This is a genomic window from Tabrizicola flagellatus (assembly GCF_046295235.1).
GTDB classification, from domain to species: domain Bacteria; phylum Pseudomonadota; class Alphaproteobacteria; order Rhodobacterales; family Rhodobacteraceae; genus Tabrizicola; species Tabrizicola flagellata_A.
On the sequence record NZ_JBKBLV010000002.1, the window covers coordinates 57,615 to 113,293 of the forward strand.

Sequence of the window (55,679 nt, forward strand, 5' to 3'; positions counted from 1 at the left end):
CGCTGCCCCCCCCGGGGCACCCCCGGCCCCCGCCCGCCCGCCCCCCCCCCCGGGCGGGCGCTTCTCGCCCGCCCGGCGGTCAGGCGCCGCCCTTCGCTCCTCGGGGTCGAGGGCTGATCAAGGCTGGTCGCGATCTTCCCTACATCACCGCGCCGATCTGCCAGGGCACGAACTCCGCCCCGCCGAAGCCCAGCTGTTCGGACAAAGTGCGCTCGCCCGAGGCGACGGCGATCATCTTCTCCAGGATCTCCTCGCCCTTGGCCTCGATACTGGTGCCGTCGATGATGTCGCCACAGTTGATGTCCATGTCCTCCTGCATCCGGGCATACATCTCGGTGTTGGTGGCCAGCTTGATGCAGGGGCTGGGCTTGTAGCCGGACACCGACCCCCGCCCGGTGGTGAAGACGATCAGCGTGGCGCCGCTGGCGATCTGGCCGGTCACGCTGCAGGGGTCGTAACCGGGGCTGTCCATGTAGACGAAGCCCGGCGTGGTGATGGCTTCCGCAAACTTGTAGACCCCCGCCAGCGGCGCCGTGCCGCCCTTGGCCACCGCGCCCAGCGACTTTTCCAGGATCGTGGTCAGCCCGCCGCGCTTGTTGCCGGGGCTGGGGTTGTTGTCCATCTCGCCGCCGTTGATCGCGGTGTAGTTCTCCCACCAGCGGATCCGCTCCAGGAGCCGCTCGCCGACCTCCGGGCTGACCGCGCGGCGGGTCAAGAGGTGCTCGGCCCCGTAGATCTCCGGCGTCTCGGACAGGATCGTGGTGCCGCCCATCCGCACGAGAAGGTCGCTCGCGTGACCCAGCGCCGGGTTCGCCGTGATCCCGCTGTATCCGTCCGACCCGCCGCATTGCAGCCCCACGATCAGCTTCGACACCGGCGCCGGCCTGCGCATGGCCTGCGCGGCGACCTCGGCCATCTCGCGCAGCACCTTCAGCGCGCGCTCGATCGTGGCCCGCGTGCCGCCCTCGCCCTGGATGGTCATGTAGCGGAAGTTCCCGTCCGGCCGCAGGCGCCCCTGGCCCACGAGGTCGGGCACCTGCATCACCTCGCAGCCGAGGCCCACCAGCAGGATCCCTCCGAAATTCGCGTTCCGCGCATAGCCCTTCAGCGTGCGCATCAGCGTCGCATAGCCCTCGTTCACCCCCGACATGCCGCAGCCGGTGTTGTGGACGATCGGCACGAAGCCGTCGATGTTCGGCATCGCCGACAGGACCGGATCCTTCTCCGCCGCCTCGGCGATGAAGCGCGCGACCGACCCCGAGCAGTTCACCGAGGTCAGGATGCCGATATAGTTCCGCGTCCCCACCTGCCCGTCGGCGCGGTGATAGCCCAGGAACTCGCGCGGGGGCAGCGGGGGCAGGGGGCGGGCCTCGGCTCCGATGGCATAATCTGTCGAATGGGGGCCCATGCCGAGGTTGTGGCTGTGGATGTGGCCGCCTGCGGGGATGTCCTCGGTCGCCTGGCCGATCGCCTGGCCATAGCGCAGCACCGTCTCGCCCCTGGCGATGGCGCGGCTGGCGATCTTGTGGCCGCGCGGCACCGGGCCGGGCAGGGGCGCCTCCACCCCCGGCAGGCTCGCCCCCTTCGGCAGATCGGCCAGCGCAATCACCAGGTTGTCCCGCCCGTGCAACCGTATTACCGCATCCGCCATCGCCTTCCCCCTCTTCCCCGGGTCCGGACCGCTTGACAGCCCGCCCGACCAGCCTAACATGTTAGCATGCTACCAGCGCCCGCAACCGGATCACAAGACCAGAATGGCGCCGCCCGGCTGGAGCCCCTGGAGCGGTTCCAGGGTTCGCTGGGCCAGCGGGTCTATCAGAGCCTGAAACAGGCGATCCTGACGCTGGAGTTCCGCCCCGGCGACAGCATCCGCAAGCCCGAGATCTGCGACCGCCTCGGCGTCTCGCGCTCACCCGTCGCCGATGCGGTGGCGCGGCTGGCGGCGGACGGGCTGGTGGACATCGTGCCTCAGGCCGGCACCTTCGTCACCCGGCTGTCGATGACCGACATCCGCGAGGGCGCCTTCATCCGCGAGGCGATCGAGGTCGCCGCCGCCGAACTCGTGGCCGAACGCATCACCGATGACCAGCTGCGCGAGTTGCGCCGAAACCTGCGCCTGCAGGAGGCGCTGGTCGCGGACGGCGACCGGCAGGGCTTCATGGCGCTGGACGCCCAGCTGCACGAGATGATGCTGTCCTTCACCGGCTTTCCACGCCTCGCACAGGTGGCGCAGACCGCCTGGCTGTCGGTGGACCGCGCGCGCCAGCTGATCCTGCCGGTCGAGGGCCGGCTTCAGGCCACGCTGGACGAGCATCGCGCGATGCTGGCCGCCTTCGAGGCCCACGATCCCGCCGCCGCACGGGCCGCCGTGCAGCACCACCTGCGCCAGCTGCTCAGCTACCTCGCGCCGCTGGAACTCGCCCATCCCGAACTCTTCGCGGCCCCATGATCCCGAACAAGCCCCGCTACGCCACCCGGCTGAACGCCTTCAAGCGGAAGGGCGACACGGTGGCCGAGATGATCGCCGCCGCCGCGCGGGTGGGGGGCCTCGACGCCGCCGACCTGAACTTTCCCGACCATTTCGACCACCACCGCCCGGTCGAGCTGACCCGGATCCTCGCCGATCACGGCATGGCGCTGAACGGGCTCGCCATGCGCTACTATACCGATCCGGGCTTCCGGCTCGGGGCCTTCTCCCACCCCGATCCTGCGACCCGCCGCGCCGCGATCGACCTGACGAAGCGCGGCCTCGATGCACTGGCGGCGATGGGCGGGCGGCTGATGACGCTCTGGCTCGGGCAGGACGGGTTCGACTATTCCTTCCAGGCCGATCACGCGCGGATGTGGGACGACAGCATCGCCGCCATCGCCGAGGTCGCCGACCACAACCCGTCCATCGACATCGCCATCGAATACAAGCCGAACGAACCCCGCGCCCATGTGGTGATGCCCGACATGGCGACGACCCTTCTGGCCCTGGCCGAGGTCGGGCGGCCCAACACCGGGGTGACGCTCGATTTCTGCCACATGCTCTTTGCCGGCGAGATGCCTGCGCGCGCCGCGATGCTGGCCGCGCGGCACAGCCGCATCCTTGGCGTGCATCTGAACGACGGCTACGGCAAGCGCGACGACGGGCTCATCGCGGGCTCGGTCCATCCGGTGCAGACGGTGGAGCTTTTCGTGGCGCTCGACCGGGCGGGTTACGACGGGGTGATCTATTTCGATACCTTCCCCGACCATGGCGGCACCGACCCCATGGGCGAGGCGCGGGCCAACATCGCCGCGACCGACCGGCTGCGCGCCATCGCGCGCGGGCTTGCCGCCGACCCTGCGCTGGCCGAGGCACAGGCCCGCCAGGACGCCGCCGCCGCCACGCGCATCGTCATGTCCGCGCTCTACGGCGGCTGACCGCCGCTCGTCGATGACTTCGTCACTCCTCGCGGCCGCCCCACCGACGAGAAGCCGAAGGCGCACGAGGAGGCAACCCTAGATCGGCGCGTCCGCCCGGATCAGCCCTTCGGACAGCAACGCCTCCCACAGCGCCTGCGGGATCACCGCCTCGGCCGCCGCCAGATTGGAGGCCATCTCGGGCAGCCCCTGCCCGCCGGGAATGACCGAGACTACCGCCGGATGCCGCAGCGGGAACCGGAACGCCGCATCCACCAGCCGCACCCCATGGGCCTCGCAGACCGCCTGCAACCGTGCGGCCTTCGCCATCACCCAGTCCGGCGCCGGCGCATAGTTCCAGTGCGCCCCCGGTCGCGGCCCCGTCGCGAGGATACCCGAATTGTAGGGACCGCCCACCACGATCCCCACGCCCCGAGCCTCGCACATGGGCAGGAAGCTCTCCAGCGCCTCCTGTTCCAAAAGGGTATAGCGCCCCGCCAGCAGGAAGATGTCGAAATCTCCCCGCTCCAGCAGCCACTGGCAGGGCTGCCATTCGTTGATCCCGCCACCGAAGGCCCGGATCACCCCCTGGTCGCGCAAGGCCACCAGCGCCCGGTAGCCGCCGGCCATGAAGGCATCCAGCCGCTCCTGCAATGCGGCCTGCGTCCCGTGGTTGAAGATGTCCAGATCATGCGCATACAGGATGTCGATCCGGTCCAGGCCCAGCCGCTCCAGCGAGAATTCCAGGCTCCGCATCGTGCCGTCATAGCTGTAGTCGTAGATCTCCTTGCGCGAGGGGACATCGACCCACTTCCCCGCCCCGTCGCCCTGGCCCGGCGGCACCGCGCGCAGAAGGCGTCCGATCTTCGTGGACAGGACGTAACTGTCGCGCGGCTTGCCCCGCAGAAAGCGGTTCAGCCGGGTCTCGGACAGCCCCAGACCGTATAGGGGCGCCGTGTCGTAATAGCGCACGCCGCCCGCCCATGCGGCCTCCAGCACCGCATGGGCTTCGTCGTCGCTGATGGCCTTGAAAAGATTGCCCAAGGGCGCCGCGCCGAAGCCAAGTTCGGTGAAGGTCAGCCCCCCGTTGCCCAGCCGATCCCAATGTCGCGTTGCCAGCATGAACAGCCTCCGTCCTTCACTGACATGCTAGTGTGTTCCGACTTCCCGTCCAACTCCTTTCGCGTTAGCGTGGCAGGGCAGGAGGGATCACATGTCGCGTTTTCAAGCCGTCTTCGGGGACCGCAAACCCGTCATCGCCATGGTGCATCTGGGCGCGTCGCCCGGCGCGCCGCTTTACGACGCCGCGGGCGGAATCGAGGGAATCGTCGCCGGCGCCCGGGCCGACCTGCAGGCGCTGCAAGCCGCCGGGTTCGATGCCGTGATGTTCGGCAACGAGAACGACCGCCCCTACGAGCTGAAGGTGGACAGCGCCAGTTCCGCCACCATGGCCTATGTCATCGGCCGCCTCCGGGACGAGATCACCGTGCCCTTCGGCGTCAACGTGCTCTGGGATCCGATGTCAAGCTTTGCCGTCGCCGCCGCCACGGGCGCGGCCTTCGTGCGCGAGATCTTCACCGGCACCTATGCCTCCGACATGGGCGTCTGGGCCCCCGACGCCGGTGCCGCCGTCCGCTATGCCCAGCGCCTTGGTGCGGGCGGCGTGGCGCGGCTCTACAACGTCTCGGCCGAGTTCGCCGACAGCCTCGACCGCCGCCCCTTGCCCGATCGCGCGCGATCGGCGGTGTTCTCCTCGATCCCCGATGCGGTCCTCGTCTCCGGCGCGATCACCGGCGAGGCCGCGCGGATGGAGGACCTTGAGGGCGTGAAGCGCGTCCTGCCCACCACCCCCGTCCTCGCCAACACCGGCGTCAAGCATGCCACCGTGGCCGATGTCCTCGCCGTGGCCGACGGCTGCATCGTCGGCTCGGCGCTGAAGGTCGGCGGCGACACCTGGGCGCCCGTCGATCCCGACCGCGCCGCCGATTTCATGGCCCGCGCCCGCGCCGCCCGGGGGGGCCGATGACGCTCCCCTCCGTCGCCGAGCTGACTGGCGAACTCATGCTCATCCCCGGCCTCGCGGGGTATGAGACCCGCGTCGCCGCCGCCATCGCTGGGCATCTGGACGCCCTTGGCCTCGCCCATGCCTCCGACCGCCTCGGCAACCTGACCTGCACGATCCCCGGCGACCCCGCGCTGCCGCCCGTGATGGTCTTCACCCACATGGACCAGCTCGGTTTCGTCGTCCGCAAGATCGAACCCACGGGCCTCATCCGCCTCGAACGCCTCGGCGGTGTCCCCGAACGCGCGCTGGCCGCGCAAGCCGTCGTCCTTTGCACCGACCAGGGCGACCTGCCAGCCGTCATCGCCAACAAGAGCCACCACGCCACCACCCCCGAAGAGAAATACAAGGTCCTTCCCTATGCCGACCTCTACGTCGATGCCGGTTTCGCCTCGAAAGCCGAGGCCGAGGCAGCCGGCGTCCGCATCGGCACCCCCGTCACCTACCTCCCCCGGGCCCTGACCCTCGCCAACAACCGCATCGCCGGCACCGCCGTGGACGACCGCGCGGGCTGCGCCGCCCTCCTGAAACTCGCCGAAGCCCGGAAAGCCAAACCCGGTCCCACCCTGCACCTCGTCTGGTCGGTGCAAGAGGAATACAACCTTCGCGGCGTCCTGCCCGCTGCCACCGCGCTGCAACCGGCCATCGCGCTGCAGATCGACCTCCTCCTCGCCTGCGACACCCCCGACATGGTGACCCGAGGCGACATCACCCTCGGCGGCGGCCCCGGCATCAGCCTTTACTCCTTCCACGGCCGCGGCACGCTGAACGGGGTCATCCCGCACCCCGCCCTCGTCCGCCTGTTCGAGGACGCGGCCGCCAGCGCCAACCTCCCCCTCCAACGCTCGGCCCATACCGGGGCGCTGACCGACCTTTCCTACATCCAGTTCATGGGAACCGAAGGCGTCGCCTGCCTCGATGTCGGTTTCCCGATGCGCTACTCCCATTCCGCGCTGGAAGTGGTGGACCCGGCCGACCTGCAAGGCCTCGTCATCCTGATCGACACCGCGCTTTCCGCCATCACCCCCGACCTCAAGCTCACCCGATGACCCATACGCTCGGTATCGACATCGGCACCTTCGAATCCAAAGGCGTCCTCGTCGACGCCCGGGGCCGCATCACCGCCCAGGCCTCCCGCCCCCACAAGATGATCGTCCCCCGCGCCGGATGGGCCGAGCACCGGGCGGATGAGGACTGGTGGGGCGATTTCGTCCACATCACCCGCGCGCTCCTCGGCCAATCCGGCCTCGACCCGGCCGAGATCAAGGCCATCGCCGCCAGCGCCATCGGCCCCTGCATGCTGCCGGTGGACGCGACCGGCAATCCCCTGATGAACGGCGTCCTTTACGGTGTCGACACCCGCGCGACCGACCAGATCGCCGCGCTCGACGCCCGGATCGGTGCGGACACCATCCACGCCCGCTGCGGCAACGTGCTGACCTCGCAATCCGTCGGCCCCAAGATCCTCTGGCTGAAGGAGACCCACCCCGAGCTCTACGCGCAGACCGCCAAGATCCTGACCTCGACCAGCTACCTGACCTGGAAACTGACCGGGCAATATGTCATCGACCACTACACCGCCGCGAACTTCTCGCCGCTCTACGATGTCACCGCGCAGGCGTGGTGCGCCGACCTCGCGCCCGACATCCTTCCGCTCGACAGGCTCCCGCGCCTGATGTGGTCCACCGGGATCGCGGGCCGGGTCACCCCCGAGGCCGCGCGCGAAACCGGCCTTGCCGAAGGCACCCCCGTCACCTGCGGCACCATCGACGCCGCAAGCGAGGCGGTCAGCGTCGGCGTCCAGCACCCTGGCGAGATGATGCTGATGTATGGCTCGACCATCTTCATCATCCAGGTCACCGGCCAGCCCGTCCGCGACCCGCGCCTGTGGTATGCGCCCTGGCTTTTCCCCGGCACCCATGCCTCGATGGCGGGGCTTGCGACCTCGGGCACGCTGACCCACTGGTTCCGCGACCAGCTGGCCCGCGATACCGACTTCGCGGCCCTCGTGACCGAGGCGATGGACAGCCCCAAGGGCGCCAAGGGCCTTTTGTGCCTGCCCTACTTCTCCGGCGAGCGGACGCCCATTCACGACCCCCATGCGCGCGGTGTCTTCTTCGGCCTGAACCTGACCCACACCCGCGCCGACATGTTCCGCGCGGTTGTCGAAGGGATCGCCGCCGGCACGGCGCATGTTCTGGAAACCTATGCCGAGGTCGGCGCCTCGCCCGCCCGCGTCCTTGCCGTCGGCGGCGGCACGAAGAACGCGCTCTGGCTGCAAGCGACCTCGGATTTCGGCGGGGTCCCGCAGCACGTCTGCGAAAAGACCATCGGCGCCAGCTACGGCGACGCCTTCCTTGCCGCCTGCGCCATCGGGGCGGCGCAGCCGCAGGACATCCGGGCCTGGAACCCGGAAGTGACGACCGTCCAGCCGGACGAGGTCCCGGCCTACGCGACGCAATACCCGCTCTGGAAGCGCCTCTACACCCAGACCCGCGACCTGATGCAGGCCCTGCCGTGACCGAATTCGCCCGCCTCCGCCCGCACCAGCTGCAAGCGGCGATCGCGGCGAATACCCCGGTCGTCCTGCCCATCGGGGTCCTGGAATACCACGGCCAGCACCTGCCCGCCGGGGTGGACCTGCTGGCCGTGACCGGGGTCCTCGACCGGCTGGGCGACCGGATCATCACGCTGCCCCCCTTCGCCTATGGCGCGGCCTCCCATGCCGTGGCGGGGCCAGAGGGGACCGGGACGCTCCACATCGACGCAGGCGCGATCCTTCCTCTGGCCGAGGGGCTGTTCATGGCGCTTCTGCGCGCAGGCTTCCGCAACATCCACGGGGTGATCCACCACCAGACCGAAGGCTTCGACCAGGGGATGCCCACAGACCTCGCCTTCCGCCTAGCGGGCCGCAACGCGATCATGCGGTTTCTCGAGGCGACGCGCGGCCCCGGCTGGTGGGGCGACCGGGCGATGCAGGACTATTACGCCCGGCAGGCCGAAGGGGCGGATCCGTTCAACTGGATCCGCATCCATCCGCTGTTTCCCAAGGGCGCCGCCTATCCCTTCGACCATGCCGGAAAGGGCGAGACAGCGCTGATGCAGGCGATGGCGCCGGATACGGTGGACATGGCCCGCGCCAAAGAGGGCGACCACTGGTATGCAGCGGATGCCGGAGAAGCTTCCGCCGAACTCGGCGAGGCAGGCGTCCGGATCGCCCTGGCCCACCTGCGGCAGGTACTCGCCCTGAACTGAACCCCCGCTCGTCGGTGGACTTCGTCCCTCCTCGCTGCCGTCGGTCCTCCGACGAGAAGCCGAAGGCGCACGAGGAGGTTTGCCCGCCTCACACCTCCGGCAGGTCCACCACGCCCTTCTTCAGGATGAAACAGCCAGAGGGCCCGGAATCCGAGTGCGGATGATCGCAAACGCCCGCTTGGCAGCAGCGTAGAACTCGAACCGCTCCAGCGCCTGCATGGCGACGGGGCGGCCTTCGGCCCGATCCAGCACCGCCTGCATCCGGGCGAAGACCGGCATCTGGGCCTCTGGATCGCCCACCACCTGCATCCGGGTGACGGGGGCGGGAACGAAGGTATCCAGCGGCATCAGGCTCAGGATGGCCCGTGCGGCGGTGGGCAGGTCGCAGCCCGCCATGTCGATCAGCCGGCCATGGGTCGTTTCGGCCGCGATGGTCGCCGCCGGGTGGTTCACGTCGCAAAGCACCAGATCGTCGCCATGCCCCATCAGCATCAGGACATGCACGACCTCTGCCGAAAGCCGCTGGTCGATCCCCTTCAGCATGGCCTCTCCAAAGGTGAAGAAATCCCTAACGAAAAATCGCAAGTCCCTGTTTCAAAAGGACTCCTGGGTTTTGTCCACCGTGGACACTACTTCACCGCCCCCGCCGCCATCCCCTTGATGATGAACCGCTCCAGCAGCACGCCGATGATGACCAGCGGCAGGATCGCCGCGAAGGACAGGGCCGCCATGGCCCACCAGTTGATCCCCTGCGACCCGGTCTGGCTCGCCACCATCACCGGCAGGGTATTGGCATGGGTCGAGGTCAGGAGCGCGGCGAAGAAATACTCGTTCCAGGTCAGGACGAGGCTCAGGATGAAGGCTGCCACCATGCCGGGCAGGGCGATGGGCAGGATGATGGTGAGGAATGCCCCCCAGATCGACAGCCCATCGACCAGCGCGGCCTCTTCCAGCTCGGTCGGAATGGTCTCGAACTGATCCTTCATGATCCAGATCACGATGGGCAGGACCGTCAGGGTGTAGAGAAGGATCAGCCCGATCCGCGTGTCGAGGAGCGCCAGTTCCTTGTAGAGGACGAGGAAGGGCAGGGCGAGCACGACGGGCGGCAGGATCAGCTGCGACAGGAAGAAGAACGAGATGTCGTCGTTCTTCATGAAGCCGAAGCGGTAGCGGAACCGCGACAGCCCATAGGCCGCCAGCGACCCCAGCACCACCGCCAGCGTCGAGGCCGACAGCGCCACGATGGCGGAATTGCCGAAGCGCTTCAGGAACTCGGCCCGGACCGTGCTTTCCTGTCCGATGGTCGAGGGCGACAGCCCGATCGATTCCCACCCCTTCCACTTCGGCTCGTAGAACAGCTTCTTCGCCCAGTCGCCCTCGGGCGTCCAGTCGGCGGGCCAGGGGATCATCTGGCCCTGCATCACGTTCGGGGCCATCTTGAAGCTGGTGGTGGCGGTCCAGTAGATCGGGAACAGGCAGATCACCGCCCAGAGCGCGAGGACGCCGTAGATCGCCGTCCGCCCGGCCCACCATTTCATCCGGAAGCCACGGTCCGCGTCGCTGTCGCGGAAGATCTGCGCGGGGGTGTCGGTCATCGTGGCGTCCCCCTCAGGTGCGTGGCCGCGTCAGGCGCGCGGCGAGTTTCATCAGGATCGTCATGCCGATCACGATCAGCACCAGATAGACCATGGCCAGCATGGTGCCGTAGCCGACGTTCGACCTCTCCCGGTATTCGCGGAAGATGAAGCTGGTCACCGTGTCCGTTGCCCCACCGGGTCCGCCCGAGGTGATGGTGATGACGATGTCGGCGAGCTTCAGCTTGAAGATGATGCGGATCAGGATCGCCGTGACCGAGACCGGCAGCATCAGCGGGAAGGTGATCTCCCAGAACGACTTCCATCCCGTCGCGCCATCGACGCGGCTGGCCTCCTGCAGCTCTTTCGGGATGGCCTGGAGGCCGGCCAGCAGCATGATCATCATGAAGGGGATGAAGGTCCAGGCATCCAGTACCATGATGGTGAGCTTCGCCATCCAGGGGCTTTCGAAAAAGCTCGGCTGCTCGACCCCCAGCGCGCGGGCAAGACGGGCGAGGGGGCCGAAGCGGGGCTCCAGCATCGACTTGCCGATCATCCACGACACGGCAACCGGCGACAGCATCAGCGGCATCAGGAACGCCACCCGCCAGAACTTCCGCGCCCGGATCTGCCCGGCCAGGATCAGTGCCAGGCCGAAGGCGATGGCATATTCCACCACGATCGCCGCGACATAGATCACCATGTTGCCCAGCGCGTTCCAGTAGAACGGATCGTGCCACATCTGCACGAGGTTCGCCGTGCCGTTGAACTGCCGCCCGGAAAGACTGGAGAGGTTCCAGTTGGAAAAGGCGATCAGCAGACCGAAGAGCAGTGGAAAGACCGTCAGCGAGACCACGAACAGCGCGGCGGGCAGGACGAAGAGGGTCCGCTTGCCCTGCTCGCCCCGGATTATGACCTGCGCCCAGCACAGGCAGGTGGCGAAGAGGCAGTAGGCATAAAGCGTCGGCCGCCAGTTGGCGAAACCGAAGTCGCGCCAGCCCAGAACCTGCGCGGACTGCGCCAGCGCTACCAGCGCCAGAAGCCCGGCCGAGCCCCAGATCATCCCCCGCCCGATCCGGCGCCGGTTGTCGGAAATGTCGTCGCTGGTCACGACGTGAAGTTGGTCGCCGCCGCTCAACGCTCAGCCCTGCTTCTGGAGAAAAGGGGCGCGCGGTCCGTCCGCGCGCCCCGGTCTGTCTTGGACGGGATCACATTCCCAGAGACGCCTTGTAGAGTGCGATCTGGCTGTCGCGGCCGATCTGGTCGGTGATCTTTTCCCAGGCGGCGGCGATGGCGTCCGCGGTTTCCTGGGCCGACTTGTATTGGCCGGCAAAGCCCTTGGCCAACTCGTCCTCGGCCACCGAGTAATACTGGAAGATGCCCGGGATCCGCGGCTCGATCGCGGCGTTGGGGTGGTTGTAGCTGTCGCGGTTCGAGCCGAGGTAGTCCTCGATGAAGGCCCGGTCGTAGCCTGCCGCTTCCCATTCGTCGAAGTTGAAGTGGCTGTTGCGGTAGGGCTGGAACCCTGACGGATAGGCCGCCATCCACAGCGAGATGTCCTTGCCACCCAGATGCGCCGCCGCCGACCAGGCCGCCTTGCGCTTCTTCTCGTCGCCCGAGACGCGGTTGGTGACATAGATCCCCCAGCCGAGATAGGCCAGGTTCGGAGCGAAGTTCTCCTTCTCTTCCCAGGCGCCGGTCTTGGAGTTCCAGACCTTCTTCGCGCCGGGGTTCATGTCGAAGCCCACCACGTCGCCCACGACCGAGGTGTCCGAGGTGCGTGCGTTCGATCCGACGTCACCCCACCAGGTCAGCGCCGCGCCGGTGCCGGCGAGGAACTGCTGGAAGGCGGTGGTGCCGGGGTCGGCGTTGATCTGGTCCGGCGGATAGGTGCCGGCGGCGATCAGGTCCATCACGTCCTGGATCGCCTGCACCCAGGCGGGGTTGTTGACGCGCGGCTTCATCGTGTCGGGGTCGAAGAGCCAGGCCGGATCGTCCGGGTGCTTGGCATAGGCCGAGGCGCGGTCTTCGAGGAAGTAGAAGCCGAAGCCGCCCCAGCCTTTCAACGGGTCGAGGAAGCCGTAGGCCGGAAGCCCGGTCAGCGGGTCGGTCTGGCCCTTGACTGCGATCGACATCGCGTTGACGTCTTCCCAGTGCCGCGGCATCTCGGCCCCGCCGATCGCCCCCTCGCCGAAATAGTCCTTGCGATAGGCCAGCGTGTGGCAGTCGCCGTCGATGGTGATGCGGTAGGACTTGCCGTCCCAGGTGCCCACCGGGGGTTGCAGATAGGCAACCAGGTCGTCGGCCTCGATCTGTTCCTTGACCCAGTCGGGCATCGGGTCAAGCAGGCCGCGGCCCGCGGTGTCGCCCTCGAAGGGCGCGCCCATCTCGATGATGTCGAAGTCCACCGTGCCGGTCGCGATCGACTGCTGGAGGCGCGGGTTGTAGTCGGCCTGCGCAAGGTCGATCCAGTTGATCTTGGCGCCGGTATAGGCCTCCCACGGCTTGAGGAAGCCGCGGAACAGAACGTTGTGCAGGTTCTGGTTGTTCAGGCCGAGGAAAGTCAGTTCCACGCCGGCGAATTCGCCTTCGGAAACGAACTTCTTGACCGGGCCGAGGCACATCTCGCCGACCTTCTGCCAGTCGGCATCGGTGGGGCTGCCGGCGCCGACGCCCGGGATCTTGAGGATTTCGGCGCGCAGGTTGTCCTGGGCCGAGGCCGGTTTCGGCGCAAGTCCGGCGGGCAGGGCGCCGGCGGCACCCAGCGCGGTTGCGCCCATCAGAAAGCGGCGGCGGCTGAGCCGGCTTGCGTATTCGTAAAGTCCTGGTTTCACGTTTGGTCCTCCCTAGGTTGGCTTGGTGCCCCTTTGCGGGGTCGTATCCGGCGACAGGTGCAGGCTGATGCGGCCCACCGACCGATGCCTGACACTTGTCCTTGCGGCAACCTTCGCAGCCCGGTCGGGCCTCTGTCAAGTTTCTAACATGTTAGTATGTTCAGCGGATGGACAGCGGCTTGCGGCTGCGCTTAGTCTGGCCGCAGGGAAACGGGGAGAGGGTGGCCGATGGCCGAAGTGACGATCCGGGCGCTGGAGAAATCCTATGGCGGGCTGAAGGTCATTCACGGGCTGGATCTGGACATACCGGACGGGGCCTTCGTGGTTCTGGTAGGGCCTTCCGGCTGCGGCAAGTCCACGCTTCTGCGGATGATCGCGGGGCTGGAGGAGATCAGCGCCGGCGACATCCTGATCGGCGCGCGGCGGGTGAACAACCTGCCCCCTTCGGAACGCGACATCGCCATGGTGTTCCAGAACTACGCGCTTTACCCGCACAAGACGGTGGCCGCGAACATGGGCTTTGCGCTGAAGATGCGCGGCATGGACAGGGGCGCGATTCGGGCCAAGGTCGAACAGGCGGCGGTGATCCTGGGGCTGACGCCCTATCTCGACCGCTATCCCCGGGCGCTGTCCGGCGGCCAGCGCCAGCGGGTCGCCATGGGCCGTGCCATCGTGCGCGACCCGCAGGTGTTCCTGTTCGACGAACCGCTGTCGAACCTCGACGCCAAGCTGCGGGTGCAGATGCGGGCCGAGATCAAGGAACTGCACCAGCGGCTGAAGACCACCACGGTCTATGTCACCCACGACCAGATCGAGGCGATGACCATGGCCGACCGGATCGTGGTCATGCAGGGCGGCCGGATCGAACAGGTCGGTGCGCCGCTGGAACTTTACGACCGCCCCGCCAACACCTTCGTCGCGGCCTTCATCGGCAGCCCCTCGATGAACCTTGTCGAGGGGCGGATCGGCGGCGGGATGGTCGAGGTCGCGGGCGCGCGCCTGCCGATGCCGGCGGGGGCGCAGGCCGGGGAAGGGCGCGAGGTGATCTACGGCATCCGGCCCGAGCATCTGGCCCTCGCCGGCGAGGGGCTTTCCGGCACGGTCGCGGTGGTCGAACCGACGGGGTCGGAAACCCATGTCGTCGTCCGCCTCGAGGGGCGCGAGCTGACGGCGGTGTTCCGCAACCGGGTTGCCTTCGGGCCGGGGGACAGGATCACTCTGGCGCCCGACGCGGGCTTGGCGCATCTATTCGACAAGGCCACCGGCCAGCGCCTTTAGGACCAAACGGGGGGAGACATGCTGAAAGGGATCGACAACCGGCTGAATGCCGATGTGCTGAGCGTCTTGCGCGCGATGGGGCATGGCGACGTGCTGATCGTCGCCGATACCAATTTCCCCTCCGATTCGGTGGCGCGGGCCACGGTCACCGGCGAACTGCTGCGGATGGAGAACCTGACCGCCGCCCAGGCGGTGCAGGCGATCCTGTCCGTCCTGCCGCTGGACACTTTCGTGGACGATTTCGCCGGGCGGATGGAGATCGTGGGCGACCCCGCCACAATCCCGCCCGTCCAGGCCGAGGTCCAGGCCGAGATCGACCGCGCCGAGGGCCGCCATCGCCCGATGATCGGCATCGAACGCTTTGCCTTCTACGACATGGCGCGGAAGTCCTATGCCGTGATCCAGACCGGCGAGCGGCGGTTCTACGGCTGCTTCATGTTCCGCAAGGGCGTGATCCCGCCGGAGGCCTGACCCATGAAACCCATCGTGATCCTCGGCATCTTCGTCGCCGACACCGCCTACCGCGCCGAGCGCCAGCCGAAGATGGGCGAGACCATTCTCGGCACCTCCTTCGTGCTGGGGCCGGGGGGCAAGGGCTCGAACCAGTCGGTCGCCGCCGCCATGGCAGGGGGGCGCGTGCATTTCATCACCCGCCTCGGTGCCGATGCCTTCGCCGACATCGCACAGGCGACCTGGGCCAAGGCGGGGGTCATGCCCGAAGTGAAGGTGGACCGCGAAAGCTACACGGGGGCCGCCTACATCTTCATCGAGAACGCCACCGGCAACAACGCGATCATCGTCGCGCCGGGTGCGGCGGGGCGCGTCTCGGCCGAGGATGTGGAGGAGAAGGCCGAGCTGATCCGCTCCGCCTCGATCTTCGTCACGCAGCTGGAACAGCCGATCCCGGCCGCGCTGCGCGCGCTTCAGATCGCGCGCGCGGCGGGCGTCACGACGATCCTGAACCCCGCGCCCGCCGCCAGCCTGCCGGACGAGATGCTGGCGCTGTGCGACTATGTCACCCCGAACGAATCCGAGGCCGAGGCTCTGACCGGTCTGCCGGTGAGCACGGTCGATGAGGCGAAGGCGGCAGCATCTGCGCTTCTGGCAAGGGGCGTGGGGGCGGTGGTCATCACCCTGGGCGACAAGGGCGCGCTCTATCACGATGCGACCCGCACGGTGCATGTGCCGGTGATCTCGGCCGGTCCGGTGGTCGAGACGACGGGGGCGGGCGATGCCTTCAACGGCGGCTTCGCCGTGGCGCTGGCCGAGGGGCGCGACGTGATCGAGGCGGTACGCTTCGGCTGCGCTACGGCGGGGATTTCCGTCACCCGCCCCGGCACGGCCCCGGCGATGCCGTCACGGTCCGAGATCGAGGCGCTGCTGGCGAAGGTGGCGGGCTAAGGCGCCACCCGGATCACTGTCCCCCAGTGACGGGCGGCGGCGGCGAGGTCCTCGGGCGGGTCCTCGTCGGTGACGAGGATGTCGATGTCGCGCGGATCGCCCAGCAGGATCGGCGCAGTGCGGTGGAACTTGCGGCTGTCCGCCGCGACGATGCAGCGTGCGGCTTGGCTGACCATCGCGCGTGCCAGCTGCGCCTCGGACAGGTCGGAGAACATCAGCCCGCGCTTCGGACAGATGCCGGAGGTCGAGATCACCGCCAGGTCCAGCCGGAAGTTCTGCACGAAGGCCAGCGCCTCGGGCCCGAAGCTGCCGCCGTCATTGGCGCGCAGCTCGCCCCCGGCGAAGAACACCCGGTTGCCGTTGCGCATCGCCAGCCGGTAGGCGACCGCCACCGAATTCGTTACGACGTTCAGCCCGGAGTGGCGTTGCAGCGCCTCGGCGATCAGGCTGGTGGTGGAGCCCACGTCGAGAAACAGCGAGGTGCCGTCCTCGACCAGCCGCGCGACCTCTTCGGCGATGCGGCGCTTGGGTTCGGCATGTTCCTGGAGCCGGGTGTTCAGGTCGGCCTCGACCGCGCGTTCCACCAGCCGCGCCCCGCCGTGGTGCTTCTGCACCAGCCCGCCCTCGACCAGCCGCCGCAGGTTCCGCCGGATGGTTTCGTCCGACACCTCCAGCGTGCTGGCGAGGCTCTGGATCCGCGCCGATCCGCCCGCCTTACGCAGCGCCTCGAGGATCTCGGCCTGCCGGTGGTTCGAGGTGCTGTCGAGATCGCTCATCGGTGCCCGCTTTCGTGGATCTGTTGAAATCTAGCGCAGGAAGCCACGGAAATCCACATCTTGTGCGGGAATCGCGAGGGATATGTTGGAAATTCGTTGCGGCATGTTGGGTTGGTGTTACCTTTCGCCCATCGCATCGGGGAATCACCCTGCGTCACAAGAACCGGAAAACAGGGAGTCGACGGATGAAGAAGATGCTGCTCGCTTCGGTAGCCTTGGTGCTGGCGCAGGCCGTGACGGTCGGCGGCGCGCTGGCCGAGGTCGAAAGCCCGGACCCGATCAAGATCACCACGCATGACTGGTCGGGCAACATCATCAGCGCGAACATCATGTCCGAGGTGCTGCGCAAGGCCGGTTACAACACGGAACTGGTGCAGGCGGATTACCTGGCGCAGTTCGCGGGTCTCAAGACCGGCGATCTGGACCTGGCGATGGAGATCTGGGCCACCACCGGCACGGATGCGCTGGAAGAGGCCGTGGCCACCGGCAACGTGGTGAACTTCGGCGAGACAGGCATGATCTCGCGCGAGGAATGGTGGTATCCCGCCTACATGGAGGAACGCTGCCCCGGCCTGCCGGACTGGCGCGCGCTGCTGGACTGCGCGGATGCCTTCGCCACCCCCGAAACCGCGCCGAACGGGCGCTATCTGGGTGGGCCGGTGACCTGGGGCGGCTATGACGAGGAACGGGTCGAGGCGCTGGGCCTGCCTTTCGAGGTCGTCCATGCCGGCACCGACGCAGCGCTGTTCGCCGAGCTTCAGGCCGCCTACGAGCGCAAGGATCCGATCATCCTGTGGATCTACCAGCCGCACTGGGCGCCGGCGAAATACGAGGGCAAGTTCATCGAATTCCCGCCCTATGAGCCCGCCTGCTATTCCGACCCGGCCTGGGGCGAGAACCCCGACATGGCCTATGACTGCGGCAAGCCCCTGGGGCCGATCTGGAAGGCCGGCTGGGTGGGGCTGGAGAAGAAATGGCCCGGTGCCGCGAAGATCATCCGCAACTTCACCGTCACCAACGACGAGATGGGGGCCATGGTCTACAAGGCCGATGTCGAGGGGATGAGCATCGAGGCGGTTGTCGCCGAATGGATGGCCGCGAACGAGGCCAAGTGGCAGGCCTGGATCCAGTGACCGCCGCCACGGCCCCGGTTGTCCCGGGGCCGTCCGATTCCCAGCCGCCGGAATGTCACAGGCCGATGGACCGCCCGACCGTCCTTGAATGCCGCAATGTCTGGAAGCTCTACGGTCCGCAGGCCGAGGCGTTTCTTGCGCGCCACAGCGGCACCCCCTCGACCGAGGCGCTGCGCGAGGCCGGCATCGTCCCCGCGGTGCGGCAGGTGGATGTGACGGTCGCCAAGGGCGAGATCTTCGTCATCATGGGCCTGTCGGGGTCGGGCAAATCGACACTGGTGCGCTGCCTGTCCCGGCTGATCGAGCCCACGGCCGGCGAGATCCGCTTCGAGGGGCGCGATCTGCTGAAGATGTCGGAGGCCGAGCTGATCGAGCTGCGCCGGCACAAGATGGGCATGGTGTTCCAGCATTTCGCCCTTCTGCCGCATCTGACCGTGCTGGAGAACGCGGCCTTCCCGCTGGAGGTGCAGGGCGTCGATCGCCGGACGCGGCTGGACCGCGCGCGGCAGGTGATCGAACTCGTCGGCCTGACCGGGCGCGAAATGCGCTATCCGCACCAGCTTTCGGGCGGGCAGCAGCAGCGGGTGGGCATCGCGCGGTCGCTGATCGTCGAGCCGGACCTGTGGTTTCTGGACGAGCCCTTCTCGGCGCTTGACCCGCTGATCCGGCGCGAGATGCAGGACGAACTCTTGCGGTTGCAGGGGCGGTTGCAGAAGACCGTCGTCTTCATCACCCATGACTTCGACGAGGCGATCCGCCTGGCCGACCGGATCGCGGTGATGCGCGACGGGGCCATCGTGCAGACCGCGACGCCCGAGGAACTGGTGCTGCGCCCGGCGACCGATTATGTGGCCGAATTCACCCGTCATATCCCCCGTGCCAAGGTCATGCGCCTGGGCACCGCCGCCCGGCCCATGACCGGCAGCGACTTCGCGGGGGACCTGCCGGCCACCGCGCTTGTCGCCGCCGTCGCCGACCGGATCGAGGCCGCCGGCAAGCCCTTCCGGGTGATCGGCGCGGCCGGAGAGGTCCTGGGCCAGGTCGATGCGCGCACCATCGTCGACATCCTGATCGGGCGGGACCTGCCCGCATGATCCGCGGACGCGCCGCAAGCTGGGCCTTCTGGCTGGGGCTGGCGGGGATCACCGCGGTCCTGTCGCTGAACGGCAAGGAAATCGCGCAGGCGACCGGCTGGTCGTGGCTGACGAAGTATCCGCAAGCCTGGCAACTCCACCTCGACCGCCAGATCTCGGCCGCGCTGAAATGGCTTCTCGAGGAGGCGACCTTCGGGCCATTCCAGTTCCGCGATTTCACGCGGCTGCTCTCGGCCCTGATCGAGGCGCCCTATACCCTCTTGCGCAACCTCGTCGTGGACGGCTTTGCCTGGGGGCGGGGACAGCAGGCCGTGCCCATCCTGCCGCCGATGGCCTGGTTGCCGGTGATCCTGGGCTTCGGCCTTCTGGCCCTGCGGCTGGGCGGGGCAAGGCTCGCGGTGCTGGTGACGGCGGCTTTCCTCTACCTGCTCCTCTTCGGGCTCTGGCAATCGGCGATGGTGACGCTGGTCTCGGTGGTGATCGCGGTGCCGCTGGGGGTGCTGGGCGGGGCGGCGCTGGGGATCCTGGCCTTCCGGGTGCGCTGGATCGACCGCGCGCTGCGCCCGGTGCTGGACCTGATGCAGACCGTGCCGGTCTTTGCCTATCTGGTGCCGATCCTGTTCCTGTTCGGCTTCGGCCCCATGGCAGCGCTGGTCGCCACGGTCATCTATGCCATGCCGCCCATGGTGCGGATCACCACGATCGGCCTGAGGGGTGTGCCGGAAGAGGTGGTCGAGGCCGGGCGCATGGCCGGCTGCACCCGGCGGCAACTGCTGTGGAAGGTCCAGCTGCCCTCGGCCCGGCGGATGATGATGGTGGGCGTGAACCAGGTCATCATGCTGACGCTGAACATGGTCATCATCGCCTCGATGATCGGGGCGGGGGGCCTTGGCTATGACGTGCTGACGGCCCTGCGCAAGCTGGACGTGGGCCGCGGGGTCGAGGCGGGCTTCGGCATCGTGGTCCTTGCCATCGCGCTGGACAAGCTGAGCCAGGCCGCCGCCAACCGCGGCCCGCGCGACCCCTCAGGCGGGTCCTGGCTGCACCGCCACCGCGGGCTTCTGGCCTGGGCGGCGGTGGTCGTGGCGAGCTACCCTCTCGCCATGGCGATCCCGGCGCTCGCGGTCTATCCCGTGGGCTGGCAGCTCTCGACCGGCGGGTTCTGGAGCGCGGTCGTCTCCTGGATCAACCTGAACCTCTACGACCAGATCGAGGCGGTGAAGGTCGCCGCGCTGACCTGGGTGCTGGTGCCGGTCAAGAGCTTCCTCCTCGGCATCCCCTGGGCCTGGGGGCTGGTCCTGGCCGGGACAATCGCGGGCGGGATCGGCGGCTGGCGGCTGGGGGTGATGGCGGTCCTGATGACCGGCTTCATCATCACGGCCGGGCTCTGGCCCGAGGCGATGATCACCATCTACCTCTGCGGTGTCTCGGTCGTGATCGCCATGCTGATCGGCGTGCCCATCGGGATCCTCGCGGGGCAGAACGACCGCGCCTATGGCGTGGTCACGCTGATCCTCGACACGCTGCAGACCCTGCCGAGCTTCGTCTACCTGATCCCGGTGGTGATGCTGTTCAAGGTCGGCGACTTCTCGGCCATGATCGCGGTGGTGATGTATGCCATCGTCCCGGCCATCCGCTATGCGGCCGTGGGCATCCGGGAGGTGGACCCGCAGCTGGTCGAGGCGGGCATCGTCTCGGGCTGCACCAGGGGCCAGCTGATCCGCAAGGTCAAGCTGCCGCTGGCCATGCCTTCGATCCTTCTGGGCCTGAACCAGACCATCATGCTGGCGATCTCGATGCTGGTCATCACCGCGCTGGTCGGCACCCGCGACCTCGGGCAGGAGGTGTATATCGCGCTGACCAAGGCCAATGCCGGCAAGGGCATCGTCGCGGGTCTGGCCGTGGCCTTCATCGCCATGATGAGCGACCGCATCATCACCGCCGCCATCGCCCGCCGCACCGCCGCGAGGGAGACCCATGCCTGACACCGCATCCCGCCTGATCGAGGCTGCCCGCCGCCTGGCCTGCTTTGCCGCCCCCACCCGCGTCGAACTGCTGGAGGGCGGCAAGACCAACCACAACGTGCTTGTCGAGGATCAGGGCCGCCGCTACGTCGTGCGCTTCGGCACCGACATTCCCGAACACGGCATCCTGCGCTGGAACGAAATGGCGATCACCCGCGCGGCCGAGGCCGCCGGGGTCGGCCCCGCCGTCCGCCATGCCGAGCCAGGCCTTCTGGTCCTCGATTTCGTCGAGGCCCGCCCCCTGACGCCCGAGGACCGTTCCGACAAGTTGCTGATCCCGCGCCTCGCCGATCTGGTGGCGCGCGTCCACCGCGACGTGACCGAGGCCGTCACCGGCCCGGTCCTGTGCTTTTCCGTCCCGCACATCCTGCGCGACTATGCCCGGCTTCTGACCGGGCGCGGCTCGCCGCATGGCCCCCTTCTGCCGGGCCTGATGGCCGAGGCCGGGGAACTGGACCGCGCCATCGGCCCGTCCGAAATGCGCCTCTGCCACAACGACCTTCTGCCCGGCAACATCCTGATCGGGGCCGGGGACATCTGGCTGATCGACTGGGAATATGGCGGCTTCGGCAATCCCCTGTTCGATCTGGGCGGCATCGCCTCGAACAACGGCTTCGCGCCCGCCGAAGAGCGGTTGCTGATCGAGGCCTATCACGACCGCCCGCTGACCGATGCGCTCTGGCGCAGCTACACGGCGATGAAATGCGCCTCGCTCTTGCGCGAGACGCTTTGGAGCATGGTCAGCGAACTGACCTCGACCCTCGATTTCGACTACGCCGCCTATACCGCCGAAAACCTCGCCGCCTATCGCGCGGCCCTTCAGGACTTCCGCAGATTGTAAGGACCGATCATGTCTGAACTCCCCTCCGCATCGAAGGTCGTCGTCATCGGGGGCGGCATCGTCGGCTGCTCCACCGCCTACCATCTGGCCCGGATGGGGGTGGAGGTCGTGCTTCTGGAACGCAGGAAGCTGACCTCGGGCACGACCTTCCACGCTGCGGGCCTTGTCGGCCAGTTGCGCACCAGCGCGAACGTCACGCAGCTTCTGGGCTATTCGGTGGACCTCTACAAGCGGCTCGAGGCCGAGACCGGCCAGGCGACCGGCTGGAAGATGAACGGCGGCATGCGGCTGGCCTGCAACCAGGAGAGATGGACGGAAGTGAAGCGCCAGGCCACCACGGCGCACAGCTTCGGGCTGGAGATGCACCTCCTGACCCCGAAGGAGGCGCAGGAACTCTGGCCCTTGATGGCGATCGACGATCTGGTGGGCGCGGCCTTCCTGCCGACGGACGGGCAGGCGAACCCGTCCGACATCACCCTGTCGCTCGCCAAGGGCGCGCGCATGGCCGGGGCGCAGATCTTCGAGGAGACCAAGGTCCGCGCGGTCGATATCCGCGACGGCGTGGTCAAGGGCGTGATCCTGGAAGACGGCGGCCGGATCGACTGCGAGAAGGTCGTGGTCTGCGCCGGGATGTGGACGCGGCCCTTCTGCGCGGCGCATGGGGTGAACGTGCCGCTGGTCCCGGTCGAGCACCAGTATATCGTGACCGAACGCATCGAGGGCGTGACCCCGACCCTGCCCACCCTGCGCGACCCCGACCGGCTGACCTACTGGAAGGAAGAGGTGGGCGGCCTCGTGATGGGCGGCTACGAGCCGAACCCGAAACTCTGGCGCGACGGGACGCTGCCGGAGGGCTTCCACTTCACGCTGCTCGACAACGACTTCGACCATTTCACGCCGATGATGGAGCAGGCGCTGGGCCGCGTCCCGGCGATGGAGACGGCGGGCATCAAGCAGATGGTCAACGGGCCGGAAAGTTTCACCCCCGACGGCATGTTCATCCTGGGCGAGGCGCCCGAGCAGAGGAACTTCTTCGTCGGCGCGGGCTTCAACGCCTTCGGCATCGCCTCGGGCGGCGGGGCGGGGATGTGCCTGGCGGAATGGGTGGCCAAGGGCGAGGCGCCCTTCGACCTCTGGCCCGCCGACATCCGCCGCTTCGGCCGGCCGCATTTCGACCTCGACTGGATCCGCAAGCGCACCTACGAGGCCTATGGCAAGCACTACACCATGGCCTGGCCGGGGGAAGAGCACCACTCGGGTCGGCCCTGCCGCAAGTCGCCGCTCTACGAGATCCTCAAGGCCGATGGCGCGGTCTTCGGCGAGAAGCTGGGCTGGGAACGGCCGAACTGGTTCGCCGATCTGGCGGCGGGGGAAGAGCCGCGCGACATCTACACCTATCAGCGGCCGAACTGGCATGCGGCGGTGGGGCGCGAGCACCGCGCCTGCCGCGAGGGCGTGGTGATCTTCGACCAGACTTCCTTCGCCAAGTTCGCGCTGAAGGGGCCGGATGCCGAGGCCGCCCTGTCCTGGATCTGCGCCAATGACGTGGCACGCCCGGTGGGCAGCCTGACCTACACCCAGATGCTGAACGACCGCGGCGGGATCGAGGCCGATGTGACGGTGGTCCGCCGGGCACGGGACGAATACTACATCGTCACCGGCACGGGCTTTGCCACGCATGACTTCGACTGGATCGCGCGCAATATCCCCTCCGGGGCCAATGCGCAGCTTTTCGACATCACCTCGGCCCATTCGGTGCTGTCGCTGATGGGCCCCCGCTCGCGCGAGGTGTTGCAGGCCGTCACCCGGGCGGACCTCTCGAGCGCGGCCTTCCCCTTCGGCACCGCGCAGGTGATCGGCATCGCCGGCTGCCCGGTGCTGGCGCTGCGCGTCACCTATGTCGGCGAACTGGGATGGGAGCTGCATTTCCCCGTCGAATACGCAACCGCTGTCCATGCCGCCCTGCGCGACGCCGGGGCGCCCTTCGGCATCCGCAACGCGGGTTACCGCGCGATCGAGACCTTGCGGCTGGAAAAGGGCTATCGCGCCTGGGCCGCGGACATCGGGCCGGACCATACCCCCGACGAGGCGGGGCTGGGCTGGGCGGTCAAGCTGAAGAAGGACATCCCCTTCAAGGGCCGCGAGGCCGTGTCCGCGCAGCGTGCGCAAGGGGTGAAGAAGCTGATGGCCACCTTCACCACCGCGCCCGAGGTCATCCTTTACGGCCGCGAGACGATCTACCGCGACGGCCAGCGCGTGGGCTGGCTCAGTTCCGGCGGCTTCGGATTCACCGTCAACCGCTCGATCGGCATGGGCTATGTGCGCAATCCCGAAGGCGTGACGGCGGACTGGGTCCTGTCGGGCCGCTACGAGCTGGAGGTCGCCACCGATCGGGTGCCCGCCGAGGTGACGCTGGCGCCGCTCTACGATCCGAAGATGGAGCGAATCAAGGCCTAGAGCCCGCCCGTCGCCGAGGCGAGGCGGAAGCTGATCGCCTCGGCCACATGCGGCTTGCGCACCGATGCGCTGCCGTCCAGGTCGGCGATGGTGCGGGCCACCCGCAGGACGCGATGGTAGCCGCGCGCCGAAAGCCCCATGCGCTCGGCTACCCGGCCGATGAGGGCGCGGCCTTCGGCATCTGGGGCGGCATGATCCTCCAGCGCCGCGCCTTCCAGATCGGCGTTCACGCGCAGGGTCGGGCTGTCCTTGAAGCGGGCAGTCTGCCGGTCGCGGGCGGCGGCGACGCGGGCGGCGATGCTGGCCGAACTTTCGCCGTTCGCCGGCAGGTCGAGATCAGCGAAGGCGACAGGCGGGACTTCCACCCGCAGGTCGAACCGGTCCATCAGCGGTCCTGAAATGCGGCCGAGGTAGTCTTCGCCGCAGATCGGCGCCCGGCCGCAGGCGCGGGCGGGGTCGGTCAGGTAGCCGCATTTGCAGGGATTGGCCGCGGCGATCAGCAGGAAGCGGCAGGGATAGCGGACATGGGCATTGGCGCGGGCGACCATGACGCTGCCGGTCTCGATCGGCTGGCGCAGCGTGTCGAGCACCATGCGGGGAAATTCCGGGAACTCGTCGAGGAAAAGGACGCCGTTGTGCGCCAGGCTGATCTCGCCCGGCTTCGCGCCCCGACCGCCGCCGATGATCGCCGCCATCGAGGCGGTATGATGCGGCTCGCGGAAGGGCCGCTCGCGCGAGATGCCGCCTTCGGTCAAGAGCCCCGCGAGCGAATGGATCATCGAGGTCTCGAGCGCCTCGGGTGCGGACAGGGGCGGCAGGATGCCGGGCAGGCGTGCGGCCAGCATCGACTTGCCCGATCCGGGTGTGCCCACCAGGAACAGGTGGTGGCGACCGGCGGCGGCGATCTCCATCGCGCGCTTGGCGCGTTCCTGGCCCTTCACCTCGCGGAAATCGCGCGGCTGCGCGGGGCCCTGCACCTCGCCCGCCTCCGCCGGTATCAGCGGGCGGCGCCCGGTATAGTGCTGCAAGACCTCGTCCAGCGAGGCGGGGGCGAGGACCGTGGTCGCGCCGACCCAGGCGGCCTCGGCCCCGCAGGCCCTGGGGCAGAGCAGCGTCCGGTCCTCGACCGCCGCCGCCATCGCCGCAGGCAAGGCCCCGGCCACCGCGATCAGCCGGCCATCGAGCGACAGTTCGCCGAGGGCAACGGTGCCCTCGACCTCTTCCCGCGGGACGATGTCGAGCGCGGCGAGGAGCGCGAGCGCGATGGGCAGGTCGAAATGCGACCCTTCCTTCGGCAGGTTGGCGGGCGAGAGATTGACGGTGATGCGCTTGGCCGGCAGGGCGATGGACAAGGCCTGCAGCGCGGCGCGGACCCGCTCCCGCGCCTCGGACACCGCCTTGTCGGGCAGGCCGACCAGCATGAAGGCCGGCGCGCCGGGCGAAACGGCACATTGCACCTCGACAAGACGGGCCTCGACGCCTTCGAAGGCGACGGTATAGGCGCGGGCGGTCATCGCGGCGCCTCGCGGGTTGGCCCGGTTATCGAATTGCGCGCTTCGCGCAAGCCTTTTGTCTCGCCTCTGCGCGCCAGAGGCACGCAACCGGCTCGGGCGGTGCCTCCGGCGGGGATATTTGCGGACAGATGAAAGGCCAGGGCCGCGGCCGCCGTTCGAGACCTGTTGTCGTGACGTCCCTGCATGGCGCCCCACCCGATTCACCTTGGTTAACGGGTAGGGCGAATTGGTTTACGAGTGGTAAAGCGCCATGAATTTCGGCCAGGCCTCGGCGTCGGCCAGGGTCTTGTCGCGGCAGAAGGCGTTGCAGAAGCCGAAGCGGCGCCCGTAAAGCTCCAGCGCATGGGTGACGGGCTTGCCGGAATAGGGGCAGGCCGCGTTCACGGTGTCGGCGCAGTCGACCGCCCGGGCCGGCAGGGGCACCGGGCCGGGCCAGTCGCGGCGGGGCCATTCGCGGCGGTAGAACTCCTGGTCGGCACCGTCCACCATCCCCATCGCGCGCCAGCGGCGGAAACTCGGCTGGGCGAGGTGCGCGTTGACGTAGAGCATGGCCTCGGCATCGACCGGCAGGTTGTAGGTGGCGATCCGGCTGCCGACGGGGGCGAAGAAGGCATCCGCCGCGGAATAGGCGCCGCAGAGCCAGGGCGTGGTGGACCGCGTCGTCCGACGCGCCCAGGACCACAGCGTCTCGAGGCGGCGGAGGTCGGCCAGGACCTCGTCCGGCGGCTGGCAGTCGGTGTAGCTGACCCGCAGGTTCATCGGGCAATGGCTGCGGAGCGCGCTGAAGCCGGCGTGCATCTCGGCAGCGAGGACCCGGGCGGTGGCGCGGGCCTGGGGCTCTTGCGGCCAGATCCCGGCCTCCGGGTGGCGGGTGGCGAGTTCCTCGGCGATGGCGATGGTCTCGGGGACGACGGAGCCTTCGGGGGTGCGCATCGTGGGGGCGGTGCGCGCCGGGGGAAAATCGCGCAGCACGGTCGCCAGCTCGTCGGTGTAGAGCCGGGCCGAGATCGTGCGCACGAGGATGCCGAAGGCGTCGAAGAGCAGCCAGCCGCGCAGGCTCCAGCTGGAATAGGCGCGGTCGCCGATCACGAGGTCATAGGTCATGTCTGTTGTCCTTTCCCGCGCATTGAACCCTGCGGCGTCGTGCAAGGGAAACGAAGAATCGTGGCCGGTTGCATCACGGACGGTGATTGATTGCGAACACGCGGGGCGGGGGGCCGTAGGTGAGACAGGTGACCGATAGGGTGTCGATGCGATGGGCGAAGACCTGCCCGGGCGTCAGGCCCTCGGCGCGTTGCAGGGCGGCGAGGATCGGGCCGAAATGGGCGACGACAACGATGTCCTGGGCAGCGCCCCGCAGGCGGTCCAGCGCCGACCAGGTGCGCGCGGTCAGCGCGTTCCAGCTTTCGCCGCCGGGCGGGCGCACCTCGCCCGGCTGGTCCCAGAAGGCGCGGATCAGATCGGGCTGCTCGGCCTCGACCTCGGCGAAACCACGGGCCTCCCACGCGCCGAAATGGATTTCGCGCAGGTTCGGGTCGTGTGGCAGGCGCGGGCGATTCCCTAGCGCATCGGCGGTGGCGATGGCGCGGGACAGGTCGGAGGAGATGACGGGCGCCCCCGCGGGAAGATGCGCGGACAGGCGGGCGAGCGCGGCGCGGTCCGAGAGGTCGGCCGGCAGGTCGGTCCAGCCGATCATCGTCCTCGCATGGGTCGGTCCGTGGCGGACGAGCCAGAACCGGGTCACGGAAGCCTGCCCTTCAGTACCATCGGCAGGCCGGCCATGACGGCAACCACCAGGTCCGCGTCGCCGGCAAGCCGCTGGTTCAGTCGGCCCTGTTCGTCCCGAAACCGCCGGGCGAGCGCGTTCTCGGGAACGATTCCCCATCCCGTTTCGTTACTGACGATGACAACCGGGGCCGGGCAGGCGGACAGGGCGGCAAGCAGGCGCCCGGTCTCGGCGGCAATGTCGTGGTCGGCAAGCAGGTGGTTGGTCAGCCAGAGCGTGGCGCAATCGACCAGCACCGCCTCCTCGGCCCGGACCGCGGCCAGGGCGGCGGCCAGGTCGAGCGGGGCCTCAACGGTGATCCAGCCGGTGCCCCGGTCGGCGCGGTGCCGGGCAATGCGGTCGCGCATCTCGTCGTCCCAGGCTTCGGCCGTGGCGATGTAGCGGCGGGGGCGGCCAGAGCCGGCGACCAGGCCTTCGGCGAAGGCGGATTTGCCCGACCGCGCGCCGCCGATGACCAAAGTGAGGGGCGGGAGTGATCCAGTCACGGGTTGGCCTCGTAAGACGGACAAGAACAGGCGGAACCGCCGCGGCAGGATGATCTGGAGGTGGTCATGGCACTTGACGGATATACCGATCTGAACGTGTCGCGCCAAGCGATGAAGGCCGAGCTTCTCGATGCCGAGACCGAGCTGCAACTGGCACGCGCCTGGCGCGACCGGCGCGACGAGCGCGCCTTGCACCGGCTGATCACCGCCTACATGCGCCTGGCGATCAGCATGGCAGCGAAGTTCCGCCGCTACGGCGCGCCGATGAACGACCTGATCCAGGAGGCCTCGCTTGGCCTGATGAAGGCCGCCGACAAGTTCGATCCCGAACGCGGCGTCCGGTTTTCCACCTATGCCGTCTGGTGGATCAAGGCCTCGATCCAGGACTATGTGATGCGCAACTGGTCCATGGTGCGCACCGGATCGACCTCGAGCCAGAAGGCGCTGTTCTTCAACCTGCGCAGGGTGCAGGCGAAACTGGAACGCGAGGCCTCGCAACGCGGCGAGGTGCTGGACCAGCACCAGCTACGGCAGATGGTGGCAGCCGACATCGGCGTGCCGGTGGCCGATGTGGAGATGATGGAAGGTCGGCTTTCGGGCAGCGACTATTCCCTGAACGCGACCCAGTCCGCCGACGAGGACGGCCGCGAATGGATCGATGCGCTTGAGGATGACGGCGCGCAGGCGGCCGATGTCATCGAGGAAGCCCATGACGGAGCGCGACTGCGGGGCTGGCTGGTCAAGGCGATGCAGGGCCTTAACGCGCGCGAACGCTACATCGTGGCCGAGCGCAAACTGAAGGACGAAGGCCGGACCCTGGAATCGCTGGGCGAGGAACTGGGACTGTCCAAGGAACGGGTGCGGCAGCTGGAGGCTGCGGCCTTCGCCAAGATGCGCCGGTCTCTGGAGATGCAGTCGCGCGAGGTGCGGCATTTCCTGGCCTGACCGCGCCGGCCGGTGCGCTGTTCGCCCTGGACGCCTGTCCAATCGAGCGCCTTGCGGCGCAAGCCTGTGTCTCGCCGCCTGCGCGTGAAGGACGCGCAGGCGGCTCGGCGGGGCGGTCAGGGTGTTGAAGTTGGCCCGTCCGGCCCCTACACCTGACGGCAGGCCATGGGAGACCTGCCGATGTTGTCTGGCAAGCGCATACTTCTGGTGATCGGGGGCGGGATCGCGGCCTACAAGGCGCTGGAGCTGATCCGGCTGATCCAGAAGGCGGGCGGGACGGTGGTGCCGGTGTTGACCCGGGCGGGGGCGGAATTCGTGACGCCTCTGTCGGTGGGGGCGCTGGCGAAGTCGAAGGTGTACGAGGCGCTGTTCGACCTGACCTCCGAGGCCGAGATAGGGCATATCGAGCTGTCGCGTGCGGCGGACCTGCTGGTCGTGGCCCCGGCGACGGCGGACCTTCTGGCGAAGATGGCTACGGGCCGGGCCGACGATCTGGCCTCGACGCTGCTTCTGGCGACGGACAAGCGGGTGCTGGTGGCGCCGGCGATGAATGTCCGGATGTGGCAGCACCCCGCGACGCAACGGAACCTGGCGCTGCTGCGGGGCGACAGGGTGCTGATGGTCGGCCCGGACGAGGGCGAGATGGCCTGCGGCGAATACGGGCCGGGGCGGATGGCGGAGCCGGCGGCGATCGTTCAGGCCATCGGCGCGGCGCTGGGCGGCGGGCCGTTGGCGGAGAAGCATGTGATCGTGACCTCGGGTCCGACGCATGAACCGATCGATCCGGTGCGCTACATCGCCAATCGGTCTTCGGGGGCGCAGGGGACGGCGCTGGCCGCCGCGCTGCGAGATCTTGGCGCCCGCGTGACGTTCGTGACCGGGCCTGCGACCGTGCCTCCGCCCGGCGGAGTGGAGGTCGTGCGGGTGGAGACGGCGCAGGAAATGGCGGCGGCGGTCGAGGCGGCGCTGCCGGCCGACGCGGCGGTGATGACGGCGGCGGTGGCGGACTGGCGGGTGGCCAATGCGAGCGGGCAGAAGCTGAAGAAGGACGGGTCTGGCAAGGCTCCGGCGCTGGAGTTCGCCGAGAACCCGGACATTCTGGCCACGGTCTCGAAGGGGGCGAGGCGGCCCCGGCTGGTGGTGGGCTTCGCGGCCGAGACGACGGACGTCGTGGCCCATGCCACGGCCAAGCGGGCGCGCAAGGGCTGCGACTGGATCGTGGCGAACGATGTGTCCCCCGCGACCGGGATCATGGGCGGGGCCGAGAATGCGGTGGTGCTGATCTCGGAGGCGGGCGCCGAGGCATGGCCCCGGATGGGCAAGGACGAGGTCGCGCGGAAGCTGGCGGCGCGGATCGCCGAGGCCTTGCGCTGATTGCGGCTGCGGGAGCCTCCGGCCGGGATATTTGGGGACAGATGAAAGGCGTGGCGATGGTGCCGGTTGTTCAGGTGGTGTGGGAAGACTGGGCCGACCGGAGCCTGCCGTTGCCGGCCTATCAGACCGCAGGGGCGGCGGGGGCGGATCTGTGCGCGAATTTTCCGGAGGCCGAGCGCGCGGCGGGTCTGACGCTGGCGCCGATGGGGCGGGCGATCTGTCCGACGGGGATCCGCGTGGCGGTGCCCGAAGGGTATGAGATGCAGGTGCGGCCGCGCTCGGGCCTGGCCTCGAAGCACGGGATCACGCTGCCGAATACTCCCGGCACGATCGACAGCGATTACCGGGGGCCGCTGGGGGTGTCGCTGGTCAACCTCGGGACGGAAGCCTACACGGTGCGGCATGGCGACCGGGTCGCGCAGGTTGTGGTGGCGCCGGTGGTGCAGGTGGGCTTTGCGGTGGTGGAGGCGCTGGACGAGACGGCGCGGGGGACGGGCGGGTTCGGCTCGACCGGGATGCGGTCGTGATCGGACTTCTGGGGTTCATCGGGCTTTGGGCTCTGTCCCGGTGGCGCGGTTGGGGCGAGCGCTGGCTGCTGCTGGCGGCAGGCTGGTGGGCGATCCTGATGGTCGTGCATCTGCCGCTTCAGGTGGAGAACCCGATGGCGAGGGTCGTCGGGGGAGACTTGGCGGGCTGGACGGTGTTCGGGCTGCTTGCGGCTGTCGTCCTTGGCTATCGCCAACTGCTGCGGGCGCTGCGACGGCGCAAGGCCCCGGAGCCTGCCGCCTCGTCGCCCCCCCCGGGGACCTTCCGCGAGGCGGAGCTGGACCGTTATGCCCGCCACATCATCCTGCGCGAGATCGGCGGGCCGGGGCAGAAGCGGCTGAAGGGGGCGAAAGTTCTGGTGGTTGGGGCGGGGGGGCTGGGTTCTCCGGTCCTGCTTTACCTCGCGGCGGCGGGGGTGGGGACGATCGGGGTGATCGATCATGACGTGGTCGAGGGGTCGAACCTACAGCGACAGGTGATCCATACCGACGGGCGGATCGGGATGCCGAAGGTCTTCTCGGCGGAAGCTGCGATGCGGGCGTTGAACCCGTTCATCGAGGTGCGGCCCTATCATCGGCGGCTCACCGAGGAGATCGCGGCGGACCTGGTCCGCGACTACGATCTGGTCCTGGACGGGACGGACGATTTCGACACCCGCTATCTGGTGAACCGGGCCTGTGTGGCGGCGGGGGTGCCGCTCATTTCGGGGGCGATCACCCAGTGGGAGGGGCAGGTTTCCCTGTTCGACCCCGCGAAGGGCGGGCCGTGCTATGCCTGCGTCTTCCCGGTGAGGCCCGCGCCGGGGCTGGTACCGACCTGCGCCGAGGCGGGCGTTGCGGCCCCGCTTCCCGGCGTGATCGGGTCGATGATGGCGATGGAGGCGGTCAAGTGGGTCACCGGGGCCGGAGAGACGCTGGCGGGGCGGCTGATGATCCACGATGCCCTCTACATGGAGACCCGGGTGATCGGGGTGAAGAAACGGGCCGATTGCGAGGTCTGCGGGGGGCGGCACTGAATCTGTCCACGGTGGACAAGCGCCGGAGTCAATTTGAAATCAACGGCTTGGCGTTTTTCGTTTACCTGGTCTTAAGGATGGTTGCGCGGCCCCCCACCCCCATCGTCGTGGCAGTGCCCCGACCCCCACGGAGGGGGAGGGGAGGCGCCTTGGGCCGGGGCGTCTTTCGGGTTGGAACGGTTGATGGGTCGTGCGCTGCGCGCAAGCCTGTTGTCTCGCCTCTGGCGCTGCGCGCCAACCGGCTCGGGCGTGCCTCCGGCGGGGATATTTCCGGACAGATGAAAGTGGGGGAGCGTGAGATGCGTGCCGGGGAACGCGGTCTTTTGCTTGGGGAGAGTCGGGCTGAAGCCCGGCCTACGGGGTCACGGCGGGGATTTCGGGGGCGAGGAGGTCGGCGAGGTCGAGGAGGATATGCTCGTTCCCCCGGTCGGCGAGGGCCTGGATGCCGAGGGGGTGGGGCGGAGTGTGGCCCGTGGTGACGGTCAAGCCGGGGAGGCCCATGAAAGGGGGCGCGATCTGGGGCATTTGCGCTTCGATGACGGCGGCGAAGGCCTCGGGGCTGGAGGTGTCGTAGTGGTCGGGGAAGGGGAGGGCGCCCGAGACCGGGGTCAGGAGGACCGGCCATTCGGCGAAGAAGCCGCGCCAGAGGCGGGCGAGGCGGGCGCGGGACTGGAGCGCGCGCATGAAGCTTTCGAGCGTGGGACGCGGCGCGAGTTTCGTGAGTTCGCGGTGGACGAAGCTGGCGTCGGGGTCGCCTTCCCGGGCCACGGCATCGGCGCCGCCGAGGCCGAATTCGGAGAGCCAGAGGGTGAGTTGCAGCTCCATCGGCTCGCGGAAGGGAGGGAGGGGCGGGGTGCCGATCTCCCATCCGTTCGCTTCCAGAGTTCGGGCGGCGGCGGTCAGGGCCAGCCGGATCGCGGGATCGGTTTGCAGGCCGTCCGGTGCGAGGGCGAGGGCGGCGCGTTTGCGGTAGGGGGCGAAGGTGGCGGGGGTCCACCACGGATCGCGCGGGTCTGGCTGCGAGAGCGCGGCGAGGCCGAGGCGGAGGTCGGCCGCCGACCGAGCGAGGGGGCCGGAGACGGCCATCAGCTGCCCGCCGATCAGCCGGTCGCCCGCCGTGGCGTTAAAGGCGGGGACACGGCCGAGGCCGGGGCGCAGGCCATGGACGCCGCAGGCGTAGGCGGGGTAGCGGATGGAGCCCGCGATGTCGGTGCCATGGGCGATTGGGCCGAGGCCGGCGGCAACTGCGGCCGCGGCGCCCCCGGATGATCCGCCGGGGGTCAGGCCGGGGAAGGCGGGGTTTCGCGTCGCGCCGTGCAGGCTGTTGCGGGTGAACCAGCGCAAGCTGAAGGCGGGCGTGTTGGTGCGTCCGACGATGACGGCCCCGGCGCGGCGAAGGTTCGCGACGGGCGGACTGTCCTCGGTCGCGATCAGGTCGGACTGGATCTTCAGGCCGTTCGTCGTGGCGAAGCCGGCCTGGTCGATGTTCACCTTGACGGTGACGGGGACGCCGGCGAGGGGGCCGGGATCCTCTCCCTTTGCGATCTGCACGTCGATGGCGCGGGCGGCGGCGAGGGCCTGATCGTCCATCCGCTGGACAATGGCGTTGAGCGCGGGGTTCAGCCGGTCGATCCGGGCGAGCGTCGCCTGCACCGCCTCGACCGCGGACAGCTGCCTTGCGCGGATGAGGTCGGTCAGAGCGGTGGCAGTGAGCGTGGCGGGGTCCATGGGCGGCTCCATTCTGCGGGCAGGGTGGACCGGTTCGGCCGGGTTGAAAAGGGGGAACCGGCCGGACAAAGGCCCGCCTTGCATCGGCGCATGGGCATGGCATAGTCGGGATTTGATCAATCAGCCCCGGAGACGGACCGATGAAACTGACTGCTGCTGCCTTGCTTGGACTTGCCGCCCTGACTGCGCCCGCGCTGGCGCAGGACCTGCCGGACCTTGGCGGGAAGGAGGTGGTCGTGGTGACCGAGAACGCTTATCCGCCGCTGCAGTTCCTGGACAAGGAGGGCAAGGCGATCGGCTGGGAATACGACGCCATGGCCGAAATCGCCAAGCGGCTGAACATCACGGTCAAATACGAGAACACCAGCTGGGACGCGATGATCCCCGCCGTGTCCGAAGGGCAGTACGACATCGGCATGACCGGGATCACCATCAAGGACGAGCGCAAGGAGAAGGTGGATTTCAGCGAGCCCTACATGCGCTCGGAGATGCTGATGATCGTGCGGGGGGATGAGGAGCGGTTCACCGATGCCGCAAGCTTTGCGGCGAACCCAGACCTTCTGGTCTCGGCCCAGCCGGGGACCTCGCCCTTCTACGCCGCGGTCTATGACATCCTGGACGGCAACGAGGAGAACCCGCGGATCATCAAGTTCGAGACCTTCGGCGCGGGGCTCGAGGCGCTTAAGGCGGGCGACGTGGACCTGACCCTGTCGGATTCGACCGCCGCCAACGGCTATGTGCAGGCCTCGAACGGCGGGCTGAAGATCATCGGCGCGCCGCTGGCCTCGGAGGACTTCGGCTTCATCTTCCCGAAGGGTTCGGAACTGGTGGCGCCGATCAACGCTGCGATCGCGAGCATGAAGGCGGACGGCACGCTGGATGCGCTGAACCAGAAGTGGTTCGTCGAGTACAAGATGGGCGAGTGAAGGACAGCCCCCGGCGCGGGCCGGGGGCGATCCGATGGCCCCGAACGCGGACCCCGACAAGGACTTTCCCTGGTGGCTGGTGATCCTGTGCGTCACCGGCCTCTGGCTTTTGTACGAGATGCTGGCCGATCCGGTCTATGCCTCGGCGCTGCGGGTGCTGTCGAAGGGGCTGGCGGTCACGTTGACGGTGGCGGTCGTGGCCTATCTGGGGGCCTGCGCGATGGGCCTCGGACTCGCGGTCATGGGGATGTCGCGGTTCCTGGTCGTGCGGCAGATCGCGCGGCTCTACATCGAGGTGATGCGGGGCGTGCCGATCGTGGTGTTGCTGCTGTATGTCGCCTTCGTTCTGGTGCCGGGGGTGGTGGCCGGGGTGAACGCGCTGGCGGGCGAGGACCTGCTGCGCACGCGGGACGTGCCGCTCTTGTGGCGGGCGGTGGTGGCGCTGATGCTGGCCTATTCGGCCTTCCTTGCCGAGATCTTCCGCGCCGGGTTGCAGGCGGTGGACAAGGGCCAGATCGAGGCGGCGCAATCCCTGGGGCTGAGCGGCTGGCAGAGGTTCCGGCATGTTCGATTTCCTCAAGCGATCCGGCTGATCCTGCCGCCTCTGGGCAATGATTTTGTTGCAATGGTGAAAGACAGTTCTCTGGTCGCCGTGCTGGGCGTGTCGGATGTGGCGCAGCTGGCAAAGGTGACGGCAGCCGGGAACTTCCGCTATTTCGAGACCTACAACGTCGCGGCCTTCCTCTACCTGGTCATGACCATCGGCCTGTCGCTGCTGTTGCGCAGGTTCGAGGCGCGGATGCGGATGCGCGGGCGGGACGGCTGACGAATTGCGCGCCCTTGCGGGCGCAAGCCTTTTCTCTCGCCTCTGTGCCTGCGGCACAACCGGCTCGGGCAGCCTCCGGCGGGAGTATTTCGGGAATGGGCAAGGCTGGACCTTCGCCTGGTCCGGGCCTAGCCTGCCGGGAAAAGGAGAACCGGGATGAACGTGCTTCTGGAGAAATGGGAGACCCCCTTCGGCCTGCCGCCCTTTGCCGCGATCCGGGACGAGGATTTCGGGCCGGCTTTCGACGAGGCGCTGGCGCGGGCACGGGCGGCCATATCCGCGATTGCGGAGGGCCCGGGGACGGGCTTTGCCGAGGTGATCGAGGCGCTGGAACTGGCCGAGGGCGATCTCGACCGGGTGGCGGGGGTGTTCTACAACCTCGCGGGCGCGGATTCGACCGAGGCGCGCGAAGCGCTGATGCGGGAGCTCGCGCCGAAGATGTCGGCGTTTTCGTCCGAGGTGACGAACAACAAGGCGCTCTGGGCGAAGATCGAGGCGCTCTGGCAGGCGCGCGGGGGGCTGGGGCTGACGGCGGAACAGCGGCGCGTGCTGGACCTGTACCGGCAGATGTTCGTGCGAAGCGGCGCGGCGCTGGAAGGGGCCGCGGCCGAGCGGCTGACGGAGGTGAAGGCGCGGCTTGCGGTGCTGGGCACGCAGTTCAGCCAGAACCTGCTGGCCGACGAGCGGGCGTGGCACATGGAACTGTCCGAGGCCGATCTGGCCGCCTTGCCCGGCTTTGTTCAGGAGGCGGCGCGGGCGGCGGGGGCGGAGAAGGGGCTGGGGCCGGTGGTGACGCTGAACCGCTCGCTCATCGTGCCGGTCCTGCAGTTCTCGCCCAACCGCGCCTTGCGGCAGAAGGCCTATGAGGCCTGGGTGGCGCGCGGGGCCAACGGGGGGGCGACGGACAACCGGGGGATCGCGGCCGAAATCCTCGCGCTGCGCCATGAACGGGCGCAGTTGTTGGGGTACGCGGACTTTGCGGCCTACAAGCTGGAGCCCGAGATGGCCAAGACGCCCGATGCGGTGCGCGACCTGTTGCTGCGGGTCTGGGCGCCGGCCCGGGCCAAGGCGCTGGCCGACGCCGCGGTGCTGGAGGCGATGCTGCATGCGGACGGCTTCGCGGGGCCGCTGGAACCCTGGGACTGGCGCTACTATTCCGAGAAGCGGCGCAAGGCCGAGCATGACTTGGATGAGGCGGCGCTGAAGCCTTACCTGTCGCTGGAGGCGATGCTGGGGGCGATGTTCGACTGCGCGACGCGGCTTTTCGGGCTGGAGTTCCGCGAGATCGAAGGGTCCTTCTACCACCCGGACGTGCGGGGCTGGGAGGTCATGCGGAACGGCGCGCATGTGGCGGTCTTCCTCGGCGACTATTTCGCGCGGGGATCGAAACGCTCGGGCGCCTGGTGTTCGGCGATGCGGTCGCAGCGGAAACTGGGCGGGGACCAGCGGCCGATCGTCGTGAACGTCTGCAACTTCGCCAAGGGCGACCCGGCGCTTCTGTCCTATGACGATGCGCGGACCCTGTTCCACGAATTCGGCCATGCGCTGCACCAGATGCTGTCGGACGTGACCTACGGCTTCATCAGCGGGACATCCGTGGCGCGCGACTTCGTGGAACTGCCGAGCCAGCTTTACGAACACTGGCTGGAGGTGCCGCAGGTGCTGGAAGCCCATGCGCGGCACCATGAGACCGGCGAGCCGATGCCCGCCGACATGTTGAAGCGGCTGCTGGACGCGGGCACCTATGACCAGGGCTTTGCCACGGTGGAATTCGTCAGTTCGGCCATGGTGGACCTCGAGTTCCACACCGGCCAGCCGCCCGCCGACCCGATGCAGCGCCAGGCCGAGGTGCTGGAGGCGCTGGGCATGCCCCGCGCGATCCGCATGCGCCACGCGACGCCGCATTTCGCGCATGTCTTCAGCGGCGACGGCTATTCCAGCGGCTACTACAGCTACATGTGGTCCGAGGTGATGGATGCCGACGCCTTCGCGGCCTTCGAGGAGGCGGGCGATCCCTTCGATCCGGCCACCGCCGCGCGGCTTGAGCGCTTCATCCTCTCGGCCGGCGGGTCGGAGGAGGCCGAGGCGCTGTATCTGAAGTTCCGCGGCCGGATGCCGGGGGTCGAGGCGCTGTTGAAGGGCCGGGGGCTTCTGGACGCGGCCTGAGACGGGGGACCGGCCCCCCGCGCCCCCCGGGATATCTGTGGACAGATGAAGGGCCGGGGTCAGCGGCGCAGGCTGCCCGGCGACTGGCCGAACCGGGCCCGGAAGGCGCGCGACAGGGTCGAGGGGCTGGAAAAGCCGGTGCGCAGCGCGACCTCGGCGACGGGGTGGCGGGTGTCGGTGAGCATCCGCCGCGCCGCCTGGAGGCGCAGGTCGAGCGCATGGGCGGCCGGGGTGGTGCCGAGGGCCGACTTGAAGAGGGACTCAAGACGGCGCGGGGACAGGCCCACAGCCTTCGCGGTGGCGGAGGCGGCTTCGGGGGTGTCGATGCGGGCCTCCATCCGTGCGAGTGCCTGAGCTACGCGGGGGTCGAGGGAAGGGTCCTGGGGAGTGGTCTGGGGTTCGTGGCCGGGGTGGTGGGTTGCAAGGAAACTGGCGGCGACCTGACGGGCAAGTGCGGCGCCGTGGCGGCTGCGGATCAGGTGCAGCATGAAGTCCTGGGCCGGGGCCGCGCCCGAGATCGTCGCACGGTTGCCGTCGATGACGAAGCGGTCGGGGACGACGTCGATGTCGGGATGCGCGGCGGCAAGGTCCTCGAGGTCCTCCCAGTGCACCGTGGCGCGGTGGCCGTCGAGGAGACCGGCCCGGGCCAGCACCCAGGGGCCCGCGTCGATGGCGCCGACCAGGCGAAAGCGCGGCGCGATGCGGCGCAGGTCGCGGATCAGCAGGCGCGTCGCCACCTCGGCCAGCCGGTAGCCCGCGACGACGATCAGCGCCTCGGCGCCCGCGGCATGCGAGAGGGGACCCGAGGACGGCAGTTCGATCCCGCAGGTCAGCGGCACCGGCGCCCCGTCGGGCGAGACGACGCGCCAGCGGTAGGCTTCATGCCCGAGGTGCCGGTTGGCGTTGCGAAGGGGGTCGAGGGCCGAGGCGACCTCCAGGATCGAGGCTTGCGGCAGGACGAGGAGCGCGATGGTCAGCGGCTGGTCCGAAGGCTGGAAGATGGCATTTTCCGTCATACAGATTTCGTAAAGTGCAAAGCGTGCGGCGGCAAGCGGGCTATGGTGGCATAAAGCCAAGGGGAGGTCCGCGATGCCGCTGAACATGAACAAGGAAGTCTTCATCACCTGCGCCGTCACCGGCTCGGGCGGGACGCAGGACCGCTCGCCCCATGTGCCACGGTCCCCCAAGCAGATCGCCGACAGCGCGATCGCTGCGGCAAAGGCGGGCGCGGCGGTGGTGCATTGCCATGTGCGCGACCCCGAGACGGGCAAGCCCAGCCGCAAGCTGGAATACTACCGCGAGGTGACGGAGCGCATCCGGGATTCGGATACCGACGTGGTGCTGAACCTGACCGCGGGCATGGGCGGCGACATGTATTTCGACGGCACCGAGAAGATGACAGAGATGGCAGCCATCTCGGACATGTGCGGGGCCGAGGAGCGGGTGGCCCATATCGTCGAGTGTCGGCCCGAGATCTGCACGCTGGACTGCGGCACGATGAACTTTGCCGAGGCCGACTATGTGATGGTCAACACGCCGGGCATGCTGCGCGACATGGCCCGGCGGATGACGGCGGCGGGCGCGCGCATCGAGATCGAGGCCTTCGACACCGGGCATCTGTGGCTGGCAAAGCAGCTGGTGTCGGAAGGCGTGATCCCCGAGCCGGTGCTGGTGCAGCTGTGCATGGGCGTGCCGTGGGGCGCGCCGGATGACCTGAACACCTTCATGGCGATGGTGAACAACGTGCCCCAGGGCTGGCATTTCAGCGCCTTCGGCCTTGGCCGCAACGAGATGGCCTATGTCGCCGCCGCGACCCTTGCCGGCGGGAACGTCCGTGTGGGGCTGGAGGACAACCTCTGGCTGGAGAAGGGGGTCCTGGCGACCAACGCCCAGCTGGTCGAACGCGCGGCGACGATCATCGAGAACATGGGCGCGCGGGTCATCACCCCGGCCGAGGTGCGGGCGAAACTCAAGCTGGAAAAGCGGGCGCCGGTGGCGAAGTAGGGTGGCCGGCGGCGCCCGGGGGAACCTGTGCCTCGGGCGGGGATATCTGGGCCAGTATGAAAGGGAAGCCCTCGAGGCGGGGGCCGGGAGAGGACTGACATGGTGCGCAAGGCGGCAATCATCGGGGGTGGGGTCATCGGCGGCGGCTGGGCCGCGCGGTTCCTGTTGAACGGCTGGGACGTGGGCGTCTTCGACCCCGACCCCGAGGCGGAACGCAAGATCGCCGCCGTGCTGGCGAACGCGCGGGCGGCGCTGCCGGCCCTGTCGGACGTGCCCATGCCGCCCGAAGGCAAGCTCACCTTCCACGGCACCATCGGCGAGGCGGTCGAGGGCGCGGAATACGTGCAGGAGTCGGTCAGCGAGCGGATCGAGCTGAAGCACAAGGTCTATGCTCAGTTGCAACAATCGAACCCTGGCGTGCTGATCGGCTCGTCTACGAGCGGATTCAAGGCCAGCGACTTGCAGAAATCGAGCGTTGCGCCGGAAAACATCATCGTCGCGCATCCGTTCAACCCGGTCTATCTGCTTCCGCTTTCCGAAATCTCCGGCTCTGCTGCCAACCCGCCCGAGGTGGTCGAGAAGACCGTGCAGATCATGAAGGACATCGGGATGTTCCCGCTGGTGATCCGGCACGAGATCGACGCCTTCATCGGCAACCGCTTTCTGGAGGCCGTCTGGCGCGAGGCCTTGTGGATGCTGAAGGACGGCATCGCCACGACCGAGGAGATCGACGAGGCGATCCGCATGGGCTTTGGCCTGCGCTGGGGGCAGATGGGCCTGTTCGAGACCTACCGCATCGCCGGGGGCGAGGCCGGGATGCGGCATTTCATGGCCCAGTTCGGCCCGGCGCTGAAATGGCCCTGGACGAAGCTCATGGACGTGCCCGAGTTCAACGACGAACTCGTGGACCTGGTGGCCAGCCAGTCCGACGCGCAGTCCGGGATGTATGGCATCCGCGAACTCGAACGCATCCGCGACCGGAACCTGGTTGGCTTCCTGCGCGCGCTGAAGGAGCGGAACTGGGGCGCGGGCAAGGTGCTGAAAGAGCACGACGAACGCCGCGCGGCGGCCTTCAACGCCGAGATGCAGAAGGGCCTCGACACCGGCGCGAAACCCGCGGCCTTGGTCATGTGGCAGGGCCAGGTCCTGCCGGGCTGGATCGACTACAACGGCCACATGACCGAAAGCCGCTATCTCTTCGCCTGCTCCGAGACGGTCGACAACTTCCTGCGGCTGATCGGCGCGGGGATGGACTACGTGGCGGCAGGGCACAGCTACTATACCGCCGAAACCCATATCCGCCATCTGGGCGAAGCGAAGCTGGGCGACCAGCTGCGCGGCGAGCTGCAGATCATTTCGGCCGACGAAAAGCGGTTCCGCAGCTTTGTCTGGATCAAGCGCGGTCAAACCTGCGTGGCGACGGTCGAACAGCTGTGCCTGCACGTCGACATGAAGGCGGGCAAGACCGTGCCGGCGGCGCCCGAAGTCTGGCGGAACCTCAAGGCTATCGCCGACGCCCATGCCGGCCTGCCCCTGCCCGAGGGCGCCGGCCGCGCCGTCGGCCAGAAGAACCAGAAGAAGGAGTAGCGCGATGGATTTCGGCCTTACCGAAGAACAGCGGATGATCGTCGACACCACGCGCGCCTTCGTGGAGACCGAGCTTTACCCGCACGAGCAGATGGTCGAACGCAGCGGCCACCTGCCGCTGGAGCTGATCCGGGAGATCCAGCAGAAGGCCATGGCGGCGGGGCTTTATGCCGCCAACATGCCGGTCGAGGTGGGCGGAGCGGGGCTCGATACCCTGTCCTGGCTTCTCTACGAAAAGGAACTGGGCCGCGCGAACTATGCGCTGCACTGGACCTGCGTGGCGCGGCCCTCGAACATCCTGCTGGCCGGCAATGCCGACCAGCGCGAGCGTTATCTGATGCCCTGCATCCGGGGCGAGACCTGGGATTGCCTCGCAATGACCGAACCCGGCGCGGGATCAGACCTGCGGGGGATGAAGGCCTCGGCCCGGGAGGAGGGCGGCGACTGGGTGCTGAATGGGACGAAGCATTTCATCAGCCATGCCGATCTGGCCGGTTTCGCCATCGTCTTCATGGCGTCGGGCGAGGAACGGACCCCGCGCGGGCCGAAGAAGTTGATCACGGCGTTTTTCGTGGACAAGGGCACGCCCGGCTTCACGGTGCGCGAGGGCTATCGCAACGTCAGCCACCGCGGCTACACCAACGCGGTCCTCGAATTCGACGATTGCCGGGTGCCGGCGGCCAACGTGCTGGGCGAGGTGCACAAAGGCTTCGAGGTGGCGAACTCCTGGCTCGGCGCGACGCGCCTGCAGGTGGCCTCGACCTGCCTGGGGCGGGCCGAGCGGGCGCTGGGCCATGCGATTTCCTATGCGGCGGAACGGAAGCAGTTCGGCCAGCAGATCGGCAAGTTCCAGGGGATCAGCTTCAAGCTCGCGGACATGGCGATGGAGCTTAAGGCGGCGGAACTGCTCACGCGCGAGGCTGCCTGGAAATACGACCAGGGCACGGTGACCGAGGCGGACATGTCGATGGCGAAGCTCAAGGCGACCGAGGTCCTGGCCCATATCGCCGACGAGGCCATCCAGATTCACGGTGGCATGGGGCTGATGGACGAACTGCCGCTGGAACGGATCTGGCGCGATGCCCGGGTGGAGCGGATCTGGGAAGGCACCTCGGAAATCCAGCGGCACATCATCAGCCGCGAACTGTTGCGGGCGGTCGGGGGCTGAAGCGTCGGAGCGAGGGGTTTCACACCCCTCGCGCTCCCCGTGGGATATTTGGGAACAGAAGAAGCAACGAAATGTTAACCTCGACTCGCCACAGTTGGGTCACGGTACAGGCGGGGACGCCGATGACCGTAACGGGAGAAGGCGCCTCGTCCGGTAAGGCCGGGCGAGGCGTTGCTGTCTTTGGCTCTTTCTTCTGTTCTCAAATATCCCGGGGGTCCGGGGGCTGGCCCCCGGCGCTTGATGCCGCAAGGCGAGGCCGCGCATGAGCCGCCTCGACCGCCTGCTCCGCCCGCGCCACATCGCCGTCCTGGGCGCCGGCTGGGCGCTGAACGTGATCGAGCAGTGCCGCAAGATGGGGTTCCAGGGGCCGGTCCGGCCGGTGCATCCGACCAAGGCGGAAATCGGGGGCCTCAAGGCCTATCCGAGCCTTGCCGACCTGCCCGAGGCCCCCGATGCCACCTTCATCGGCGTCAACCGCTTTGCCACACTTGACGTGGTGGCCGAGCTTGCCGCGATGGGGGCGGGGGGCGCGATCTGTTTCGCCTCGGGCTGGACCGAGGCGGGCGAGCCCGGGTTGCAGGACCGGCTGGTCGCTGCGGCGGGGGACATGCCGATCCTGGGTCCGAACTGTTACGGCGTCATAAACTACCTAGACGGCGCGCTTCTCTGGCCGGACCAGCATGGCGGCGTCCGGGTGGAAAAGGGTGTGGCGCTGGTCAGCCAGTCGTCGAACATCGTCATCAATATGGGCATGCAGCAGCGCGGGCTGCCGGTGGCCTATGTCGCCTGCCTGGGCAATGCCGCCGTGGTGGGCCTGGCCGAGCTGACCGGGGCGCTGCTGGACGATCCGCGCGTCACCGCCGTCGGGCTGTATATCGAGGGGATCGACGATGCCCCCGCCTTCGCCGCGCTGGCCGAGAAGGCGCGCGCGATGGGCAAGGGTGTGGTGGCGATCAAGTCGGGGAAGACCGAATTGTCGCGGACGGCTGCGGCTTCGCACACGGCTTCGCTTGCGGGCGGAGGGGCGGCGTCCTCGGCCTTCCTGCGGCAGATCGGGGTGGCAGAGGTCAACACGCCTTCGGAACTTATCGAGACGCTGAAGATCTTCCACGTCCACGGGCCGCAGATCGGGACGCGGATCTGTTCGCTGTCCTGTTCGGGGGGCGAGGCGGGGCTGGTGGCGGACCTGGCGGCGCCGTTCGGGCTGGACTTCCCGCCGGTGCCGGCGGCCACGCACGACCGGCTGTTCGCCGTGCTGGGCGAGATCCCGACGATCAGTAACCCCCTGGATTACCACACCTTCATCTGGGGCGACGGGCCGAAGACCACCGAGGTCTTCAGCGCCATGCTCGACGCCTATGACGCGGGGCTCTACATCATCGACAGCCCGCGCGCCGACCGCTGCAATCCTTCTGGCTATGATCCGGCCTTCCGGGCGATCATCGCGGCGCAGAAGGCCACCGGCAAACCTGCCTTCCCTGTCGCCTCGATGGCCGAAAACTTCGGCGAGGGGCGCGTGCAGGCGATGATGGCGGAGGGCGTCTGCGCTCTGTTGGGGCTGGAGACGGCGCTGGCGGCGGTCAGGGCGGCGCAGACCCCGCCGGGGGTGGAGGGCTGGCGGCCGGTGGCTGCGCTGTCCCTGCGCGAGACGCGGATGCTGACGGAGGCGGAGGGCAAGGCGCTGCTGTCCGGGGCAGGTGTCGCGGTGCCGGGGTCGGCGACCGGGGCGACGATCGCCGAAGTCGCCGCAAAGGTGCGTTTCGCCGCCCCCTACGTCTTGAAAGGCCTTGGCTTTGCGCACAAGACCGAGGCCGGGGCGGTGCGGCTGGGGCTCACCTCGCTGGAGGGGCAGGCAGACATGCCGGGGGCAACCGGGTATCTTGTCGAGGAGATGGTGACAGGGGCGGTGGCCGAAATCCTGCTCGGCCTGCGCCGCGACCCGGTCTATGGGGTGACGCTGACGCTGGGGATGGGGGGAGTGACGGCCGAGGTCCTGGCCGACACGGTGACGCTCGTCCTGCCGGTGACCGAGGCGCAGGTGCTGGAGGCGGCGAAGGGGTTGCGGCTCTGGCCGCTGCTCGACGGCTATCGGGGCCGGCCCAGGGCCGACATGCGGGCGGTCGCCGAGATCGCCGTTCGGCTTGGCGCGGTGATGCTGGCGGACGACAGCCTTGAGGAAATCGAGATCAATCCGGTCATGGTGCGCGAACAGGGCGCCGTGGCGGTGGATGCTTTGGTCAGGAGGGTGTGATGGCCGAGATGCAGATGCGAACCGAGGGTCCGATCCTGACCCGGCGCGAGGGCGCCATCCTGGAGGTCACGCTCGACCGGCCCAAGGCCAATGCGATCGACCTCAAGACCAGCCGGATCATGGGGCTGGTGTTCCGCGACTTCCGCGACGATGACAGCTTGCGCGTCTGCATCCTGCGCGCGGCGGGCGAGAAGTTCTTCTGCCCCGGCTGGGATCTGAAGGCCGCGGCGGATGGCGATGCCGTGGACGGCGACTATGGCGTCGGCGGCTTCGGGGGCCTGCAGGAACTGCCGAACCTCAACAAGCCTGTTATTGCGGCGGTGCAGGGCATCTGCTGCGGCGGCGGGCTGGAACTGGCGCTGTCGGCGGACCTGATCCTGTGTTCGACGAATGCCACCTTCGCCCTTCCCGAAATCCGGTCGGGCACGGTCGCCGATGCCGCCAGCATCAAGCTGCCAAAGCGCATCCCCTATCACGTCGCCATGGACCTTCTGCTGACGGGGCGCTGGTTCGATGCCGAGGAGGCGCATCGCTGGGGTCTCATCAAGGAAATCTGCGCGCCCGAGGACCTATTGGCGAAGGCCTGGGATCTGGCGCGGCTTCTGGAAAGCGGCCCGCCGCTGGTCTATGCGGCGATCAAGGAGATAGTGCGCGAGGCCGAGGACATGCGGTTTCAGGACGCGCTGAACCGGATCACCAAGCGGCAGTTCGCCACGGTTGACCGGCTGTATTCCAGCGAGGACCAGCTGGAGGGCGCCCGCGCCTTTGCCGAAAAGCGCGATCCGGTCTGGAAGGGGCGGTAGGGGCGTCAGAACACGCCCGTCACCTCGTACATCACCGGCTCGAACCCGCGGCAGAGCTCGTTGATCCGGCGGTTCCTCTCGCGCATCTCCGGGGTGCGCAGCATGGCCTGGTAATCCTCGCGCGAGCGCCACTGGGAATAGTTGCAGATGCGCGTCCGGGCGTCGTTCATGTGCAGTCCTGCCGCGATGAAGCCGGGCTGGCGGCTGATGCAGTCGCGGTAGGCGGCTTCCAGCGCCTCGGCCAGGTCGAAGGCCATGGCCGGGGTGGTCTCGAAGGTGGTGATGACGGTTTGTCCTTGGAAATCCTTGACAATCTGGGGCATGTCGTCCTCCCTTGACCCAGTCAGGATGCCATGAACGGGGGGCCAAGGGCCATGAAATTTCTTGATCCGAACGACCCGTTCTTCCGCCACGCCTGGGTGCGCTGGCTGGTGGTGATCCTGCCGTTGGCCTGGGGCGTGGTCGAGTTCGTCTGGATGCAGGCGCCGTTCTGGGGCGTGATGTTCCTGGCCGCCGGCGCCTATGCGGGCTACATGCTGTTCTTCCAGCGCGACAAGGAATAGGGCTCAGTTCATCCAGTCCGGTTCCGGCAGCCCGAAGGCCTGCGGGTCCGACAGATAGACCGCGCCCAGCGCCAGCGCTGCCACCACCAGCACCGCGAAGGCGATCTTCCAGACCGACCAGGGGCGTTCGCCCTGCACCTCTCCGGTCTGGCCGTTGACGAGGAAGCGGTAGCTTTTCCCGTTGTACTTGTAGGCCGCCATCCAGACCGGCAGAAGGATTTGCTTGAAGGTCTCGTCCGACCAGCGGGTCTCGATCTGGTGGATGCGCTGTTCGTCGCCGCCGATGTCGCGGCGCACGTCGCTGCGGATCACGTTCTCCATCCGGCCGCGCGCCTCGCTGTGGCCCTCGGCCAGGGGCACGGTGTAGCCCTCGGCCTGGAAGCCCGCGAGATAGTCCGGCGCATAGGGCACCAGCGCGCCGAGGTCCCAGGGGGTCAGCTCGTCGCCCAGCCTCTTCGGCAGGCTGCGCGAGGCCATGACCAGCATGTCGTCGAAGTCCCGCGCCACGCGGCCCGAGGCGGGATACCAGCGCGTGCGGCGGACCTGTTCCTGCCGCGTCTCCATCCGGCCGTTGACGCGGACCTGCACGGTCCGCGTTTCGTAATAGTATTCGCCGCGTTCGCCGGTGTAGCGGCTGGCGGTCGCAGCGTCGAAGGTCCAGAAGGGCACATAGATCCCGGTCAGCGCGCGGCCCTTGCGGGCATATTCCAGAAGCGTGCCGGGCGCGAACCAGAGGCTGCCCATCCAGGCGATCATCCGTTGCCGCGCCTCGGACTCGCTGAGAACGAAAGGCACCAGCGCCTGCGGCTTGATGTGGCGTTCGGTCCCGGTATCCAGCACGACCGGCGTGTCGCAGAACGGGCAGGAGGTGGCATGGGTCGCGCCCGTGACCTCGACCTTGGCGCCGCAGCTTGGGCAGGAGGTGGTGCGCACCTCGACCATGTCGGCGCCGGAGAGATCGTTGCGCAGGCCCCGGGCGAGGTCCAGTTCCTGCAACGCGCGCGCGCGACTGCGGGGCGGCTCGGCCGGGATGTCCTGTTCATGGCCGCAGTGGGCGCAGACCAGATGCGTCTGGCCCGGCGCATAGCGCAACTGGGCGCCGCACTGCGAGCAGGGCCAGCGGTATTCGTCCTGCGGCATGGGAAATCAGGGTTTCGGCGGCGGGGGCGGAACCTGGTCCAGAAGGTGGGCAAGCTCGGTCTCGGCGGCCATCTTCCAGCCGTCCTGGCCGGGGGTCCAGACCATGGTCGCTCGGCCAAGCCGACCCTCGGAAGCCATGCGCGCGAGGTCGCCTTCGCCAAAGGGGCCGGAGGTCGCGCCATCGACCGCCAGATGCCATTGCTTGCCCGCGGGCGGCGGCGGAGGAGGAGGAGGCGGTGCGGCGGCCGCGCCGGGCTGCTGCGCGCCCCAGGGCCCCATGTTCCTCGCCATCTCGGCGCCCATGCCCATGCCCATCCCGGCGCCCATGGCGGAACCCATGGCGCTGCCCGGCTGAGACATGCCTTCGGCCGCGTTGAACTGCATGTAGCGGTTGAGGTCGCCCACCACGCCCATCGAGGTGCGCTTGTCCAGCGCCTTTTCCACCTCTTCCGGCAGGCTGATGTTCTCGATGTAGAATTCCGGGATCGACAGCCCGTATTCGGCGACCTGCGGCGTGATCGCATTGGCGATGATCTTGCCGAGGTCCTTCAGGTTCGCCGCCATGTCGAGGACCGGGATGCCGGACTTGGCCAGCACCTGCGAGGCGTCCTGCACGATGATGTTGCGGATCTGGAAGCTGATCTCGTCGGCGGTGAACTCGCCGTCGGTGCCAACGATCTCGGTCATGAACTTGCCGGGGTCGGTCACGCGCATCGAATAGGTGCCGAAGGCGCGCAGCCGAACCGGGCCGAATTCGGGGTCGCGCGCCATGATCGGGTTCTTGGTGCCCCATTTCAGGTCGTTGAAGCGCGTGGTGTTGACGAAATAGATCTCGGACTTGAAGGGCGACTGGAACCCGTGGTCCCAGTGCTGGAGCGTGGTCAGGATCGGCAGGTTGTTGGTTTCCAGCATGTAGAGGCCGGGGCCGAACACGTCGGCCAGCTGGCCTTCGTGGATGAAGACCGCCGCCTGCCCTTCGCGCACCGTCAGCTTGGCGCCATACTTGATCGCCTGGCCGCGCCGGTCGAACCGCCAGACCATCGTGTCGCGCGTGTCATCCAGCCAGGAGATGACGTCGATGAATTCGCCCTTGAGGAAATCGAAGACCATGGGACCCTCCGTTTCTGGATCAACTGTCGCCGCCGGTCAGCCGGCGCGCAAGGGAATTGACGATGGGGCGGGCCTCGGCCGCGGACATGCCGGGGCGAAGCTCGGGGCTGTAGAGGATGCGCAGGAGAAGCTCGTCGTGATCGGTCAAGAGCGCGAATTCCTCGTCGTCGTTGAAGATCGAGGGCCGCGCGCGGGGGGAATCGTTCGGCAGGCCAAGGCCCTGCGTCAGTTCCTCGTGCAGGCATGAGAGGCGCAACAGGTCGGGATGTTCGGCGCGGATCACTGCGAAGGCGCGGGTATAGGCGCCCGTCCGGCTGTCGGCCAGCGCATAGACGAGGCAGTAGGTGGAGCGCGGCATGGCGGTGATTCCGGCGACCTCGGCCGGGCCGAGCCCCGGGAGGGCGGCGCGGATCACGGGCCCCAGCGCCTCGCGTTCGTCTTCCGAGACGAAGTGGATCAGGAAGTTCGGCGCGCGGTCGTCGACCGAGATCGGATGGCCGGTGATCCGCGACAGGCGCGCGGCGAAACTGGCGACGCGCGCCCGGTCGGTGGATTGCCGATCGGGTGGAACCGTGGCGCCGAAGCGCAGGCCGATGCGGATCGGGATTTCCCAGCGCCGCAGGCTGCTTTCGGTCTCTGCCCGCACGAACCCGCCCGCGTCCCGGCGGTATTCGTCGAAGAGCGCGATGCGCATGAAGTTCTCGGCCAGCATCCGGTCGGTGAAGGGTATGTCGGTGCCGGGATCGGTGCGCATCATGCCCTGGGACAGAAGCGATTGCTGCACCTGGGCGTAATAGGCGATGGCGGCCGCGCTTTTCGGCGTGGGCGGAAGCGGTTGCGCCGGAGGTTCCGGCACGGGCGGCAGGGGGCCGTTCCCGGGCGCCGAGGCAATGCAGCCCGCCAAGGCAAGGCACGCGGCGCCGGTCACAAGCGATCTGACTGTTCTTCCGCGTGCCATTCCGTCGCGCCTGGCCTCAGGCCGAAGCCCGCGGCGTGATCTGGCGTGCCTTTGCCGCCGCCAGGGTGTCGCGCAGTTCCGCCTCCATCTTCACCAGTTCGGCTTCGGCCGCCGCGCGCCGCGCCTTGCCCTCGTCGGCGATGGCGAGGCTTTCATTGATCGTGGCGATCAGCGTCGCATTGGCCTCGCGGACCGTCTCGATGTCAAAGACACCGCGCTCCATTTCCTCGCGCACGACCTTGTTCGCCTGTTGCAGGTTCTCGGCGTTCGACTTCAGGAGTTCGTTCGTCAGGTCGTTGGCGTCGCGTACCGCCTCGGCCGCCTCCTTGGAACGCTGGATCGTCACCGCCTGAGCCAGCTGGGTTTCCCACAGGGGCACAGTGTTCACCAGCGTCGAGTTGATCTTGGTGACCAGCGACTTGTCATTTTCCTGCACCAGCCGGATCGAGGGCAGCGACTGCATCGTCACCTGCCGCGTCAGCCGCAGGTCATGCACCCGCCGTTCCAGGTCGTCGCGCGCGGCGCGCAGGTCGCGCAGTTCTTGCGCCTTCATCACCTGATCCGCCTCGGGCGCGGCGGCGACCTCAGCCTCTTTCGCCGGAATCGTGACGCTGTCGGTCTCGGCCAGTTTGGCCTCGCCCGCCGCGATGTACAGGGCGAGTTCGTTGTAGAAGGTCAGCGTCTTGTCATAGAGGATATCCAGGCTCTTGATATCCTTGAGCAGGGTATGCTCGTGGGTCAGGAGTTCGCTGGTGATCCGGTCAATCTGGCCCTGGACTTCCTCGTACTTGGCGACGAACTCGGCGAAGGGCGCGGCGCGGCCCAAAAGGCGTTCCCACCAGCTGGCCTCGCGGCGGAGGTCCAGTTCATCAGTGGCAAAGCCGCGGATGGTGGTGACGATCTTGCGCAGGGAGTCGCCCGCAGGGCCCACATCCTTGTTCTTTACATCCTGCAACATCGCCTGGCTGATGACCTGAAGCTCGGCCTGGGCCGAGGAGCCGAAGGAGATGATCGACTGAGTGCTGGTCAGGTCCACCTCGGCCATGCGCTTGCGGATCGCTTCGGCCTGGGGCGCGGGGGCCTCTTCCAGCGGCACGACCTCGGCCATGGGTTCGGGCAGGATGACGGCGGTCACCTTCTCGACCTCGGTCAGAAGCGCCTGGGCATCGGCTTGGACGGATTCGGACATCGGATTTTCCCTTCAGGTCAATGGTCAAGCTTGAGTCGGTCGCGCAGGACGGCGATCTCGACGTCCAGGTCGCTGCGACTGTTCGTAAGGAAGGTCTTCGACTTTTCTGCGAAGGTCGTTTCGAGATCGGACAAGAGCGTCTCGTAATCCGTGCGCGCTGCGGCATCGCGGCTGCGCGCGTAATGGTCGGCGAACTTCACCGTCGCGTCCCGCGCGCCCATCAGATAGACCGACAGGTACTTGCGCGCGGCCGTCAGGTCGCCCGGGTCGGATTCGATGGTGCGAAACAGGCCACGTGCGGTCGCGGCGAACTGGTCCACCCGCCGCTCCAGGCCCCGGTCGCCCGCGCGCAGGATCGCGTCCTTCATCGCCGCCAGGTGCCGTTCGCCTTCTTCCACCGCCTTTGCCACACGGCCGGTCTGGAAGGCGTCGACGCCCTCCATCCCCTTGTCGGCCATCGGGTCCAGCCCGAAGGCCCCTAGATGCAGGCCTGCGCCGACAAGCGCGAAGAGCAGCGGATAGACGATCCCGTGGTCCGCGATCAGCCCACCGACAAGCAGCGCCGCCCCGGTCAGAACCGCGCCCGCGAGCTTGCGCGGGAAGGCCGGGCGGCGGGCGATCTTGCGGGCGTCGTAGGCGGCCTCGGCCCGTTGCCCCTCGCGCGTGAGCGAGGCGGAAAGGATAAGGAGGCCGCCGGCGGCCAGGCCCATCAACATCTCGCGCGGACCGTCTCCGAAGGCGGGGAACAGGAACAGGAAGGCGGTCAGGAACAGGATGGATGTCCGCCAGCCACCCTTTGGCCGGATGTCGGCCGGGGCAGAGGACTGCGCAGGGGGACGGCTGGACTGGGGCGAATACTTGCCGCCGAAACGCTCGGCCATCATGCGCCCCCGGACCAGGCGACATAGGCAATCAGCATCACCAGAAGCACCAGCGAGAGGTTCCGGAGACCGGTTCCCGACATTGCGTGACCTCCTGCAATTGCGACCCTTTCGACCTTAGCCGAGGAGTTGGTGCCATGCCAGCATTGCCGGGGGGAAATCGGCATCAATTCTCCCCGCAGTTCCACTATGTCGCGGGCCGGTCACGCCTTGCGCGGCCCACCGGGGCGCGGTCCGCCGGTCCGGACAGGTCGGCCGCCCGCAGGTCGGTCGGTGGACTTGCGGGCCGGCGGGCGGGTCGCTTCGGCCCAGGCATCGGACAGCTGGTGCAGTCCTTCGCCCGGCTTCAGCCTGAGCTTCGTCGGCTTTGCGGCCGTATCCGGGGCAGGGCTTCGCGTCGGTTTCGCGGCTGGTCTTGCGGACGCCTTCGGGGCCGGCTTGACCGCGGGTCGGGTCGCCGCCTTTCCTGCCGGCTTTGCCGGTGCGCTGTCCTCGCCAAGCCCCAGCTGGTCGCGCAGGATGCGGGGCTTGACCTCCTCGACCTCGCCCGGCTTCAGCTCGTTCAGGCGGAAGGGGCCGTAGGAGATTCGGATCAGCCGGTTCACCGTCAGGCCGATATGGGACATCGCGCGGCGGATCTCGCGGTTCTTGCCCTCGCGCAGTCCCACGGTCAGCCAGGCGTTGGCGCCCTGGTGGCGGTCGAGCCTGACATCCATCGGCTGGAATTTCTCGCCGTCGATGGTCACGCCCTTGCGCAGCGGTTCCAGGTCCGGGTCGGTGGGGTTGCCCTTGACCCGCACCCGGTATTTCCGCAGCCAGCCGGTCGAGGGGAGTTCGAGGCGCCGCTTGAGTTCGCCGTCATTGGTCAGGAGCAGGAGGCCCTCGGAATTGAGGTCGAGCCGGCCGACCGACATGACGCGGGGCATGTCCTCGGGCAGGTGGTCGAAGACGGTGTCGCGGCCCTTCTCGTCGGCGGCCGAGGTCACGAGGCCCTCGGGCTTGTAGTAGAGCCAGAGGCGGGGCGGTTCGGGCTGGCCCACGGGTTCTCCCCGCACGGTAATCTTGTCCTTTGCGGTCACGTTCAGCGCGGGGGAGGTGATGACGCGGCCGTTGACCTTGACCTCGCCCAGTTCGATCAGCCGCTCCGCCTCGCGGCGCGAGGCGATGCCGGCGCGGGACAGGACCTTGGCGATGCGCTCGCCCTCGGGGGTGTCTGTCGCAGGGGGCTGCTTGTCTTTCGGCGCCATCACGATGATCCTTGGGCGCGGGGTGGCCAGCCCCGGGGGTTTTCCACCCCCGGACCCCCGAGGATATTTGAGGACAGATGAAAGAGCAACGCGAAGGGTTCCGGTCGTTCATGGACCTGGCGCTGGAGGAGGCGCGGGCGGCTGCGGCCAGGGGCGAGGTGCCGGTGGGTGCGGTTGTGGTTCGGGACGGGGCGGTGGTGGCGCGGGCGGGAAACCGGACGCGGGAACTGGCCGATCCCACCGCCCATGCGGAGATGCTGGCGATCCGCGCGGCCTGCGGTGTGCTGGGCTCGGAAAGGCTGGTCGGCTGCGATCTCTACGTCACGCTCGAGCCCTGCCCGATGTGTGCCGCCGCGATCTCGGCGGCGCGGATCGGGCGGCTCTATTTCGGGGCGGCGGACCCGAAGTCTGGGGGCGTGGCGGTGGGGGCGCGGGTGTTCAGCCATCCCCAGTGCCACCACGTCCCCGAGGTCTATGACGGGATCGGGGCGGCGGAGGCCGAGGCGCTGCTGAAGAGGTTCTTTGCCGGACGGCGCGGTCAGTGACCGCGCTGGACATTCCGGCAAATCGCAATGATTCCAAAGACATGGGCGCGGACGTCAGGCATCCGTAAACCATGTCGGGACCGCCGGCTCAGAATGCGATCGGGTCCAGAACATCGTGTTCGATCACCTCGATCCCCGGGGGCAGCCCCGCCCGCAGCGCAGAGGCATCCTGGGCGAGGATCGGGAAGGTCTTGTAGTGGCAGGGGATCACCCAGCGGAAGTTGAAATACTTGCGCGCGGCCCAGGCGGCGCGGTCCATGTCCATCGTGTAGTGCCCGCCGCAGGACAGGATGCCGATGTCGGGCTGGTGGTATTCGGCCATCCAGGCCATGTCGGCCATGATGTCGGTATCGCCCGAGACATAGATCGTGTGCCCCTCGCCCGCGATCATGAACCCGGCGGCCGAGCCCGCGGGCAGAAGGCCCTTGCCGGCAAAGTCGATCGAGGCGGAGTGGACGGCGTTGACCATCGTCACCTTCGCGCCGTTCAGCGTCAGCGTGCCACCCTTGCCGAAGCCCACGGTTTCGACGCCGCCCTGGGCGTTCAGCCATTCCGAGACCTCGTGGATACAATGGACCTTGACCCCCAGCTTGCGCGCCAGACGCGCGGCGTCGGAGGCGTGGTCGCCATGGGCGTGGGTCAAGAGGATATGGGTGCTCCCGGCGACGGCCTCGTCCTCCTTTCCGGCGGGGAAAACCGGGTTGCCGGTGAGCCAAGGGTCGATCAGCAGGACGGCCTCTTCGATCTCGATGCGGAAGCCTGAATGGCCGAGCCAGGTGATCTGCATGGGTCTCTCCTTCTGGTCTTTCGGGATGACGATCCCGACCGGCGCTATCATCTAGGGCTGACGGAGAGATGACAACCATGTTCCAGCCTATCGACGCCTACTGCGAGCGGACCTCGGCCGCCTACTGGGCCGAGCCGGTGAACGCGCTGACGAACGTGGCCTTCCTGGTCGCGGCCCTGATCATGTGGCGGCGGACGGCGGGGTTGCCGCTGGCGCGGGCGATGTGCGGGGTGCTGGGGGTGATCGGGCTGGGGTCGTGGTTGTTCCATACCCATGCCAACCGCCTGACCGCGCTGATGGACGTGCTGCCGATCCTGGGCTTCATCCTGCTTTACCTGCATGCGGCGACCCGCGACCTGCTGGGTCGGCGCGGCTGGTGGCCCTGGATCGCGGTGGCCGGGTTCCTGCCCTATGCCGCGGGCGCCGGGGCGGTGCTCGGGGCGCTGTTGCCGCTGGGGTCTTCGGCCGCCTATGCGCCGATCCCGCCCCTGATCCTGGCCTATGCCTGGGCCGTTGGCCGGGTGGGGCCCGAGACGGGGAGGAAGACGGGGCGGGGGCTGGCGGTGGGGGCGGCGATCCTGATCGTCAGCCTGACCTTCCGCACGCTGGACGGGCCGGTCTGCGAGGCCCTGCCGCTGGGCACGCATTTCCTGTGGCATCTCCTGAACGCGCTGATGCTGGGCTGGATGATCGAGGTCTATCGGCGTCACATGCTTGCGAAGGCCCAGTCCCCCGGCTAAACGGGGCCAAACCGTTGGAGGGGCCCCATGGCCATTGACATCGACACCGCGCGCAAGGTGGCCAAGCTGGCGCGCATCCGGGTGGAGGAAGGCGATCTGCCCGCGCTGGCGGAGAAGCTTTCGGGCATCCTGGGTTTCATGGAGCAGTTGAACGAGGTGGACGTGACGGGTGTCGAGCCCATGGTCAGCGTCACGCCGATGCGGCTGAAGCGGCGGAAGGATGTGGTCACGGATGGGAACATCCAGGCGCAGGTGCTGAAGAACGCGCCGGATGCGCGCGAGGGGTTCTTTGCCGTGCCGAAGGTGGTGGAATGAGCAATACCTGGACCATCGCGGCGGCGCGGGATGCGTTGCGCAAGGGCGAGATTTCGGCGGTCGATCTGACCATGTCCTGCCTGACGGCGATAGATGCGGGCGACGGGCTGAATGCGTTCGTCCACAAGACGCCCGAGATCGCGCTGGAACAGGCGCGGGCGGCGGATGCGCGGCTGAAGGCGGGAGATGCGCCCTCGATGTGCGGGATTCCGCTGGGGATCAAGGACCTGTTCTGCACGAAGGGCGTGCCGAGCCAGGCGGCGTCCAACATCCTGAAGGGGTTCCGGCCCGAGTATGAATCCACGGTCACGTCGAAGCTGTTCGAGGCCGGCGCGGTGATGCTGGGCAAGCTGAACATGGACGAATTCGCCATGGGCTCCAGCAACGAGACGAGCTGCTATGGCAATGCGGTGAATCCGTGGAAGGTGGATGACCGGCTTCTGACGCCGGGCGGATCCTCGGGCGGCTCGGCGGCGGCGGTGGCGGCGGACCTGTGTCTGGGCGCCACGGGCACGGACACGGGCGGGTCGATCCGGCAGCCGGCGGCCTTCACCGGGATCGTCGGGATCAAGCCGACCTATGGCCGGGTCAGCCGCTGGGGGATCGTGGCCTTTGCCTCGTCGCTGGATCAGGCCGGGCCAATGACGAAATCGGTGCGCGATGCGGCGATCATGTTGCAGGCGATGGCGGGGCATGACCCGAAGGATTCGACCAGCGCCGACATTCCGGTGCCGGATTTCGAGGCGGCGCTGACCGGGGACATCCGCGGCAAGGTCATCGGCATCCCGAAGGAATACCGGATGGACGGCATGCCGGCGGAGATCGAGGCGCTCTGGGCGCGCGGCATCGAGATGATGAAGGATGCGGGCGCCGAGGTGCGCGACATCAGCCTGCCGCATACGAAATACGCGCTGCCCGCTTACTATGTGATCGCGCCGGCCGAGGCGTCATCGAACCTCGCCCG

Annotated in this window: 52 protein-coding genes (1 of these 52 only partly in view); 31 read left to right on the forward strand and 21 right to left on the reverse strand. The window is 68.2% G+C overall.

Features of this window, described 5'->3' with window-relative positions:
• Positions 1–139 precede the first annotated feature (139 nt).
• Positions 140–1,651 carry a UxaA family hydrolase gene (locus ACK4IU_RS01105; RefSeq protein ID WP_409730788.1) on the reverse strand — a complete coding sequence of 504 codons (1,512 nt, stop codon included), beginning with the start codon at positions 1,649–1,651 and terminating at the stop codon, positions 140–142.
• A 66-nt stretch (positions 1,652–1,717) separates the two neighbouring features.
• Here ACK4IU_RS01105 and ACK4IU_RS01110 point away from each other — a divergent pair, with 66 nt between their 5' ends.
• Together ACK4IU_RS01110 and ACK4IU_RS01115 are read left to right on the forward strand one after the other, a co-directional pair.
• Entirely contained in the window at positions 1,718–2,449 is a 732-nt protein-coding gene (locus ACK4IU_RS01110) for a GntR family transcriptional regulator (protein WP_409730790.1), read from the forward strand.
• Positions 2,446–3,408: a sugar phosphate isomerase/epimerase family protein gene (locus ACK4IU_RS01115; protein WP_409730792.1), complete on the forward strand. Its 963-nt coding sequence runs from the start codon at positions 2,446–2,448 to the stop codon at positions 3,406–3,408. Before ACK4IU_RS01110 ends, ACK4IU_RS01115 begins: the two co-directional genes overlap by 4 nt.
• Before the next feature lie 78 nt (positions 3,409–3,486).
• On the opposite strand, the gene ACK4IU_RS01120 is transcribed toward ACK4IU_RS01115, so the two are convergent.
• Positions 3,487–4,509 (reverse strand): aldo/keto reductase, encoded by a 1,023-nt coding sequence (locus tag ACK4IU_RS01120; RefSeq protein WP_409730794.1) that lies wholly within the window; start codon positions 4,507–4,509, stop codon positions 3,487–3,489.
• A 91-nt stretch (positions 4,510–4,600) separates the two neighbouring features.
• Between ACK4IU_RS01120 and ACK4IU_RS01125 the strand changes: the two genes are divergently transcribed.
• Genes ACK4IU_RS01125 through ACK4IU_RS01140 form a run of 4 tightly spaced genes read left to right on the forward strand, consistent with a single transcriptional unit; the run spans position 4,601 to position 8,704 of the window.
• A complete protein-coding gene (locus ACK4IU_RS01125; protein WP_409730796.1) occupies positions 4,601–5,413 on the forward strand; it encodes a BtpA/SgcQ family protein in 813 nt (270 codons plus the stop codon).
• On the forward strand, positions 5,410–6,498 hold the full coding sequence (locus ACK4IU_RS01130) for a M42 family metallopeptidase (RefSeq protein WP_409730798.1): 1,089 nt from the start codon (positions 5,410–5,412) through the stop codon (positions 6,496–6,498). Before ACK4IU_RS01125 ends, ACK4IU_RS01130 begins: the two co-directional genes overlap by 4 nt.
• Positions 6,495–7,970, forward strand: coding sequence for an FGGY-family carbohydrate kinase (locus ACK4IU_RS01135; RefSeq protein ID WP_409730799.1), 1,476 nt, complete (start codon positions 6,495–6,497; stop codon positions 7,968–7,970). The genes ACK4IU_RS01130 and ACK4IU_RS01135 overlap by 4 nt, the downstream gene beginning before the upstream one ends.
• Positions 7,967–8,704: a creatininase family protein gene (locus tag ACK4IU_RS01140; protein WP_409730801.1), complete on the forward strand. Its 738-nt coding sequence runs from the start codon at positions 7,967–7,969 to the stop codon at positions 8,702–8,704. Before ACK4IU_RS01135 ends, ACK4IU_RS01140 begins: the two co-directional genes overlap by 4 nt.
• A 120-nt stretch (positions 8,705–8,824) precedes the next feature.
• Here ACK4IU_RS01140 and ACK4IU_RS01145 read toward each other — a convergent pair whose 3' ends face one another.
• From ACK4IU_RS01145 to ACK4IU_RS01160, 4 genes are all read right to left on the reverse strand, one after another.
• Entirely contained in the window at positions 8,825–9,247 is a 423-nt protein-coding gene (locus ACK4IU_RS01145) for an RbsD/FucU family protein (protein ID WP_409730802.1), read from the reverse strand.
• Positions 9,248–9,333: 86 nt separating this feature from the next.
• On the reverse strand, positions 9,334–10,299 hold the full coding sequence (locus ACK4IU_RS01150; protein ID WP_409730804.1) for a carbohydrate ABC transporter permease: 966 nt from the start codon (positions 10,297–10,299) through the stop codon (positions 9,334–9,336).
• 13 nt (positions 10,300–10,312) lie between these two features.
• Entirely contained in the window at positions 10,313–11,416 is a 1,104-nt protein-coding gene (locus tag ACK4IU_RS01155) for a carbohydrate ABC transporter permease (protein WP_409730806.1), read from the reverse strand.
• Positions 11,417–11,486: 70 nt separating this feature from the next.
• A complete protein-coding gene (locus tag ACK4IU_RS01160) occupies positions 11,487–13,112 on the reverse strand; it encodes an extracellular solute-binding protein (protein ID WP_409730808.1) in 1,626 nt (541 codons plus the stop codon).
• A 228-nt stretch (positions 13,113–13,340) separates the two neighbouring features.
• Between ACK4IU_RS01160 and ACK4IU_RS01165 the strand changes: the two genes are divergently transcribed.
• From ACK4IU_RS01165 to rbsK, 3 genes are read left to right on the forward strand one after another with little or no spacing between them, the layout of a single operon-like run.
• Entirely contained in the window at positions 13,341–14,390 is a 1,050-nt protein-coding gene (locus tag ACK4IU_RS01165) for an ABC transporter ATP-binding protein (protein ID WP_409730810.1), read from the forward strand.
• A gap of 18 nt (positions 14,391–14,408) precedes the next feature.
• Positions 14,409–14,861, forward strand: a complete 453-nt coding sequence (locus tag ACK4IU_RS01170) for an RbsD/FucU family protein (protein WP_409730812.1) — start codon at positions 14,409–14,411, stop codon at positions 14,859–14,861.
• Between the two features lie 3 nt (positions 14,862–14,864).
• Positions 14,865–15,791 (forward strand): ribokinase, encoded by a 927-nt coding sequence (gene rbsK / locus ACK4IU_RS01175; protein ID WP_409730814.1) that lies wholly within the window; start codon positions 14,865–14,867, stop codon positions 15,789–15,791.
• On the opposite strand, the gene ACK4IU_RS01180 is transcribed toward rbsK, so the two are convergent.
• Positions 15,788–16,567, reverse strand: a complete 780-nt coding sequence (locus ACK4IU_RS01180) for a DeoR/GlpR family DNA-binding transcription regulator (RefSeq protein ID WP_409730816.1) — start codon at positions 16,565–16,567, stop codon at positions 15,788–15,790. The two genes, rbsK and ACK4IU_RS01180, sit on opposite strands and share 4 nt — an antisense overlap.
• Before the next feature lie 185 nt (positions 16,568–16,752).
• Here ACK4IU_RS01180 and ACK4IU_RS01185 point away from each other — a divergent pair, with 185 nt between their 5' ends.
• The 5 genes from ACK4IU_RS01185 to ACK4IU_RS01205 all read left to right on the forward strand — a co-directional run bounded on the left by ACK4IU_RS01185 (position 16,753) and on the right by ACK4IU_RS01205 (position 24,116).
• Positions 16,753–17,700, forward strand: coding sequence for an ABC transporter substrate-binding protein (locus ACK4IU_RS01185; protein WP_409730818.1), 948 nt, complete (start codon positions 16,753–16,755; stop codon positions 17,698–17,700).
• A 65-nt stretch (positions 17,701–17,765) separates the two neighbouring features.
• Positions 17,766–18,794 carry a glycine betaine/L-proline ABC transporter ATP-binding protein gene (locus tag ACK4IU_RS01190; protein WP_409730819.1) on the forward strand — a complete coding sequence of 343 codons (1,029 nt, stop codon included), beginning with the start codon at positions 17,766–17,768 and terminating at the stop codon, positions 18,792–18,794.
• Positions 18,791–20,779 carry an ABC transporter permease gene (locus ACK4IU_RS01195; RefSeq protein ID WP_409730821.1) on the forward strand — a complete coding sequence of 663 codons (1,989 nt, stop codon included), beginning with the start codon at positions 18,791–18,793 and terminating at the stop codon, positions 20,777–20,779. The genes ACK4IU_RS01190 and ACK4IU_RS01195 overlap by 4 nt, the downstream gene beginning before the upstream one ends.
• Positions 20,772–21,659, forward strand: coding sequence for a phosphotransferase (locus ACK4IU_RS01200; RefSeq protein ID WP_409730822.1), 888 nt, complete (start codon positions 20,772–20,774; stop codon positions 21,657–21,659). The genes ACK4IU_RS01195 and ACK4IU_RS01200 overlap by 8 nt, the downstream gene beginning before the upstream one ends.
• 9 nt (positions 21,660–21,668) lie before the next feature.
• Entirely contained in the window at positions 21,669–24,116 is a 2,448-nt protein-coding gene (locus ACK4IU_RS01205) for an FAD-dependent oxidoreductase (RefSeq protein ID WP_409730824.1), read from the forward strand.
• Here ACK4IU_RS01205 and ACK4IU_RS01210 read toward each other — a convergent pair.
• The 4 genes from ACK4IU_RS01210 to cobU all read right to left on the reverse strand — a co-directional run bounded on the left by ACK4IU_RS01210 (position 24,113) and on the right by cobU (position 27,901).
• Entirely contained in the window at positions 24,113–25,630 is a 1,518-nt protein-coding gene (locus tag ACK4IU_RS01210; protein ID WP_409730826.1) for a YifB family Mg chelatase-like AAA ATPase, read from the reverse strand. The genes ACK4IU_RS01205 and ACK4IU_RS01210 overlap by 4 nt on opposite strands.
• A 231-nt stretch (positions 25,631–25,861) precedes the next feature.
• On the reverse strand, positions 25,862–26,734 hold the full coding sequence (locus tag ACK4IU_RS01215; protein WP_409730828.1) for a glutathione S-transferase: 873 nt from the start codon (positions 26,732–26,734) through the stop codon (positions 25,862–25,864).
• 73 nt (positions 26,735–26,807) lie between these two features.
• Positions 26,808–27,374 carry a histidine phosphatase family protein gene (locus ACK4IU_RS01220; protein WP_409730830.1) on the reverse strand — a complete coding sequence of 189 codons (567 nt, stop codon included), beginning with the start codon at positions 27,372–27,374 and terminating at the stop codon, positions 26,808–26,810.
• Positions 27,371–27,901: a bifunctional adenosylcobinamide kinase/adenosylcobinamide-phosphate guanylyltransferase gene (gene cobU / locus ACK4IU_RS01225; RefSeq protein WP_409730832.1), complete on the reverse strand. Its 531-nt coding sequence runs from the start codon at positions 27,899–27,901 to the stop codon at positions 27,371–27,373. Before cobU ends, ACK4IU_RS01220 begins: the two co-directional genes overlap by 4 nt.
• A gap of 66 nt (positions 27,902–27,967) precedes the next feature.
• Between cobU and ACK4IU_RS01230 the strand changes: the two genes are divergently transcribed.
• From ACK4IU_RS01230 to ACK4IU_RS01245, 4 genes are all read left to right on the forward strand, one after another.
• Positions 27,968–28,846: an RNA polymerase factor sigma-32 gene (locus tag ACK4IU_RS01230; RefSeq protein WP_409730834.1), complete on the forward strand. Its 879-nt coding sequence runs from the start codon at positions 27,968–27,970 to the stop codon at positions 28,844–28,846.
• Between the two features lie 180 nt (positions 28,847–29,026).
• Positions 29,027–30,220, forward strand: coding sequence for a bifunctional phosphopantothenoylcysteine decarboxylase/phosphopantothenate--cysteine ligase CoaBC (gene coaBC / locus ACK4IU_RS01235; RefSeq protein WP_409730836.1), 1,194 nt, complete (start codon positions 29,027–29,029; stop codon positions 30,218–30,220).
• Positions 30,221–30,276: 56 nt separating this feature from the next.
• A complete protein-coding gene (gene dut / locus ACK4IU_RS01240; protein ID WP_409730938.1) occupies positions 30,277–30,747 on the forward strand; it encodes a dUTP diphosphatase in 471 nt (156 codons plus the stop codon).
• The gene (locus ACK4IU_RS01245) at positions 30,744–31,781 is read left to right on the forward strand and encodes a HesA/MoeB/ThiF family protein (RefSeq protein WP_409730837.1); all 1,038 of its coding nucleotides are present in this window, start codon (positions 30,744–30,746) and stop codon (positions 31,779–31,781) included. The genes dut and ACK4IU_RS01245 overlap by 4 nt, the downstream gene beginning before the upstream one ends.
• 354 nt (positions 31,782–32,135) lie before the next feature.
• Here the strand turns inward: ACK4IU_RS01245 and ACK4IU_RS01250 are convergent, their stop codons facing one another.
• On the reverse strand, positions 32,136–33,509 hold the full coding sequence (locus ACK4IU_RS01250; RefSeq protein WP_409730839.1) for an amidase: 1,374 nt from the start codon (positions 33,507–33,509) through the stop codon (positions 32,136–32,138).
• Between the two features lie 140 nt (positions 33,510–33,649).
• Between ACK4IU_RS01250 and ACK4IU_RS01255 the strand changes: the two genes are divergently transcribed.
• The 3 genes from ACK4IU_RS01255 to ACK4IU_RS01265 all read left to right on the forward strand — a co-directional run bounded on the left by ACK4IU_RS01255 (position 33,650) and on the right by ACK4IU_RS01265 (position 37,427).
• On the forward strand, positions 33,650–34,435 hold the full coding sequence (locus tag ACK4IU_RS01255) for a transporter substrate-binding domain-containing protein (protein ID WP_409730841.1): 786 nt from the start codon (positions 33,650–33,652) through the stop codon (positions 34,433–34,435).
• A gap of 34 nt (positions 34,436–34,469) precedes the next feature.
• Positions 34,470–35,261, forward strand: a complete 792-nt coding sequence (locus ACK4IU_RS01260; protein ID WP_409730843.1) for an amino acid ABC transporter permease — start codon at positions 34,470–34,472, stop codon at positions 35,259–35,261.
• A gap of 156 nt (positions 35,262–35,417) precedes the next feature.
• Positions 35,418–37,427 carry a M3 family metallopeptidase gene (locus tag ACK4IU_RS01265; RefSeq protein ID WP_409730845.1) on the forward strand — a complete coding sequence of 670 codons (2,010 nt, stop codon included), beginning with the start codon at positions 35,418–35,420 and terminating at the stop codon, positions 37,425–37,427.
• Between the two features lie 59 nt (positions 37,428–37,486).
• On the opposite strand, the gene ACK4IU_RS01270 is transcribed toward ACK4IU_RS01265, so the two are convergent.
• Positions 37,487–38,443, reverse strand: coding sequence for a GlxA family transcriptional regulator (locus ACK4IU_RS01270; RefSeq protein WP_409730846.1), 957 nt, complete (start codon positions 38,441–38,443; stop codon positions 37,487–37,489).
• Positions 38,444–38,516: 73 nt separating this feature from the next.
• Here ACK4IU_RS01270 and ACK4IU_RS01275 point away from each other — a divergent pair, with 73 nt between their 5' ends.
• The 5 genes from ACK4IU_RS01275 (at position 38,517) to ACK4IU_RS01295 (ending at position 45,240) form a co-directional block, all read left to right on the forward strand.
• On the forward strand, positions 38,517–39,431 hold the full coding sequence (locus ACK4IU_RS01275) for a 3-keto-5-aminohexanoate cleavage protein (RefSeq protein ID WP_409730848.1): 915 nt from the start codon (positions 38,517–38,519) through the stop codon (positions 39,429–39,431).
• A gap of 99 nt (positions 39,432–39,530) precedes the next feature.
• Positions 39,531–41,018, forward strand: a complete 1,488-nt coding sequence (locus ACK4IU_RS01280) for a carnitine 3-dehydrogenase (protein WP_409730850.1) — start codon at positions 39,531–39,533, stop codon at positions 41,016–41,018.
• 4 nt (positions 41,019–41,022) lie between these two features.
• On the forward strand, positions 41,023–42,186 hold the full coding sequence (locus ACK4IU_RS01285; protein ID WP_409730851.1) for an acyl-CoA dehydrogenase family protein: 1,164 nt from the start codon (positions 41,023–41,025) through the stop codon (positions 42,184–42,186).
• Between the two features lie 262 nt (positions 42,187–42,448).
• Positions 42,449–44,437 (forward strand): acetate--CoA ligase family protein, encoded by a 1,989-nt coding sequence (locus ACK4IU_RS01290; RefSeq protein WP_409730853.1) that lies wholly within the window; start codon positions 42,449–42,451, stop codon positions 44,435–44,437.
• A complete protein-coding gene (locus ACK4IU_RS01295; protein WP_409730854.1) occupies positions 44,437–45,240 on the forward strand; it encodes a carnitinyl-CoA dehydratase in 804 nt (267 codons plus the stop codon). The genes ACK4IU_RS01290 and ACK4IU_RS01295 overlap by 1 nt, the downstream gene beginning before the upstream one ends.
• A 5-nt stretch (positions 45,241–45,245) precedes the next feature.
• Here the strand turns inward: ACK4IU_RS01295 and ACK4IU_RS01300 are convergent, their stop codons facing one another.
• Positions 45,246–45,563, reverse strand: coding sequence for an antibiotic biosynthesis monooxygenase family protein (locus ACK4IU_RS01300; RefSeq protein ID WP_149588268.1), 318 nt, complete (start codon positions 45,561–45,563; stop codon positions 45,246–45,248).
• A 51-nt stretch (positions 45,564–45,614) separates the two neighbouring features.
• Here ACK4IU_RS01300 and ACK4IU_RS01305 point away from each other — a divergent pair, with 51 nt between their 5' ends.
• Complete coding sequence (locus ACK4IU_RS01305; RefSeq protein WP_149588267.1) at positions 45,615–45,803, forward strand: hypothetical protein; 189 nt, start codon at positions 45,615–45,617, stop codon at positions 45,801–45,803.
• Positions 45,804–45,806: 3 nt separating this feature from the next.
• Here ACK4IU_RS01305 and ACK4IU_RS01310 read toward each other — a convergent pair whose 3' ends face one another.
• From ACK4IU_RS01310 to ACK4IU_RS01335, 6 genes are all read right to left on the reverse strand, one after another.
• A complete protein-coding gene (locus tag ACK4IU_RS01310) occupies positions 45,807–46,943 on the reverse strand; it encodes a primosomal protein N' (replication factor Y) - superfamily II helicase (protein WP_409730857.1) in 1,137 nt (378 codons plus the stop codon).
• Positions 46,944–46,949: 6 nt separating this feature from the next.
• On the reverse strand, positions 46,950–48,053 hold the full coding sequence (locus tag ACK4IU_RS01315) for an SPFH domain-containing protein (protein ID WP_409730859.1): 1,104 nt from the start codon (positions 48,051–48,053) through the stop codon (positions 46,950–46,952).
• 19 nt (positions 48,054–48,072) lie between these two features.
• Positions 48,073–49,011 (reverse strand): DUF2927 domain-containing protein, encoded by a 939-nt coding sequence (locus ACK4IU_RS01320; RefSeq protein ID WP_409730861.1) that lies wholly within the window; start codon positions 49,009–49,011, stop codon positions 48,073–48,075.
• A gap of 16 nt (positions 49,012–49,027) precedes the next feature.
• Positions 49,028–50,200 carry a toxic anion resistance protein gene (locus ACK4IU_RS01325; RefSeq protein ID WP_409730863.1) on the reverse strand — a complete coding sequence of 391 codons (1,173 nt, stop codon included), beginning with the start codon at positions 50,198–50,200 and terminating at the stop codon, positions 49,028–49,030.
• Positions 50,201–50,217: 17 nt separating this feature from the next.
• A complete protein-coding gene (locus tag ACK4IU_RS01330; protein WP_409730865.1) occupies positions 50,218–51,081 on the reverse strand; it encodes a 5-bromo-4-chloroindolyl phosphate hydrolysis family protein in 864 nt (287 codons plus the stop codon).
• A 203-nt stretch (positions 51,082–51,284) separates the two neighbouring features.
• Positions 51,285–52,328 carry a pseudouridine synthase gene (locus tag ACK4IU_RS01335; protein ID WP_409730867.1) on the reverse strand — a complete coding sequence of 348 codons (1,044 nt, stop codon included), beginning with the start codon at positions 52,326–52,328 and terminating at the stop codon, positions 51,285–51,287.
• A 77-nt stretch (positions 52,329–52,405) separates the two neighbouring features.
• Between ACK4IU_RS01335 and ACK4IU_RS01340 the strand changes: the two genes are divergently transcribed.
• On the forward strand, positions 52,406–52,873 hold the full coding sequence (locus ACK4IU_RS01340; protein WP_409730869.1) for a nucleoside deaminase: 468 nt from the start codon (positions 52,406–52,408) through the stop codon (positions 52,871–52,873).
• A gap of 88 nt (positions 52,874–52,961) precedes the next feature.
• On the opposite strand, the gene ACK4IU_RS01345 is transcribed toward ACK4IU_RS01340, so the two are convergent.
• Entirely contained in the window at positions 52,962–53,660 is a 699-nt protein-coding gene (locus tag ACK4IU_RS01345; RefSeq protein WP_409730871.1) for a metal-dependent hydrolase, read from the reverse strand.
• A gap of 68 nt (positions 53,661–53,728) precedes the next feature.
• On the opposite strand from ACK4IU_RS01345, the gene ACK4IU_RS01350 reads away from it, so the two are divergent.
• The 3 genes in view from ACK4IU_RS01350 to gatA are tightly spaced (at most 27 nt apart) and all read left to right on the forward strand, a layout consistent with a single transcriptional unit that may run on beyond the window.
• The gene (locus ACK4IU_RS01350; RefSeq protein WP_409730872.1) at positions 53,729–54,400 is read left to right on the forward strand and encodes a ceramidase domain-containing protein; all 672 of its coding nucleotides are present in this window, start codon (positions 53,729–53,731) and stop codon (positions 54,398–54,400) included.
• Positions 54,401–54,427: 27 nt separating this feature from the next.
• Entirely contained in the window at positions 54,428–54,715 is a 288-nt protein-coding gene (gene gatC, locus ACK4IU_RS01355; protein WP_409730874.1) for an Asp-tRNA(Asn)/Glu-tRNA(Gln) amidotransferase subunit GatC, read from the forward strand.
• Positions 54,712–55,679, forward strand: partial view of an Asp-tRNA(Asn)/Glu-tRNA(Gln) amidotransferase subunit GatA gene (gatA, locus tag ACK4IU_RS01360; RefSeq protein WP_409730876.1) — the 5' portion only. Its footprint extends 508 nt past the window's final position; the window shows 968 of its 1,476 coding nt (coding positions 1–968); the start codon lies at positions 54,712–54,714; its stop codon lies off the right edge, out of view. The genes gatC and gatA overlap by 4 nt, the downstream gene beginning before the upstream one ends.

Coding starts and splice junctions, on each gene's coding strand:
- ACK4IU_RS01110 (WP_409730790.1), top strand. CDS start 1,718: ATGCTACCAGCGCCCGCAACCGGATCACAAGACCAGAATGGCGCCGCC.
- ACK4IU_RS01135 (WP_409730799.1), top strand. CDS start 6,495: ATGACCCATACGCTCGGTATCGACATCGGCACCTTCGAATCCAAAGGC.
- ACK4IU_RS01210 (WP_409730826.1), bottom strand. CDS start 25,630: ATGACCGCCCGCGCCTATACCGTCGCCTTCGAAGGCGTCGAGGCCCGT.
- ACK4IU_RS01200 (WP_409730822.1), top strand. CDS start 20,772: ATGCCTGACACCGCATCCCGCCTGATCGAGGCTGCCCGCCGCCTGGCC.
- ACK4IU_RS01230 (WP_409730834.1), top strand. CDS start 27,968: ATGGCACTTGACGGATATACCGATCTGAACGTGTCGCGCCAAGCGATG.
- ACK4IU_RS01280 (WP_409730850.1), top strand. CDS start 39,531: ATGGTGCGCAAGGCGGCAATCATCGGGGGTGGGGTCATCGGCGGCGGC.
- ACK4IU_RS01335 (WP_409730867.1), bottom strand. CDS start 52,328: ATGGCGCCGAAAGACAAGCAGCCCCCTGCGACAGACACCCCCGAGGGC.
- ACK4IU_RS01300 (WP_149588268.1), bottom strand. CDS start 45,563: ATGCCCCAGATTGTCAAGGATTTCCAAGGACAAACCGTCATCACCACC.
- ACK4IU_RS01260 (WP_409730843.1), top strand. CDS start 34,470: ATGGCCCCGAACGCGGACCCCGACAAGGACTTTCCCTGGTGGCTGGTG.
- ACK4IU_RS01170 (WP_409730812.1), top strand. CDS start 14,409: ATGCTGAAAGGGATCGACAACCGGCTGAATGCCGATGTGCTGAGCGTC.
- ACK4IU_RS01255 (WP_409730841.1), top strand. CDS start 33,650: ATGAAACTGACTGCTGCTGCCTTGCTTGGACTTGCCGCCCTGACTGCG.
- ACK4IU_RS01340 (WP_409730869.1), top strand. CDS start 52,406: ATGAAAGAGCAACGCGAAGGGTTCCGGTCGTTCATGGACCTGGCGCTG.
- coaBC (WP_409730836.1), top strand. CDS start 29,027: ATGTTGTCTGGCAAGCGCATACTTCTGGTGATCGGGGGCGGGATCGCG.
- ACK4IU_RS01290 (WP_409730853.1), top strand. CDS start 42,449: ATGAGCCGCCTCGACCGCCTGCTCCGCCCGCGCCACATCGCCGTCCTG.
- ACK4IU_RS01145 (WP_409730802.1), bottom strand. CDS start 9,247: ATGCTGAAGGGGATCGACCAGCGGCTTTCGGCAGAGGTCGTGCATGTC.
- ACK4IU_RS01215 (WP_409730828.1), bottom strand. CDS start 26,734: ATGACCTATGACCTCGTGATCGGCGACCGCGCCTATTCCAGCTGGAGC.
- ACK4IU_RS01125 (WP_409730796.1), top strand. CDS start 4,601: ATGTCGCGTTTTCAAGCCGTCTTCGGGGACCGCAAACCCGTCATCGCC.
- ACK4IU_RS01250 (WP_409730839.1), bottom strand. CDS start 33,509: ATGGACCCCGCCACGCTCACTGCCACCGCTCTGACCGACCTCATCCGC.
- ACK4IU_RS01190 (WP_409730819.1), top strand. CDS start 17,766: ATGGACCGCCCGACCGTCCTTGAATGCCGCAATGTCTGGAAGCTCTAC.
- ACK4IU_RS01330 (WP_409730865.1), bottom strand. CDS start 51,081: ATGGCCGAGCGTTTCGGCGGCAAGTATTCGCCCCAGTCCAGCCGTCCC.
- ACK4IU_RS01185 (WP_409730818.1), top strand. CDS start 16,753: ATGAAGAAGATGCTGCTCGCTTCGGTAGCCTTGGTGCTGGCGCAGGCC.
- rbsK (WP_409730814.1), top strand. CDS start 14,865: ATGAAACCCATCGTGATCCTCGGCATCTTCGTCGCCGACACCGCCTAC.
- ACK4IU_RS01275 (WP_409730848.1), top strand. CDS start 38,517: ATGCCGCTGAACATGAACAAGGAAGTCTTCATCACCTGCGCCGTCACC.
- ACK4IU_RS01165 (WP_409730810.1), top strand. CDS start 13,341: ATGGCCGAAGTGACGATCCGGGCGCTGGAGAAATCCTATGGCGGGCTG.
- ACK4IU_RS01310 (WP_409730857.1), bottom strand. CDS start 46,943: ATGCCGCAGGACGAATACCGCTGGCCCTGCTCGCAGTGCGGCGCCCAG.
- ACK4IU_RS01150 (WP_409730804.1), bottom strand. CDS start 10,299: ATGACCGACACCCCCGCGCAGATCTTCCGCGACAGCGACGCGGACCGT.
- ACK4IU_RS01205 (WP_409730824.1), top strand. CDS start 21,669: ATGTCTGAACTCCCCTCCGCATCGAAGGTCGTCGTCATCGGGGGCGGC.
- ACK4IU_RS01305 (WP_149588267.1), top strand. CDS start 45,615: ATGAAATTTCTTGATCCGAACGACCCGTTCTTCCGCCACGCCTGGGTG.
- ACK4IU_RS01320 (WP_409730861.1), bottom strand. CDS start 49,011: ATGGCACGCGGAAGAACAGTCAGATCGCTTGTGACCGGCGCCGCGTGC.
- ACK4IU_RS01350 (WP_409730872.1), top strand. CDS start 53,729: ATGACAACCATGTTCCAGCCTATCGACGCCTACTGCGAGCGGACCTCG.
- ACK4IU_RS01270 (WP_409730846.1), bottom strand. CDS start 38,443: ATGACGGAAAATGCCATCTTCCAGCCTTCGGACCAGCCGCTGACCATC.
- ACK4IU_RS01345 (WP_409730871.1), bottom strand. CDS start 53,660: ATGCAGATCACCTGGCTCGGCCATTCAGGCTTCCGCATCGAGATCGAA.
- gatC (WP_409730874.1), top strand. CDS start 54,428: ATGGCCATTGACATCGACACCGCGCGCAAGGTGGCCAAGCTGGCGCGC.
- ACK4IU_RS01180 (WP_409730816.1), bottom strand. CDS start 16,567: ATGAGCGATCTCGACAGCACCTCGAACCACCGGCAGGCCGAGATCCTC.
- dut (WP_409730938.1), top strand. CDS start 30,277: ATGGTGCCGGTTGTTCAGGTGGTGTGGGAAGACTGGGCCGACCGGAGC.
- ACK4IU_RS01105 (WP_409730788.1), bottom strand. CDS start 1,651: ATGGCGGATGCGGTAATACGGTTGCACGGGCGGGACAACCTGGTGATT.
- ACK4IU_RS01325 (WP_409730863.1), bottom strand. CDS start 50,200: ATGTCCGAATCCGTCCAAGCCGATGCCCAGGCGCTTCTGACCGAGGTC.
- ACK4IU_RS01265 (WP_409730845.1), top strand. CDS start 35,418: ATGAACGTGCTTCTGGAGAAATGGGAGACCCCCTTCGGCCTGCCGCCC.
- ACK4IU_RS01120 (WP_409730794.1), bottom strand. CDS start 4,509: ATGCTGGCAACGCGACATTGGGATCGGCTGGGCAACGGGGGGCTGACC.
- ACK4IU_RS01315 (WP_409730859.1), bottom strand. CDS start 48,053: ATGGTCTTCGATTTCCTCAAGGGCGAATTCATCGACGTCATCTCCTGG.
- ACK4IU_RS01285 (WP_409730851.1), top strand. CDS start 41,023: ATGGATTTCGGCCTTACCGAAGAACAGCGGATGATCGTCGACACCACG.
- ACK4IU_RS01195 (WP_409730821.1), top strand. CDS start 18,791: ATGATCCGCGGACGCGCCGCAAGCTGGGCCTTCTGGCTGGGGCTGGCG.
- ACK4IU_RS01295 (WP_409730854.1), top strand. CDS start 44,437: ATGGCCGAGATGCAGATGCGAACCGAGGGTCCGATCCTGACCCGGCGC.
- ACK4IU_RS01115 (WP_409730792.1), top strand. CDS start 2,446: ATGATCCCGAACAAGCCCCGCTACGCCACCCGGCTGAACGCCTTCAAG.
- ACK4IU_RS01130 (WP_409730798.1), top strand. CDS start 5,410: ATGACGCTCCCCTCCGTCGCCGAGCTGACTGGCGAACTCATGCTCATC.